Origin of the sequence: Bacillus sp. 522_BSPC (genome assembly GCF_001076885.1) — a bacterium.
GTDB lineage: Bacteria > Bacillota > Bacilli > Bacillales > Cytobacillaceae > Niallia > Niallia hominis.
The window spans coordinates 1-53365 of the sequence record NZ_JVDT01000185.1; the positions used below are offsets into that span (position 1 = coordinate 1).

General features: G+C 35.7%; 44 protein-coding genes, 1 tRNA gene and 2 pseudogenes. 35 read left to right on the forward strand and 12 right to left on the reverse strand.

Features of this window, described 5'->3' with window-relative positions; genetic code table 11:
* Nucleotides 1-154: 154 nt before the first annotated feature.
* From ADJ83_RS15595 to rlmH, 9 genes are all read left to right on the forward strand, one after another.
* Nucleotides 155-227: transfer RNA gene (locus ADJ83_RS15595), tRNA-Phe, on the forward strand.
* Nucleotides 228-1078: 851 nt separating this feature from the next.
* Entirely contained in the window at nt 1079-1789 is a 711-nt protein-coding gene (gene yycF / locus ADJ83_RS15600) for a response regulator YycF (protein WP_048718265.1), read from the forward strand.
* A gap of 8 nt (nt 1790-1797) precedes the next feature.
* The gene (walK, locus tag ADJ83_RS15605; RefSeq protein ID WP_048718267.1) at nt 1798-3627 is read left to right on the forward strand and encodes a cell wall metabolism sensor histidine kinase WalK; all 1830 of its coding nucleotides are present in this window, start codon (nt 1798-1800) and stop codon (nt 3625-3627) included.
* Nucleotides 3624-4934 carry a YycH family regulatory protein gene (locus ADJ83_RS15610; RefSeq protein WP_048718269.1) on the forward strand — a complete coding sequence of 437 codons (1311 nt, stop codon included), beginning with the start codon at nt 3624-3626 and terminating at the stop codon, nt 4932-4934. The genes walK and ADJ83_RS15610 overlap by 4 nt, the downstream gene beginning before the upstream one ends.
* Nucleotides 4921-5721, forward strand: coding sequence for a two-component system regulatory protein YycI (locus tag ADJ83_RS15615; protein ID WP_031535564.1), 801 nt, complete (start codon nt 4921-4923; stop codon nt 5719-5721). Before ADJ83_RS15610 ends, ADJ83_RS15615 begins: the two co-directional genes overlap by 14 nt.
* A 7-nt stretch (nt 5722-5728) precedes the next feature.
* Nucleotides 5729-6517, forward strand: a complete 789-nt coding sequence (locus tag ADJ83_RS15620) for an MBL fold metallo-hydrolase (RefSeq protein WP_031535561.1) — start codon at nt 5729-5731, stop codon at nt 6515-6517.
* 185 nt (nt 6518-6702) lie between these two features.
* Entirely contained in the window at nt 6703-7914 is a 1212-nt protein-coding gene (locus tag ADJ83_RS15625; protein ID WP_048718271.1) for a S1C family serine protease, read from the forward strand.
* A 281-nt stretch (nt 7915-8195) separates the two neighbouring features.
* Nucleotides 8196-8357, forward strand: a complete 162-nt coding sequence (locus ADJ83_RS24605) for a CxxH/CxxC protein (RefSeq protein ID WP_065429117.1) — start codon at nt 8196-8198, stop codon at nt 8355-8357.
* An 80-nt stretch (nt 8358-8437) separates the two neighbouring features.
* A complete protein-coding gene (gene rlmH, locus ADJ83_RS24990; RefSeq protein ID WP_082169280.1) occupies nt 8438-8917 on the forward strand; it encodes a 23S rRNA (pseudouridine(1915)-N(3))-methyltransferase RlmH in 480 nt (159 codons plus the stop codon).
* 624 nt (nt 8918-9541) lie between these two features.
* Here the strand turns inward: rlmH and ADJ83_RS26575 are convergent.
* The 4 genes and pseudogenes from ADJ83_RS26575 to ADJ83_RS15640 all read right to left on the reverse strand — a co-directional run.
* Nucleotides 9542-9706 (reverse strand): annotated as a pseudogene (locus ADJ83_RS26575) (zinc ribbon domain-containing protein); the annotation flags it as partial.
* Nucleotides 9707-9784: 78 nt separating this feature from the next.
* Nucleotides 9785-10576: a recombinase family protein gene (locus ADJ83_RS15635; protein ID WP_048718275.1), complete on the reverse strand. Its 792-nt coding sequence runs from the start codon at nt 10574-10576 to the stop codon at nt 9785-9787.
* A 29-nt stretch (nt 10577-10605) separates the two neighbouring features.
* Nucleotides 10606-10740 carry a hypothetical protein gene (locus ADJ83_RS26580; protein ID WP_275044151.1) on the reverse strand — a complete coding sequence of 45 codons (135 nt, stop codon included), beginning with the start codon at nt 10738-10740 and terminating at the stop codon, nt 10606-10608.
* Between the two features lie 31 nt (nt 10741-10771).
* A complete protein-coding gene (locus tag ADJ83_RS15640) occupies nt 10772-11449 on the reverse strand; it encodes a helix-turn-helix domain-containing protein (RefSeq protein ID WP_048718276.1) in 678 nt (225 codons plus the stop codon).
* Nucleotides 11450-11558: 109 nt separating this feature from the next.
* Between ADJ83_RS15640 and ADJ83_RS15645 the strand changes: the two genes are divergently transcribed.
* Nucleotides 11559-12374, forward strand: a complete 816-nt coding sequence (locus tag ADJ83_RS15645; RefSeq protein ID WP_048718278.1) for a hypothetical protein — start codon at nt 11559-11561, stop codon at nt 12372-12374.
* Complete coding sequence (locus ADJ83_RS15650; protein ID WP_048718280.1) at nt 12371-13147, forward strand: hypothetical protein; 777 nt, start codon at nt 12371-12373, stop codon at nt 13145-13147. Before ADJ83_RS15645 ends, ADJ83_RS15650 begins: the two co-directional genes overlap by 4 nt.
* A 364-nt stretch (nt 13148-13511) precedes the next feature.
* Here ADJ83_RS15650 and radC read toward each other — a convergent pair whose 3' ends face one another.
* From radC to ADJ83_RS15670, 4 genes are all read right to left on the reverse strand, one after another.
* Nucleotides 13512-14120: a RadC family protein gene (gene radC / locus ADJ83_RS15655; protein ID WP_152910834.1), complete on the reverse strand. Its 609-nt coding sequence runs from the start codon at nt 14118-14120 to the stop codon at nt 13512-13514.
* A gap of 192 nt (nt 14121-14312) precedes the next feature.
* Nucleotides 14313-15083 carry a hypothetical protein gene (locus ADJ83_RS15660; RefSeq protein WP_048718283.1) on the reverse strand — a complete coding sequence of 257 codons (771 nt, stop codon included), beginning with the start codon at nt 15081-15083 and terminating at the stop codon, nt 14313-14315.
* 25 nt (nt 15084-15108) lie between these two features.
* The gene (locus ADJ83_RS15665; protein WP_048718284.1) at nt 15109-15627 is read right to left on the reverse strand and encodes a hypothetical protein; all 519 of its coding nucleotides are present in this window, start codon (nt 15625-15627) and stop codon (nt 15109-15111) included.
* Nucleotides 15628-15672: 45 nt separating this feature from the next.
* Nucleotides 15673-15876: a hypothetical protein gene (locus ADJ83_RS15670; RefSeq protein WP_048718285.1), complete on the reverse strand. Its 204-nt coding sequence runs from the start codon at nt 15874-15876 to the stop codon at nt 15673-15675.
* A gap of 262 nt (nt 15877-16138) precedes the next feature.
* On the opposite strand from ADJ83_RS15670, the gene ADJ83_RS15675 reads away from it, so the two are divergent.
* The 12 genes from ADJ83_RS15675 (at nt 16139) to ADJ83_RS15735 (ending at nt 35827) form a co-directional block, all read left to right on the forward strand.
* Entirely contained in the window at nt 16139-16384 is a 246-nt protein-coding gene (locus ADJ83_RS15675) for a TIGR04540 family protein (protein ID WP_048718287.1), read from the forward strand.
* Nucleotides 16385-16407: 23 nt separating this feature from the next.
* Complete coding sequence (locus tag ADJ83_RS15680; RefSeq protein WP_048718289.1) at nt 16408-17010, forward strand: DUF1819 family protein; 603 nt, start codon at nt 16408-16410, stop codon at nt 17008-17010.
* On the forward strand, nt 17007-17555 hold the full coding sequence (locus tag ADJ83_RS15685; protein ID WP_048718291.1) for a BREX protein BrxB domain-containing protein: 549 nt from the start codon (nt 17007-17009) through the stop codon (nt 17553-17555). Before ADJ83_RS15680 ends, ADJ83_RS15685 begins: the two co-directional genes overlap by 4 nt.
* A gap of 11 nt (nt 17556-17566) precedes the next feature.
* Nucleotides 17567-21130: a BREX system P-loop protein BrxC gene (gene brxC / locus ADJ83_RS15690; protein WP_048718293.1), complete on the forward strand. Its 3564-nt coding sequence runs from the start codon at nt 17567-17569 to the stop codon at nt 21128-21130.
* 50 nt (nt 21131-21180) lie between these two features.
* Nucleotides 21181-24654 carry a BREX-1 system adenine-specific DNA-methyltransferase PglX gene (gene pglX / locus ADJ83_RS15695; protein WP_048718295.1) on the forward strand — a complete coding sequence of 1158 codons (3474 nt, stop codon included), beginning with the start codon at nt 21181-21183 and terminating at the stop codon, nt 24652-24654.
* Between the two features lie 51 nt (nt 24655-24705).
* Nucleotides 24706-27198 carry a BREX-1 system phosphatase PglZ type A gene (gene pglZ, locus ADJ83_RS15700; protein WP_048718297.1) on the forward strand — a complete coding sequence of 831 codons (2493 nt, stop codon included), beginning with the start codon at nt 24706-24708 and terminating at the stop codon, nt 27196-27198.
* A 27-nt stretch (nt 27199-27225) separates the two neighbouring features.
* Nucleotides 27226-30405 (forward strand): DEAD/DEAH box helicase, encoded by a 3180-nt coding sequence (locus ADJ83_RS15705; RefSeq protein ID WP_048718299.1) that lies wholly within the window; start codon nt 27226-27228, stop codon nt 30403-30405.
* A gap of 14 nt (nt 30406-30419) precedes the next feature.
* Entirely contained in the window at nt 30420-31400 is a 981-nt protein-coding gene (locus ADJ83_RS15710; RefSeq protein ID WP_048718301.1) for a restriction endonuclease, read from the forward strand.
* Between the two features lie 23 nt (nt 31401-31423).
* Nucleotides 31424-31807: a DUF6680 family protein gene (locus ADJ83_RS15715; RefSeq protein ID WP_048718303.1), complete on the forward strand. Its 384-nt coding sequence runs from the start codon at nt 31424-31426 to the stop codon at nt 31805-31807.
* An 81-nt stretch (nt 31808-31888) separates the two neighbouring features.
* Entirely contained in the window at nt 31889-32731 is an 843-nt protein-coding gene (locus ADJ83_RS15720) for a toll/interleukin-1 receptor domain-containing protein (RefSeq protein ID WP_048718340.1), read from the forward strand.
* An 84-nt stretch (nt 32732-32815) separates the two neighbouring features.
* Entirely contained in the window at nt 32816-34507 is a 1692-nt protein-coding gene (locus ADJ83_RS15725; protein WP_048718306.1) for an RNA-binding domain-containing protein, read from the forward strand.
* Between the two features lie 903 nt (nt 34508-35410).
* On the forward strand, nt 35411-35827 hold the full coding sequence (locus ADJ83_RS15735) for a JAB domain-containing protein (RefSeq protein ID WP_239687083.1): 417 nt from the start codon (nt 35411-35413) through the stop codon (nt 35825-35827).
* Between the two features lie 345 nt (nt 35828-36172).
* Here ADJ83_RS15735 and ADJ83_RS15745 read toward each other — a convergent pair whose 3' ends face one another.
* On the reverse strand, nt 36173-37711 hold the full coding sequence (locus ADJ83_RS15745; RefSeq protein WP_048718311.1) for a PucR family transcriptional regulator: 1539 nt from the start codon (nt 37709-37711) through the stop codon (nt 36173-36175).
* 226 nt (nt 37712-37937) lie between these two features.
* Here ADJ83_RS15745 and ADJ83_RS15750 point away from each other — a divergent pair, with 226 nt between their 5' ends.
* Together ADJ83_RS15750 and ADJ83_RS15755 are read left to right on the forward strand one after the other, a co-directional pair.
* Entirely contained in the window at nt 37938-38507 is a 570-nt protein-coding gene (locus tag ADJ83_RS15750; RefSeq protein WP_048718312.1) for a nitroreductase family protein, read from the forward strand.
* Complete coding sequence (locus tag ADJ83_RS15755) at nt 38504-39112, forward strand: nitroreductase family protein (protein WP_048718313.1); 609 nt, start codon at nt 38504-38506, stop codon at nt 39110-39112. The genes ADJ83_RS15750 and ADJ83_RS15755 overlap by 4 nt, the downstream gene beginning before the upstream one ends.
* A gap of 256 nt (nt 39113-39368) precedes the next feature.
* On the opposite strand, the gene ADJ83_RS15760 is transcribed toward ADJ83_RS15755, so the two are convergent.
* Nucleotides 39369-40808, reverse strand: coding sequence for a DDE-type integrase/transposase/recombinase (locus ADJ83_RS15760; RefSeq protein ID WP_048718314.1), 1440 nt, complete (start codon nt 40806-40808; stop codon nt 39369-39371).
* Between the two features lie 167 nt (nt 40809-40975).
* Between ADJ83_RS15760 and ADJ83_RS15765 the strand changes: the two genes are divergently transcribed.
* Genes ADJ83_RS15765 through ADJ83_RS15775 form a run of 3 tightly spaced genes read left to right on the forward strand, consistent with a single transcriptional unit; the run spans nt 40976 to nt 44967 of the window.
* On the forward strand, nt 40976-42259 hold the full coding sequence (locus ADJ83_RS15765) for a cytosine permease (RefSeq protein ID WP_048718316.1): 1284 nt from the start codon (nt 40976-40978) through the stop codon (nt 42257-42259).
* Nucleotides 42260-42272: 13 nt separating this feature from the next.
* Nucleotides 42273-43394, forward strand: a complete 1122-nt coding sequence (locus tag ADJ83_RS15770; protein ID WP_048718318.1) for a DUF917 domain-containing protein — start codon at nt 42273-42275, stop codon at nt 43392-43394.
* Nucleotides 43384-44967, forward strand: coding sequence for a hydantoinase/oxoprolinase family protein (locus ADJ83_RS15775; RefSeq protein ID WP_048718320.1), 1584 nt, complete (start codon nt 43384-43386; stop codon nt 44965-44967). The genes ADJ83_RS15770 and ADJ83_RS15775 overlap by 11 nt, the downstream gene beginning before the upstream one ends.
* 449 nt (nt 44968-45416) lie before the next feature.
* Here ADJ83_RS15775 and ADJ83_RS15780 read toward each other — a convergent pair whose 3' ends face one another.
* Both ADJ83_RS15780 and ADJ83_RS26935 read right to left on the reverse strand, forming a co-directional pair.
* Nucleotides 45417-45728, reverse strand: a complete 312-nt coding sequence (locus tag ADJ83_RS15780) for a hypothetical protein (protein ID WP_048718321.1) — start codon at nt 45726-45728, stop codon at nt 45417-45419.
* Nucleotides 45729-45991: 263 nt separating this feature from the next.
* Nucleotides 45992-46084: pseudogene (locus ADJ83_RS26935) on the reverse strand (hypothetical protein); the annotation flags it as partial.
* Nucleotides 46085-46480: 396 nt separating this feature from the next.
* Here ADJ83_RS26935 and ADJ83_RS15785 point away from each other — a divergent pair.
* The 7 genes from ADJ83_RS15785 (at nt 46481) to ADJ83_RS15820 (ending at nt 53224) form a co-directional block, all read left to right on the forward strand.
* Complete coding sequence (locus ADJ83_RS15785; RefSeq protein WP_048718323.1) at nt 46481-46990, forward strand: RNA polymerase sigma factor; 510 nt, start codon at nt 46481-46483, stop codon at nt 46988-46990.
* Nucleotides 46991-47002: 12 nt separating this feature from the next.
* Nucleotides 47003-48472 carry a DUF4179 domain-containing protein gene (locus ADJ83_RS15790; protein WP_048718325.1) on the forward strand — a complete coding sequence of 490 codons (1470 nt, stop codon included), beginning with the start codon at nt 47003-47005 and terminating at the stop codon, nt 48470-48472.
* 251 nt (nt 48473-48723) lie between these two features.
* Nucleotides 48724-49398, forward strand: coding sequence for a HipA domain-containing protein (locus ADJ83_RS15795; RefSeq protein WP_239687084.1), 675 nt, complete (start codon nt 48724-48726; stop codon nt 49396-49398).
* A 198-nt stretch (nt 49399-49596) separates the two neighbouring features.
* Nucleotides 49597-50343 (forward strand): HIRAN domain-containing protein, encoded by a 747-nt coding sequence (locus ADJ83_RS15800; RefSeq protein WP_048718327.1) that lies wholly within the window; start codon nt 49597-49599, stop codon nt 50341-50343.
* 175 nt (nt 50344-50518) lie between these two features.
* Nucleotides 50519-50998: a hypothetical protein gene (locus ADJ83_RS15805; protein ID WP_048718334.1), complete on the forward strand. Its 480-nt coding sequence runs from the start codon at nt 50519-50521 to the stop codon at nt 50996-50998.
* A 111-nt stretch (nt 50999-51109) separates the two neighbouring features.
* A complete protein-coding gene (locus tag ADJ83_RS15810) occupies nt 51110-52066 on the forward strand; it encodes a TRM11 family SAM-dependent methyltransferase (RefSeq protein WP_048718336.1) in 957 nt (318 codons plus the stop codon).
* A 372-nt stretch (nt 52067-52438) separates the two neighbouring features.
* Complete coding sequence (locus ADJ83_RS15820; protein WP_048718345.1) at nt 52439-53224, forward strand: endonuclease I family protein; 786 nt, start codon at nt 52439-52441, stop codon at nt 53222-53224.
* Nucleotides 53225-53365: the final 141 nt, after the last annotated feature.

Here is a 53365-nt window from a genome sequence, read left to right on the forward strand (position 1 = left end):
CGCAGGAGGTCGCGGGTTCGAGTCCCGTCCGGACCGCCATTTTTTCTTCCTATGCATTTACATATTTTATATACATTTATCTTATACATAATGAAGACAAGTAAATAACGACCTTTGCTTAAATGTTAGAGCTAAGCATTTGTCACCATAGTTTGGCTCAGTAGCTCAGTCGGTAGAGCAAAGGACTGAAAATCCTTGTGTCGGCGGTTCGATTCCGTCCTGAGCCACCTTGATTTTGTATTCACAACGAATGTTCGTTGTTTTTTTTATGCCCAAATTATTTCCCTGTAAATAAACCGCGAAAGATCCTTTCTATTACAAATCTCTGCATAACATGATAATAATACAACAATTTCATTACAATATAATAGCAAAACATTATTTCCTTTAAATATATGCTAAAGTAAATGTATATGCCTTCTTCATAATAATCTTTATATATAAAGTGAATTACTAGCAGGGAGGGGAATTATTTTACTGTCTAGTGAAGAATAAGTAGAGGCTATAATAGATAAAAAAAGGACAAGGAAATCCATTCTAGGAAAGGATTTCCTTGTCAAAATTAAGGGAAAATGAAACTCATATATATAGACGATTATCTAGTATAAAAGGTTTCAATAATTTAGCTATCTTCATTTGTATTTTTTTCTTATAGTAAAATGAGGCTCTTTCTATTGCTATACTATGAATTGAGGGCATATACAATAGCCTAAAAAGGATGTTTCGATAATGAATGATGCAGGGAGATTTCCCATGCATTGGAATGAAGTAGAATAATCGGAAATGGTAACCCTCTCTTATAGAGGGATTTTTTAATCCTCAATGGATGAAAGATTCAGTGGGCTTATAGAGAAAGCTTCACTGTCTTTTTTATTTGTGGCTATTTAGAGGATAAAGCAATGATGAGAAAGTAGTCATCAAGCGATCTAAACAAAGAGGATAAAGCTAACGTATCACTAAACTTATAATAGAAAAAAAGTGATTATATAAATTTAAAATGGTAAAGTAGACAGTAGAAGTAAACAATAAAAGTATGGAAGTTACGATAGATAAACTTTGATAGAAGGAGAATACCTGAATGAATAAAAAGATTTTAGTTGTAGATGATGAAAAACCAATTGCAGATATTCTGCAATTTAATTTAAAGAAAGAAGGCTTCGAAGTGTATTGTGCTTATGATGGCAATGAAGCCCTAGAGAAAGTGGAAGAAATCCAGCCAGATTTAGTATTGCTTGATATTATGCTTCCGCAAAGAGATGGCATGGAAGTATGTCGTGAAGTCAGAAAGAAATATGAAATGCCCATCATTATGTTAACGGCAAAGGATTCAGAAATAGATAAGGTTTTAGGGCTAGAATTAGGTGCAGATGACTATGTGACAAAGCCTTTTAGTACAAGAGAGTTAATTGCACGTGTAAAAGCAAATCTTAGACGACATCAGCAAGTTTCATCTGCTGCAGAAGAAGAAAAAGAAACGAATGAAATTGAAGTTGGTTCCCTTATTATTCATCCAGATGCTTACATCGTTTCAAAAAGAGGCGAAATGATCGAGCTAACGCATCGTGAGTTTGAATTACTTTATTATTTAGCAAAACATATAGGACAAGTTATGACTAGAGAGCACTTGCTTCAAACAGTATGGGGCTATGACTACTATGGTGATGTACGAACAGTCGATGTAACGGTAAGAAGATTAAGAGAAAAGATTGAAGATAATCCTAGTCATCCGACTTGGATCGTGACAAGAAGAGGCGTTGGCTACTATTTAAGAAATCCTGAGCAGGAGTAAATTTATTAATGAAAAAAGTAAGTTTTTTTCGTTCTATTCATTTGAAGCTTGTATTAGTTATTGTTTTGCTTATTCTTATTTCTATTCAAATAATTGGGGTTTATTTTGTAAAAACCCTACAAACAACGCTATTAGACAGTTTTAAAATATCGATTCAAGAGAAAGTAAATATTTTATCTATCTATTTAGAAGAGCAGCTCGTAAAGGAACGATTTGTTGAAAACGGTGATTCAACATTAGAGGAAGATATCAAAAGAATTTTAAGTGATAATAATTCATCTGATATTAAAGAAATCAGAGTTGTTAATAGTAATGGCATTATCGTTGGAACCTCTGATCCGGAAAACCAACATTTGGTCGGCCAGAAAATGGTTGATGTTTCGGTAAGGAGAGTTCTCTCAAACTCCTCTCAACCGGATAATCCAATTAAGCAGAAAAACGGTGAGAAAATCTATGAGCTGATTACGCCTATAAAAACAAATGGGGATGAAATAGTCGGAGCCATTTATTTAGAGGGCAAGATTGAGAATGTCTATAAACAAATTGATAAGATCAATCAAATCTTTCAAAAAGGAACGATTATCACTTTATTTGTAACGGCAATATTAGGAGTCTTATTAGCAAGAACGATTACAAAGCCTATTTCAGATATGCAAAAGCATGCCTTTGCTTTATCGAAGGGGAATTTCTCCAGAAAGGTTAAAGTATATGGTTTTGATGAGATTGGACAATTAGCAATCACGTTTAATAATTTAACAAAGAAGCTTCAAGAATCACAGGCAACAACAGAAAGTGAGCGGCGAAAATTATCATCTGTTTTAGCCTATATGACAGATGGAGTAATTGCAACAGATCGAAAAGGGCGAATTATTCTTATAAATGAGCCAGCTGCAAAGATGCTAGATGTTTCACGTGAAACAGTACTCTCGGAGCCAATTATTAATCTCCTTGATCTTAATGGGAAATATACATTTGAGGAGCTATTGGAGGAAAGAGAATCGGTTATTTTGGATTATAGTACTCATTATGAGCCATATATTTTACGGGCTAATTTTTCGGTTATACAAAAAGAGACAGGGTTTGTTAATGGTTTGATTACGGTCCTCCATGATATTACGGAGCAGGAAAAAATTGATATGGAAAGAAAAGAATTTGTAGCGAATGTTTCCCATGAATTGCGTACCCCGTTAACTACGATGCGCAGTTATGTAGAAGCTTTATATGATGGAGCTTGGAAAGATGAAGAATTGGCTCCAAAATTCTTAAATGTCACCCAAAATGAGACCGAGAGAATGATACGCTTAGTAAATGACTTATTGCAGCTTTCTAAATTAGATAGCCGTGATTATCAGTTAAATAAAGAACTTGTTGATTTTATCGTTTTTTATAATCGAATTATTGACCGTTTTGAATTGACGAAACAACAAAATGTTAGCTTCATAAGAAAATTGCCAAAGAAAGCAGCATTTGTTGAAATTGATGAAGATAAATTAACACAAGTACTAGATAATATAATTTCCAATGCAATGAAGTACTCTCCTGAAGGTGGAAACATTACCTTCTCCATTAAGGAACAGGAACAGCAAATAATCGTAAGTGTATCAGATAATGGTGTTGGTATACCGAAAGAAAATATTGATAAAATATTTGATCGTTTCTATCGTGTTGATAAAGCGAGAACACGAAAGCTCGGTGGAACTGGACTTGGCCTTGCAATCGCAAAAGAAATGGTAGAAGCACATGGGGGAAGAATTTGGGCATCCAGTAAAGAAGGCAAAGGAACAAAAATATCTTTCACCCTACCGTATATTCAATCTGAAGAGGATGATTGGGGATGAAATATGAGAGTGTAAAAAGCGGTATTTTAATCTTTCTCGTAGCTTTAAGTGTGTTATTATATTATCTCCTTTGGACAGATCAGGGTGGGGAATTTGATTCAATTGGTAGTGGGTCAACTACTGCTCTGGAGGAATTAGGAGAAACAAAGGAAGTAAGTGAAGTTGTAAAGCCAGACGGAATTTACCAACACATAGATGGGAATCATTATGGTACAATTTCAAGGGAAGAAATAGATTCTATTATCCAGAAGCTTAAAGAATTTGAGTATGGAGATTTTCGTAATATAACTTCAAAAGTAGAAAGTGTAGCAAGCTTTTTAGAAGAGCAGGATAATAGTTTGGAAATAAGATTTCCAGGACAAGTTCCTTTTCGAATTTACAAAGATATTTTAAGAGTAGATCAGGATAATTCCTTTGATTTTGATACGATTTTGTTTTCATATAAGGATGGAAAGGTTTATTTTCTGTCTAAAGAAACGGGGAAAGTATATGAAACATCGGTACGATCGAAATATGTTGAGGAACTGAATCAATTTAAAGATAGTGTCTTTAAGGAAAAAACAGTGTATTCTACCTATTTTTCGTATAAACCAAATGATCAGTATTTAATTTACTTACCTAGTGAGAAAAGGGAAGTCAATAAATACAAATATTTTACGAGACAAATCGAATCTATTCGATTGAAAAGAGCATTATTTACTAATCCTAGTATCGCCCAAAAAGAAATTTTAACAAATTGGGAAGAGTATACAGACGATTCGGGTTTACTTAGAATATATAAAGATACCCATATTGTCAGCTTCTTTAAACCTTCTGGCATTTCGAACGAAACGATTCAGAAGCATATCATTAATAATAGTATCGATCTAATCAATCAGAGAGGTGGCTGGATTAATGACTATTTATATGTGGGACGAGATGAAGACAGAAAGATAACCTTTCGTTTATACAACACAAATGGAATGCCTGTGTTTAATTTGAAAACAGAACTATCTGATATTCGTTTGTTCTGGGAAAATAATAAGGCGAAGCGCCTTTTAACTAGTAATTTAATTATTATTAATACAACTACTCCGTTTGATTTTTCAAAAGAGACGGTTTCATCAGGAGAAGAGGTTTTACAATATCTCCAAAATAATAAAAAGTTAAAGACAGAAAAACTCCAGAATATTGTGATGGGATATGATATGCAGGTCGATTCGCAAAATATCGTTTCCTTAGAACCAACCTGGTTTTACCAATATGATAATAAATGGTATACCTTATATTCGGAAGGAACAGGAGGCAACTTAGATGGACTGGAGTAAGATAAAGACCATATTTATTATTGCCTTCTTAATATTGGATGTATATCTAATTTATGAATATATAAAGATTAAAGAATACCAACGGGCGGATGACTATACAACAGAGCCAACGACCAATACGCTTTCACGGTTAGGAATTAAATATGATAAAGAAAAGCTTCCAGTCAATAACCAAAAGGATCAATATTTATCAGCGAAGTCGAAGAAATTCACGGATGATGAGATCAAAAAGATGGAAAAAGGGCTATTAAGTGGTCAAGAAATTACCGTAAGAGATAGCATATATCTTCAAGCAGTGTTAGTGGAGCCAATTAGTATTAAAGAAGATTTTGACCCAGAGGAGTTAACTGAATTTCTGTTTAATCAAGTGCTTAACGGTTCAGAGTATCGCTTTTGGGAAAAGAGTGGGAATACCATTACGTATTATCAACAGCATGCTGGAAAGACATTATATCGAAATCCAAAGGGTGAAATTACCTTTAATGTAAATGAAGAGAACAAAATCGTTTCCTATAACCAGACGTATTTGGAAAAAATTCAAGAAATGGATGAAAAAGAAAACATTATTCAGCCGTTGGATGTTATTCTGAACTTATTTACAAATAACTTCATAGAAAGTGATTCGTATGTAAGCTATGTAGAATTAGGCTATTATACACAGCTTGATACATCTGCACAATTGCTTGCTCCAACTTGGAAAGTAACAGTGGATGAAGAAGACTTTTATGTAAATGCTTTGGACGGGGCAGTTATTCAACCAGAAACAGAGGAAATGAAATTGGAGTGAGAGAAAAATGCGGTTTAGTGTTCTCGCAAGTGGCAGTACAGGAAATGCCATCTTTGTTGAAACAGAAGATCATTCCTTTTTAGTTGATGCTGGATTAAGCGGAAAGCAAATGGAAGGCTTATTTCAAGGCATTGAACGGAAAATGAGTGATTTAAAAGGGATATTAGTGACACATGAGCATAGTGACCATATTAAAGGGGTAGGAATTGTTGCAAGAAAATATAAATTACCTATCTATGCAAATGAAAAAACGTGGAAAGCAATGGATCCCTTAATCGGCGAAATTCCCACAGAGCAGAAATTTCAATTTGATATGGAAACCGTTAAGACATTTGGCAATTTATCCATTGAATCCTTTGGCGTATCCCATGATGCGGCAGAGCCAATGTTTTATGTATTCCATGAAGGAGAGAAAAAGCTCGTACTAATCACAGATACAGGTTATGTTAGTGATCGAATGAAAGGAATCATTTCCAATGCAGATTCCTATGTGTTTGAAAGCAACCATGATGTGCAGATGCTGAGGATGGGAAAATATCCATGGAATATTAAAAGACGTATTTTAAGCGATGTAGGGCATGTCTGTAATGAAGATGCAGCAATTGCAATGAGCGAGGTAATTGGAGATCGCACAAAGCATATTTATCTTGCTCACCTAAGCTTAGATAATAATATGAAGGATTTAGCCAGAATGTCAGTTGGACAGACATTGGAAAGCCGTGGAGTCGGGTTAGGGGAACAGGTTACTTTATTTGATACAGATCCTAGAATACCGACAAAAATGATGGCAATATAAGTGGATAAAAAAAGCGGATACTTGGTTATTCGCTTTTTTTTATGGAAAAATGGAAGTATGCTATCAACGCTTTTGGGTATCATATGGTGAAAACATCTCTAAGTAGTTCGTTTGTTTTTTTAAAAAAAAGGAAAAATAATAAAGAATATGTTAGAAAAGTATTTAGATAATGTCTGTAGAAAGGAATGAAGCTTGTGGAATATGATTATGGTAATCGGGGAGATGGACCAAAGAGAGGCTCAAGAAAGGGATATTTCTTCTCTGGATTTATTGGTGCAATTATTGGTGCAGTACTTGTTTTATTAATTAGCCCACGGTTAACAGATTTAGCGATTCTTCCGAATAAGGAAGAAAGCGGGAGTGTGATAAGCAATTCGGAAGGGGTAAAAACGCAGAATGTCTCATTGAATGTCGAAACAGATGTCACAAAGGCAGTTGATAAAGCAGCTGATTCAGTTGTTGGAATTACCAATCTGCAGTCCTCTAATTTCTGGGCAGATGAAACGACGGCAGAAGAGGCTGGTACAGGTTCAGGTGTTATATATAAAAAAAGTGATGGCAAGGCATATATTGTCACAAATAATCATGTCGTGCAAGGTGCGACAGAGCTAGAGGTTACTTTATCAAACGGAAAGAAAATTAGTGCGGAACTAATTGGTGCTGATATTTGGACAGATTTAGCAGTAGTCGAAGTAGATGCAAGCGAAATAACAAAGATAGCGGAATTTGGTAATTCAGATACGCTGAAAGCAGGTGAACCTGTCATTGCAATTGGTAATCCATTAGGGTTAACCTTTTCTGGATCGGTTACACAAGGAATTGTTTCCGGATTAGAAAGAACGATTCCAGTTGATATTAATGAGGACGGGACACCAGATTGGCAATCAGAGGTTATTCAAACAGATACTGCTATTAACCCAGGAAATAGTGGTGGAGCCCTTGTTAATATTGAAGGTCAACTTATCGGTATCAATAGTATGAAAATTGCCGAATCTGCTGTAGAAGGGATTGGGCTTGCGATACCAATTAATTCAGCGATACCAATTATTGAAGATTTAGAAGAACATGGAGAAGTACAAAGACCCTACATGGGAGTTGAGTTGCAATCTGTTAGCGATATTCCGGGCTACTATCAGCAGGAAGCATTAAAGTTACCAGAGGATGTCACTACAGGTGTAGCAATTAAAGATGTTTCACCAAATTCACCAGCTCAAAAAGCAGGATTAAAAGAGCTAGATGTTATTGTGGAACTAGATGGCAAAGAAATAGTGGACTTAATTGATTTAAGAAAGCATTTATATAATGAAAAGAAAATTGGCGATTCCATGGAAGTAAAATATTATCGCAATGGAAAGTTAGAAACAGCAGAGCTAACGTTATCGGAAGATCAAATGTAAAAAAGAAAAGTAGAGCAAAACTGACAAAAGTTTTGCTCTACTTTTTTATTAAAAGAGAATTAAAAGAGAATAAGGAGAAATATTTTTTTCCAAAAATAATGAAGTTGTTTGTGGATAAGGTCTTATCGTGAAAAGTAAATGAATTTTGTTAGAGTGGTTGCAGTTTTTGGGTAGAATGATAAGATGGAATGTGGATAACTAATAATTGGATTAGAAAAAATGATTATCCACAATTATTTTTAGAAAAATGAAAAAAGCAATCGCTAAAAGGAGAAGGAAAAATGATTTATAGTTGTGCTGAACACGTTGATATAGCAATAGATTCTGTAGTAAATGAGTTTGAAACATTTCCGATTTTGGAACAAATTTCAGATAAAGAAAAGTTATCAACAACCTGTGAATATTGTAAAAATAACGCCATATATATGGTGGCGAACAAGTGATTCCATACTATATGTGGATTAAAAATGTGGATATGTGGATAACTTATGTGGATATCTTGTTTGTAAAGTGAGGAAAGCATGTGAATATCTCAATTGTTACAGTTGGAAAATTAAAAGAAAAATACTTAAAGCTTGGAATCGAAGAATATACAAAAAGACTTTCAAGCTATTCTAAAATAGAAATCATTGAAGTTCCAGACGAAAAAGCACCAGAAATCTTAAGTGATGCAGAAATGCTGCAAGTAAAGAAAAAAGAAGGCGAACGAATCCTTGCCAAAGTCCCAGCTGATGCACATGTTATCGCACTAGCTATAGAAGGTAAGCAAAAGTCTTCAGAGGAGCTAGCCGATACCATTGATAAGCTAGGGACATATGGAAAAAGCAAGGTTACTTTTATTATTGGTGGATCTTTGGGGCTTAGTGATGAGGTGCTAAAGAGAGCAGATGATAAGCTTTCGTTTAGTAGGATGACGTTTCCTCATCAGTTGATGCGGTTGATTTTGGTGGAGCAGGTTTATCGGGCTTTTCGGATTAATAGGGGTGAACCGTATCATAAATAAGGGTAAAAGGTTAAGGGAAGCAAGTGCCTCCCTATACATATCTTCCTTAGATATTTGGCTAATTATGGAGTGATCAATCGGTGCAATGCAGTTGATGTGATCCATACTATTCAGGAGAACACTTGCACTGCCTTGTAACGCCTCAATGGTAAAGTCAAACATCAGATTAATTTGTGTAATTTGTCTCCCTTCCTTGAAGGATACTCTTTCCTTGGTTATTTGGATATCCTTAACAAAAAGAGCGAGCAGTTCTTTTTTCTCTGCAGCGTCTGCTCGCTCTAATATGGAGTCAAGGTTCTTTAGAAGCTGTTTGAGTGCGTCTGCATCGACAGGGTCTTTGCTGACATTTAGAAGCTGTTTTTTGACATGTTCAATACGTTCTTCTATGTTAAGGAGGAAATCCTTCTGCTCCTTCATTTTCTTTTTGTAGATGTCTCGTAGTTCTGGATCATCCATTAGTAGAGAGACGAGATTATCCAGTTGCTTTTCTGTCTTTTGCTTACTTGATACAAGTCGATTTAGTTCTTCTTGAAGTGGACGTTCAGCATCAGAACGTTCTTCGTTCATCTTTTCAACTAATCGTTCAATGAAATAAGGGAGAGTTACGACACGGTTCAGCTCGTCAAGGACATATTTTTCTGCCTTATCTGCATTAATGGAGTGAGCTTGGCAAACCGTCCGTCCTTTATTTTTATATTGACCACATTGATACATTCGATAGACCTTCCCATTTTCGCCTTTTGACTTTGCAGCAACCATTCCATATCCGCAGCTTGGGCATCTAAGCAGTCTACCTAAGAAGTATGGTTTAGCAGATTGTGCGGGTCTGCGTGAGCGTTTTTGTAATTTCTCCTGGACTTGATTCCATTATGATGCCTCTATGATTGGGGTATGTGTACCATCTACCAGTACAGGATCCGGATTCTTTCCTTGTCGTCGTCTTTCTGACCAATTCTCATGCTGATTAAAACGAATCTTCCCAATATACATGGGATTATTTAAAATTGTTTTAACAGAAATAGTCGAGAATTCCTTATTCTTTTTTGTTTTAATACCACGTTTATTTAAGTCATACGCTATCTTCTTAAAACCATATCCTTTGTCTGCGAGGTTAAATATATCCTGCACAACTGCAGCCTCTTCCTCATTGACCACAAGCTCTTTATCAATAACATTGTATCCAAATACAATACCTCCATTCCACTTACCTTGCTTCGCTCGTTGATTCATGCCCATTTTGACACGATCAATAATAGTTGATCGTTCCATTTCGGATATTGAGCTAAGTACGGTATAGAACATCTTGCCTCCCGGAGTAGATGTATCAATACTTTCGGAGTAACTCATAAGCTGAACGTTATGACGTTCTAATGTCTCAATGATCTCAAGAGAATCCCTTGTTTTACGAGCAAGTCGGTCAAGTTTGTAAGTAATCACTGCATCAAACTTGGTGTCTTTAGCATCTCTTAATAATCTTAGCATTTGGGGTCTGCCCTCAATACTTTTTCCACTGCGACCTTCATCAATATACTCATCGATGATTTGTATATTACGATGCTTCGCATAATCTCGAAGCAGTTGTTTCTGTGCTTCAATACTGTAACCTTCTGATGCTTGCTCTTCTGTACTTACGCGGGCGTAAATGACTCCTGTTAACATGTAAATCCTCCTTAAAATAGAAAAGACACTTATGCCTCTTCCTTTTTAGCTTCTTTTTCAACAGACTTTACGAGTACTGAGACAAACTGGTTTATAAATGCATCCCGTTTGTGTTCTTCCTGTTCAAGTGTTTCAACTAGATTATGTATCTGTATATCTTTCATTGACTTTCTCCTTTATTAAGAGCTGTATTCGTTATTTTTCATCTGACAGTAAAGAGAGTAGTTCCTCAGCTGATAGAGATTTCTCAATTCCATCTAATAAGTCACTTGCTTCAACAAATGGATGTAAAGCATTTTCCTTATTAAAAGCTTCATTTTTTAACTTAGATGTCTCAAATATAAGTCTGGATGTGAGATGAAATATATCATTATGTGAAATATCTTCTTTTAAACGAACATGAAGCAAAGGAGTAACAGATTGCTTATCATAGCAGTGGTACAGTAAAAGGCCTTTTGTGTCATTAAAAGCAAAGTAATCCTCTACGTCATCCTCATGACTTTGATCCTTATCATTTTCCGTATCATCATCTTCCAGGAAAAAATCCTCATCATCTATATAAGTAATATCAGGTTTACCAATAGAAAATAAGTTCTCTTCTCCTTGATAGAATTCATCGGTAACTGAATCAAGTGGTACTCTATACTCCCTCGTTAGCTTGTGGACTAGAAGAAATGAAGGGTTTTTAGAATCACCTCTTTCAATTGCTGAGATAGACTGAGGAGTAACTCCAAGACGAGATCCAAGAGAAGTTATTGTGTAATCAGATCCTTGATATTGCACCATATGTTGTCTAAAAAAACGGAGTCTACCACCTAAATTAGAGTCCTTTAAGTATTGAAAATCGTAAGAACTAATATAAATTCCGGACATGCAATTACCTCCTATGAGATTATTTCTTGCTTCTAGGATAGCATTGTAGTAATATAAATGCAAATATAATTTAATGTTATCCATTATATTTTAAATGAGGAGGGGTAGTATGAGTATTCAGCTATCTAAAAATACATTTTTTGTCGATCGTACAGTCTTCGGTACTACATTTCCTGAATTAAAAGGTGACCGACTAAGAATCTATCTGCTCATGTGCAGAGTAGTTGGAACAAACCCCAATGGTTCCTTCTTTATGAGCTTAGATTCAACTGCTAAGGAAGTTAACATCTCTATGAAACTCACTAGAAATGCCATTGAGTGGCTTTGTAGGAATTTCTTTATTAAAAAAGTCGGAAGCCGATGCCAAGTTAATGTTTATAAAGTAATGGTTGTCCCCGATTATCACTTGCCTACTGACACGTATTATTCAAACGAGCAGATTCAACGAGATCGGGTTACAATGAAAAGCACTCAAAATGGTTACTGTGAGTTTCCAATTGAGGTAATGCAAGGATCTATCTTAAGAAATCAGACTAAATGGACAGACAGGAGGGTCAAGCTTTTAGGACAACTTTACCTTTATCACTGGATTGATATATACGGTGGTGTTGATCCAGAGGCTGCTCATTTTAAAAACAATACGATGCATATAAGTGAACTCCTTACCTATACATTAGGTTGTCACACAAATGATATTAAACATATCGTCAAGTGGCTCCAAAGAGAAGGTTATTTAACTAGAGTTAAAACCGTATATAGAGAAAATCAAAATTCTTGTCATAAAGAATTACAATTTATTGGTGATGCAATAAAGACTAATCAGCAACCTGGTGATTTTCTTATAGATGTAATTAGACTCACCTGTATCCCCGACTTAAAACTGAACGATGCACAAAACAGGACAGGAGGAAAGCTTGCAGTATGAAACAGGCAAACCCGTTACACCCACCAGAGTTAAAGATAAAAGAAAATCAAGCGGGAATGATTATGCAGTTAATACACGAGCCAAAAACACTAGAAAGGCCGTCTACAAATGATAAATTGATCCAATATCATTCCATGATGTATTTTCAACAGTTAATAATGAAAAAGGCACGTGCAGCACTTAGAGCAAAATCCCTCTCTATATTCAAAAATGACATAGCAGTAGAAATAGAAATTGTATCTGTTCAGTCACCTAATTCACTCAAACTAGAGTTAGTCTTGAAGTCGATCTTCGATGCATTAAATAAAAGCGTAATAACAGATGATCATTTAATATCAAACGCTCAAGTATGGCTATATAGCGGGCAGAAGCGCTATCCTAAAACTAAAATTCATGTAAGAGTTGAAGATTTAGCTACTAGGGACTACTTTCACTTTTCTTGTGAGATACCTGCTATTGAGAAAAGAGAAGCAGTTACATATAACATTGCTTCGACCATGCATCGCCACGCCTCGAGTGCAGCGGAGATAAAATTGATCGAGCAAGCTTTTTCTAATCTGCAAACGGGCTCTACCAAACAACATGAAATATGTCATATGCTCTTCCTGACAAGCGATCCTAAAAAGGATGTCGATAATATGCTTCTCATGTATATAGATGTATTACGTAGACAAGGCTACTTGAGTCGTGCTGATAACATCGGAATTGGCATGTACAAAAGACATGTAGACAAGAGTGATGAGCGGGTACATATTAACCTTGTATCCAAGTGAAATGCGTATAGAAAGAACCTATATGTACCAAGTGATAAAAGAAGATTTTACACTGTACATTGGGCAAGGAATGACAGAGTGTGTATAGATCAAAAATGAGCTATTGTTTTGAAGGTAAGTAAAAAAATCTTTCAATTCAATGTTACAATTTCGATGTGTAAGGGATTAATACATAGTAAAACAGTATTTTGAACAACTAGATTTATTTGTATTGCAAAGGTTATTTACAAGGAAACCTGTTATATCAACGTTTAGGCATGGTTTAATGGTGGGGTTAACAGAGAAAAACGCCACTATCTTTAAAGTTAGCCCATTAAGCAAAAGATAAGAGACAGCAACAATCACTGTCTCTATCTGATATATCTTATAAATATCCTTTTTCCTTTAAGGATACATATGACTGGGCACCTACGATGATATGATCTAAGACATCAATTCCAAGAATTTTCCCAGCCTCACTTAACCTTTTAGTTACTTCGATATCTTCACGACTAGGATCCGGCTGGCCTGATGGATGGTTATGTGCGACGATGGCACTTGCGCAGCTGCGACGGATTAAGTGTTTAAATGTTTCGCGCGGATGTACAATGGATGCATTCAATGATCCAATAAAGACAGTCTCTTTGAAGATGATCTCATTTTTTGTATTTAATCCTAGAACCACAAAATGCTCTTGGCTAAGGTACTTCATTTCATTAAGGTAATTATAAGCATCTTCAGGTGAGCGAATGGTAAAACGGCTTTCAACAGGACATGGATTCATACGTGCGAGCTTTAACGCAGATAAGATTTGTTTAGCTTTTACTTTGCCGATACCATCGATTTGTAGTAACTCCTCCTCTGTAACATCAAGTAATTCCTGAATAGAAGGATACCTAGTGAAGATTTCGTTTACGACATAGCCATCTTCCTTTTCACGAATAGTTGAGGCCAGCAATAGTTTAAAAGTAACTTTATCAAATATGTTGTTCATTATATGTTCCTCCAATTAGTTTAGTAGAAATAAAAAAGGAGAGACGATGATCGTCCCTCCAATTGAGTGAATGCTTTTGATGCGATATACTGTTGTTAAGAATTCTAGTTGTAGATGAGTTCATTGGCGGATGAATTCATCTATTTTTGTGCAATAAAAAAGCCCATCGACTGCAGATGCAATCCATGAGCTTCATTTATTATATTGTTGCTTATCCAATTCTTTTAGCTCCTTAGAGACATCCTTTAACTGAAGTAAGTCTTGAATGAAACTAGATGCCTGCTTTTTTGTTAGTTTTGTGCTGTGATCGACTTGGTACATCATCTGCATCATCTCTTTTGCAACTTCGGGACGCATATTGAGTTCAGCGACGATGCGGAAAATTGTCTGTAACTGGTACTTTGTTGCTAGTTCGTCACCTCCTTTAATTGATAGTTGTTTTGGAAAATCTTCGATGTCTTGTGTGAAGATACCACTAGAACGAGTTGCTGATAATACTGCATCAATCAATGCCCGTTTCTTTGCCATCTTCAAAACGGTGTTGACGATGGTAAATGGATTCTGCTGTTGGAAGGCAGCTTCTTTGCTATTGCATGATCCAAGTCCTTCAGCCTCGATAATGCCATTATCCTTTCGTATAAGTGTCATCTTTACTTCATAAGCAAATATACCAGTATTCCATTGTTCGATGCGGTTGACCACGTCAACGGACTTTGAAAACCCAAAAACATCACAAAGTTTTTCAGCACCCGGCTTTAACAATGTTGGCTTAGAGAATCCATCTACCATACCATAGTCAATTCCTTTTACCATTACATCGTCAACGAATGTTTGAAGTTCCTCAATACGACGTTTCGATTCTGAAGAGGAAACAACGACGTTAGGTAATGAAGATCCATTAGAGCTGTTACTACTAGAGAATGGCACGATGTTACTTATTGTTGAATGTTTATCTGTCTTCATATGATTTTCACCTCCTTTCAATGAATTAGGATCTTTTTTGAATTAAATCCGCCAATTTTACTAAACCTTCCGATGTTTTATGAATAAGTAATTTGCCTGATTGATGACTAAGCTGATTTCCTTTGCTAATAGTTTTGTTAGAAATCAATGTTGCCTTCGATACCATACTGTGTGCTGATTGAATTAATTTATCGAGATTGTGGATCACATTTAACAAAATGTCTTCACCTTTAGTTTCCATCGTAGCTGCAGCATCCTTTAATGCATTACCTATACGATCGTTCAATGAATCGTGAGTATTGAGTTCATCCTCATTCAGAGATTCAATTTCTTCTATAGCTATTTGGAGCTTACTTCTACTAACAAGTAAATGAGATAGCTTTACATAATCATTAGCCTCAATTGCACCAGCTACATCTTCTGAGATAGAAGCATGTTTGTTTAATAGAATCTCGTGAATTTCTTTAAGCTCGAGAAAGGATTCACTTTTCTCCGTAAATAATCCTAATTTGAGTTGCTGCTCTTGCCATACATTTTCCTTCATAAGAGATTTCCTCCTAATTAATGTTTTTGTAAAAGATAACTCCTATTATTTGTTGAAGTAGTGATAACCCTTTAAGGTCAGCTTTAGTAGTAAGCCTTCTGATTTGCTTCTCTTAAGGAGAATTAAGTCAGCATCTTCAAGTTTTAGAAGATTTACTTTTTGGATGTCGTACTTTGCTAGAAACCTAGCGGGAACCCATTTGTTTAGTTCCTTTGCCTTTAATAGAATTTTTACTAATGACTGATTCATCTCATTATCCTCCTTTCGTATACGCTCCTCTCACCACGCATGTCGTCTCTGTAAAACAAAAAACCGCCGTCTATCTCAATGGATAAACAACGGTTCATATAAAAGGGGTGGGGCATGAAACGGGTGGGTACCCCCTTACATAGATAAAACGTGGAGCTGCAAGAAATTTTTGTATATTTTTCCATCCCTATTGAGTTACTAAAGTACTAGAGATAAAATAAAGATAAAGTATAAAAAAAGTAAGAGTATTGAGGTGGCTTCCGTGGAAGTTAAACTATTTCAGAAAACACAGAGAGATTTAGCAGGATCGATTAATTTTGTGATAGATAAATATTGGAATGACGAGATAGACGAAACGAAAATGATTGAATTGATTCAAAAGTTGTATATAACTAATACGCGCAAATTTGTTAAAAATGGTAAGTATACAACCATTATTCGTCAACAATGTGGAAAGAGAAGACTTGAAGTCGTTGATCAAGTTCTTAATCAAACTAACGTCATTTAAGAAGGTAAGGTGAAGGAATATATATGGAATATTCCGCAGGATTTACGAAGGAAAAATGGTCTGAAAATGAGATTGAAGTTGTTTTAAAGCTCATGTCACAAGGAAAAGTAAAAAAAGAAATATTAGATGAAGTAATGGAGCAAAATTCATTTCAGTTAAGGAGTCCAGTAAGTATTAAAAATCGCTTTAATATGGTCTACAATCGAGCAGCTGTCTTTGACGATGTAATGAAGAAACACTTTTTAAACGCAAGCGACTATGATCGGAAGGCAATGACATTATACTCATTTTTAAAAGTATATCGAATACCATTAGAGTTTTACTTAGAAGTTCTTGTATTTAAGTATGAACAGCAGGAGCCTTTATACAGTAATGACTTTCACTATTTCTTTGAAGGGAAAGCTAATGTAAGTGAAAAAGTCAGTCGTTGGAGACCCGAAACCATCAAGCGACTTGTTAGTTCATTGGTATTGTTTTTCAGGGATTCAAAGATGATTGATAAGATTGAACCAACAAAGTACCAAGTTAAACCGATATATATGAGTCAGTCATTAAAAACATATGCTGAGAGGAATGCCCCTCTATTATATTCTTTTACAATTCTAGAAAAGGTGAATGAAGAATGAAATCGACGTATGAACGATTAGAACAAATGGAAAAGCGGATTCAACAAGATAGCTTTACAAATCCAAGAGGGATTGGAAGTGACATTCCTCATTTTGTCTTAGACTATCCTCCTGAAGATGAATTACAAGTTCGTGTATACATAAAGAACATGTTGAAACGAGCCAAAATGGAAATCAAAGAAGTAAATTTATTTGAATTTCTCCTTTCATTTTTTGATGAAGATGAGTTGGAAGAACTATTTGAAATGGAAGAAGAGGAAGGATTACAAGGTTTGATTGATGTATTCGAACCGATATTAAATGAAAGCAATACAATGATCCAACAATTTAAAGACATAACAGAAAATGCGGATCTTATTTTTATTACTGGGGTTGGTTCAGCGCATCCATTTTTGCGGTCGAGTCAATTACTAAAAGCCATCTCTAGTAAAGGTTATAAAAAACCAATCATATTATTCTATCCGGGTGAATTTACAGGATTACGATTAAAACTATTTGGCATTCTTGACTATGAAGATGACTATCAATTATCACGTATTTCCTAGGGGGTAGGGACATGAAAATTAAAGATTTATTTTTAAAAGATATATTCCGTCCAATTAATAACGTTGTTCAAGCTGAACAAATGGATGAAAAAACAATTGAAAATGAATTGGATGAGTATGTATTAACAGAAGAAAGCGAACATTACTTAGAACGTTTTTATCGTAATTATCTTGCCGTTTATAATCAGCCATCAACTAAAGTTGGGGTTTGGATATCGGGTTTCTTTGGATCCGGAAAGTCTCACTTTTTAAAAATCTTATCTTATTTGTTACATAACCAAACGATTTCAGGTAGAACACCTGCAGATTACTTCAAAGATAAAACAAAGAATCCAGAGTTGCTTAAAATGATGGAAGAAGTATCTGCAAAAAGAACAGATGCCTTGTTATTTAATATTGATTCAAGATCAACATCCTCTTCTAAAGATGCAGAGAAAGAACGTATAATTGAAGTTTTCTTACGAGTGTTTAATAATCATTTAGGATATTCAGATACATTGTGGGTTGCTGAAATGGAACGTCAATTAGATGATGACGGAAATTATGAATCCTTTAAGCAAGCCATTTACGACCAACAAGGAAAGCCATGGGAAGAATTTCGATTAAAAATATTATTACGTAAGAGAAAGGTTATACAAGCACTTGAATCGGTCGGCTATGATCAAGATACAGCAGAGACGTTCTTTGACATGAGTAGAGAATGGTTCTCTATTGACGCACAGCGAGTAGCTGAATTAGTAGCAGATTATTGTAAAAAACAAGGCCCGGATTATCGAATTGTATTTCTTGCAGATGAAGTAGGACAGTATATCGGTAATAATACGAGTTTAATGCTTAACTTGCAAACGATAACGGAAAAACTCGGTGACTTATGTCAAGGTCAAGCATGGGTAATTGTAACATCACAAGAAAAACTAGAAGCAACTGTTTCAGATCTTGATAGTACGAAAGACTTTTCAAAAATCCAAGGACGATTTGAAACAAAAATCAATTTATCCAGTGCGAATACAGATGAAGTTATCAAAAAACGTTTGTTAGAAAAAGAAGACGTTGGTGCAGATACATTAAAAACGATTCATGATCAAGAAGGAAAATTAATTCATAATCGTTTAGCGTTTGATAAGCAAAATACACAATTACGTTCAGGGTATCGTTCAATAGATGAATTTGTATCATTTTATCCTTTTGTTCCTTATCAAATAGAGTTATTACAAAAGATCTTCACGAAAATCCGTAATTTAGGAGAAGGTGGACAGCACACTTCACGTGGTGAACGTTCATTACTAAAAGCATTTCAGGAAGCAGCACAATTAAATGCTGAGGAACCTATCGATAATATGGTAACCATGGCGGAATTTTATCCTTCTATACGTGATTATTTAGAATCATCAATCACCAGTACAATTACAAGAGCTCAGGATCGAGCGAGAAATAATGAAGGTTTAGAAGAATATGACGTGAAGGTTTTGCAAGTGCTTTATCTAATCAAAGGGATTGATGATATAAAATCCACACCTAGTAATATTGCAACCCTTATGGTTGAAACAGTTTATGATGAACGCCAACCTTTAGAGTATCGCATAAAAGAATCCTTGAACCGACTTCAAATGGCAATGTTCATTGAACAACATGCAGATGGGTCATACTCATTCTTATCAGATGAAGAACAAGAAATTAATCGTGAAATACGTGTAGAAGAATATAATACAGCTTCTGTTAAAGAACGGTTAGGTAACCTCTTTTTCAATGTGATGTATCGTCATACCAAGTATGAATACAAGTATAAAGAGCAAACCAAACACTTTGATTACAATAAACGATTTGATAATTACGTGAAAGGTCAGATGAATCATGAATTAACGATGCAAGTGTTCTCTGAAGGCATGACAGATTCAGAAGCAGCGTTACAAGCTAACTCTGGTCATTTAATTATTCTTTTAGACAAAGACCTTGTCGCTGAAGCAGAAAGTGCTTTAGCCTATATTCAACAAGTGGATAGCTATGTACGTCGCAAACAGTCAAGCACGACTAGCCAGCAGCAGAAGAGAATCTTTGATGCAAAAATTGCTGAAGTTGATGAATATGCAGATAAGGCAGAAGAATTATTAAACAAAGCGTGTGAGAAAGCAGAATTTTATATCCAAGGTCAACGTCGTGATTTTAATGGGGCTTTTGAAAGTAAAGTTAACCAAGCTATGGATATGCTAATTCGCAACACATATACAAAATTTCATTATATTGAGGAGCCTATTTCATTTAAAAATAGTAAAAATGAGTGGATGCAAGTTGCGGAGAATCTAGGTCAACAAAGCTTATTTAGTGACTTAAACAAAAATGCAATTGATGAAGTCAAGCACTTTGTAGAGGAACTTGAACGTTCCCATGACCAAAGAACATTAAAACAAGTTGTACAAAAATATAAGGCTGTTCCATATGGGTGGGAGGAACAAGATACCATTGGTATTCTAATGGGATTAATGAATGCTGGAAAAGTTCGTTTCACTTATGCGGGTGAAGCCTTTAACCCTAACTCTAATCAATTCTATGACCGACTAGAAAAGATTTCAGAACGTGATCGTATTGTTGTTTTACCAATCGTTGAAATGGATTATCAAGTGAAACAAGAGCTTATTGCACTAGTCCGTGATTTCTTTTCGAATACACAAACATATGACACGTATGACGCTTATGAAGAAGTTATACGCGAAAAGATTGACGAAGAATTTGTACAACCGATTGAAAAGATTCGAGGGAGAAGACGTCAACAGGATTCAACAAGTGAGTATCCGTACCCAGGTGAAAGTGATATACGAACAATTGTAAATGGTACTCAAAAATTACTAACTATCCGTGATCCCGAACAATTCTGTCGTATGTTTATTCAATATGAAGATGATATAGAAAACTGGTATGACATTTTAGAGATACTCCAAGGATTCTATGAGGGAAATCCTATCGTTAAATTTGACGAAGCGGTTCAAGCTCTGAAAGACCATAAGCAAGACTTAGAAATCATCCATAATGAAGAATTAGAAGAAACAGCTCAACGAATGAAACACATTTTACTACAGGAAGAACCAACAAAAGAAATTAGTCAATTACCTAAGTTGATAGATGTTCTGAAGAATCTAATTCAGGAAGAAACCAATAAACAAAAACAGGCGGTAATGGTTCAATCGGAAAAAGCATTGAAGCAACTTGAAAACTTAATAGATCAATATCGTCAAAATGAAAGCATTTTAGAATATATTCAATCACAAAAAAATCAAGCCACTCAGCTTTATGAAAAAATTAAGAAGAGTGAACGTATATCAAGCGCTCGAATCAATCAACAACAGCTTAGTGAGTTAGTTGAAGCAACAAAAGTAAAATCACGTCAGATGTTCAATGATTTAATAGATGACACAGATAAAGTGAAGAGGCAACCGAAGAAAATTACAGAGCAAGAATTGTATACCTCTTTCTTTAGTCAGTTAGATACAATTGAGTCCGAAGAAGACTTAGAACGTGCTATTGAATCCTTGAAGAAAAGTCTATTAAAAGAATTACAAACACACTATTTCGTAAAATCATAAAATCATGGGGTAGATGAACAATCTGCTCCTCTACATATAGGGGTGAAACAATGAATAAGGCGGAATTAAAGAAATTTGCTGTAGAAGCTAGACGTGACTTAATTGATAAAGTTTCATTAAAAGCAGAACAATATGGTATTACCAAGGATAATCAAGAATTAAAGATTGAAGAAAACTATGGACAATTATTTGTGAACGAACAGCCTTATCTGATAGAAAGAAAACATGCCTTTCAAACGTTACAACAACGCTTAAGTATTGTGGGTTATGAACAGCTTGTTGAGGAAGTTGCATATACATGGTTTAACCGAATTATTGCTATTCGTTATATGGAAGTGAACAATTATTTACCCGATCGAGTAAATGTATTATCGAGTAGTACAGGTAAAAACGAGCCAGATATTTTACTTCAATATGAAACGATGAACCTTGATGTGGATCATCGACAAATAAATGAATGGATACAAAAAGGTGAGAGTGAACAAGCTTATCGTACATTATTTGTTGCTCAATGCAATAGCCTGAATAAACTATTACCTTTCTTATTTGAAAAAATTGATGATTTTACAGAACTATTATTACCAGACTATTTATTAGATCAGGAATCTATTATACGTAAAATTGTAAATGATTTATCTGATGAAAACTTTTTCCAGCTTAATGAAGATGGTTCTCGCTCAGATAATGTTGAAGTATTGGGTTGGCTTTATCAATACTACATGTCTGAAAAGAAGGAGCAGGTTGGTGGACTAAGAAACAATGCTGTTAAGAAAGAAGATCTTCCTGTTGTCACACAGTTATTTACACCAAAGTGGATTGTCCAATATATGGTACAAAACTCTTTAGGAAAACTATATGACGAAAAATATGAAGACAACCAATTGTCTCAAAAGTGGAAGTATTATTTAAAACATGAAGAAAATCACCATTTGTACCCTGAGTTCGAATCATTAGAGGATTTGAAAATTATGGATCCAGCATGTGGATCTGGTCATATCCTTATATACGCTTTTGAAATGTTATATGACATGTATGAAGAAGCGGGATATCCATCAAGAGAAATTCCACAGTTAATCTTAGAAAAAAACTTGTATGGACTAGATATTGATAAACGAGCTCAACAAATTGCGAACTTTGCATTGCTGATGAAGGCTGCCGAAAAACAACCACGTTTTATCTCAAGATTAAGTCGAAAAGGTCAAAGTCCCAAGCTAAATGTTTATGAAATTGTAGATGCTGATCAATCTTTATCAGATGAAGCTATTGATTATTTTGCTGAAAATGAGACCGATAAAGATTTAATCAATGAATTACTAAATCAATTTGAGAATGGAAAACAATTTGGTTCGTTGATAGATCCAATCGAAATTCCTTATGAAGAATGGATTAATCGAATATATGGTCTAGAGAATCAAAAAAATGATTTGATTGATGAAGCCAATTTAAATGAATTAAAAGAAAAACTATTACCTGTGTTAGAACAAGCATTATTAATGTTTCAAAAAAATGATGTGATTGTAACAAATCCTCCATATCATAACAAATATAATTCTGTGCTAAAGCAGTTTATGAATAGAGAGTTTGCTGATTACAAGTCTGACCTATATTCTGCCTTTATTTTTAGATCAGTACAAATGACAAAAGTAAATGGATATTCAGCTTTAATGACTCCTTACACATGGATGTTTATATCAACTCATGAAAAATTAAGAAGTTTTCTTTTAAATAATTCAATTATTTCTAGCCTAGTTCAATTAGAATACTCTGCGTTTGAAGAAGCAACAGTTCCAATTTGTTCCTTTGTAATACACAATCAAATAGAAAATAGCGTTGGAGAGTATGTTAAATTATCAAATTTTAAAGGGCCAGAAATACAGCCAATAAAAGTTAAAGAAGCAGCATTAAATAGACATGTAGAATTTAGATATCAGAGAAAATCGAATTCTTTTATAGATATTCCAAGTGCACCTATAGCATTTTGGGTTACTGAAAAAATTCTTCAATTATTTAGAAGCGGTTTAACGCTTCATCAAAAGACAATATCGGATGGTCAAACAAAGACTGGGAATAATGATAAATTTTTACGTTACGTTTGGGAAGTAAATAAATTAAAAGTTAACAAAAAGTGGGTTATACATGTAAAAGGTGGCCCCTTTAGAAGATGGTCAGGTAATGTAGAGTGGTTAATTGATTGGAGTAAAGAAGCTAGAGATCATTATAGGAAAGATAAAGTAGCTAGAATAATTCCAGAATATTTATGGTATAAACCGGGTATCTGTTGGACAATGATAGGGTCTACTTCATCTAAGGGTTTTAGATATGTAAAGGAAGGTTATACATTTAATTTAGCTGCTCCTACATTATTTTTTAATAATGATGATGAACTTTTTTATACTTTGGGTTTGTTAAATACAAAAGTGGCTGAAAATATTATAAATCTAATTAATGGAACTTTGAATTTAAATGTACAAGATGTAAGGAATATTCCTCTGATTATAGATGATGATTATAAGGATGTTGTAAATATAGTTAAAAGTAATATAGAAATATCGGATAAAGATTGGAACTCTTTCGAAACATCATGGGATTTTACTAAGCATCCATTTTTAGTAGGTTTGGTAAAAGATCCAAGTTTGCTTTTTAAATCTTTTGCGAATTGGCAAAAAGAAACTGAAAATCGCTTTTATAATTTAAAAGAAAATGAAGAAAAATTAAATAATTTCTTTATTGGTCTGTATGGTTTGCAAGAAGAATTAACAAATGGAATAGAGAACGAAAAGGTTACTGTTTCAATAGCTGATCGCGAAAGAGAATCCAAATCTTTTTTATCTTACTTCATTGGTTGTGTCATGGGGCGTTATTCTTTAGATGTTGAAGGTCTTGTTTATGCAGGTGGTAAGTTTGACGAATCTATATATAAGACATTTAAGCCCAATAAGGACGAACTCATTCAAATTACTGATGAACATTATTTTGATAATGATATTATTGTGCGTTTACGTGAGTTTTTATCTATAGCATTTAGTCCAGAGACTGTAGATGAAAATATGCAATGGTTAGCAGAATCGTTAACAATGAAGAAAAATGAGTCGCCGGAAGAGCGGTTACGCCGTTATTTCTTAGATGAGTTTTTCAACGATCACTGTAAAACGTATCAAAAGCGACCAGTTTATTGGTTAGTGGACTCCGGAAAACAAAAAGGGTTACGTACACTTATTTATATGCATCGTTATCAACCTGATACGATGGCAACAATTCGTTTTGAACATTTACAAGAGATTCAATCTAAATATCAAAATGAAATTGATATGATTGATACACGTTTAGCTAATCCAAGTTTGTCGCCAGCTGATAAGCGTAGTCTTGAGAAATCAAAAGCAGTATATCAGAAAAAAATAGAGGAACTACAAGAATTTGATAAGAAATTAGCTACTTATGCTAATGAACAAATTGCTATTGATTTAGATGAAGGTGTCAAAGTAAACTATGCCGAGTTTAATGATGTCCTAGCAAAGATCAAGTAAGCGAAAGAGGGGATATTCTCCTCTTTCGCTTTACATAAAGAGGTGGAAACCGTGAATGTCATTGAAAAGCTAAAAGAGAAAATACAACAAGAGAAGAAATTTAAAGAACGATTGATTGTATTTTGGTATGACCCTCAATCACAAGTAAGTGTTGGGGAATTAAAAGAACAGTTAGGCGACATTGAGATAAGGCGACTAACAAACCATAATTCATTTCAGTTAAAAGTAGAGATTGAAATTCAACGAACAACAGAGTCATTTTTAATATACTCGGATGAAGCAAAACCAAATGATAAAGATAACATGCTATTAGATATATTGTCATACAGTACTGAATTTAAAGCAGATGAAACTGCAATGTTATCAGAAGAGTTACAAGTATCAGATCAGGTATTACGTCCAATAATGGAACGATATCCTTTGTTCTTTGATAGTAAAGATAGGAAAAGACGACTAATTAAAATATTGCCAAAGGATTCCGACAACTATCAATTCGAACTAAGTATGATGGCTGTCTTAGTAAAGGCTTCTGTGCCCGATATACGTATGATGACACGTCAACTGCTTTTAAATGGGCTACATTTGGAAGAAAATGATTTATTAAAACAATTAGAACGTAACTATTCATTAGAACGAACTTTAGAATTTGTTGGCCGCCACTTTGGTGTAACACTAGAGCGGGATAATGAACCTTTATTACAACTGTTAAATGTTCTCATTTATCAACACTTTCGACAGAATGCTGGTTTTACTGTTGATGATTGGGAAGCTAAATGGGCATCGTCATCACCTAACATTTGTGCATTATTTGTTGAAGAGTGGTTACAACACGATGGAGAAGTGCTTGAAGATCATATTAAAGAATGGGAAAAAATGCATCAAGTAAGAGATGTGTTTACAAAGCGCGACATAGAAAACTACCAGCTAGTTGAAACGTTCCCGGTTGTTGATGCACTGATCATTGAAAAATGTATCGATGAATTGATTCATCAAACAATCCATGCAGATGAACGGCTATCTTTAATTGAGGAAAGATTACAAACGTATTGGGGATCAAAAGGTAAACTAAAAGACCTTTATGAAACTCTATTTGAAGCAATTCGGATTGAAAAGCTAAGACCTGTTGTTAATCGTATTCATCAACATGAAGATTTTTATGAAAATTATACAGAATATCTATATGAAATTGATAATGCTTACCGTCGTTTTATGCATCATTTTACACGCCTAGATGCGAAAGAAATGATTGAAGAAATTGCTAATTACTTAACGAATTGGTACGAAAATGAATACCTACGTCGAATCTCAGAGGAAATGAATTTCAGGTTGCAAGATGGATATGTATCCAAACTAATGCCTCAACGAACATTTTTTTCTAAGGTTATTCTTCCTATCTTGGAAAGGGAACAAACGAGAATATTCGTTATTATATCAGATGCCTTGAGATACGAGGCGGCATATGAACTTTATGGAAAATTAAAAGAACGAGAAAATGGAAAATCAAGTATTAATCCTATGGTAGCAAGTTATCCAACGTATACGCAATTAGGGATGGCATCTTTATTACCTCATAAGGAACTTGAAGCAGATGAAAAGAAAGGTATCTTGGCTGATGGACAATCGACGAAAGGCCTCGATAATCGACGTCGCATTTTACAGTCAGTTGAGCCACATTCTGAAGTGTTAAAGTTAAAGGAACTTTTGGATATGAAAACAAGTGAAGTTGACCAAGTGTTGAAAGGTAAAAGATTAGTATATTTATATCATGATCACATCGATGCTCTTGGTGATTCAGCAAAGTCAGAACGAGAGACATATAGAGCAGTACATCAAGCGATTTCGGATTTAGAATATGCAGTTGATCGATTATCACGTCTTCAAGCGAAACGTATTTTTATCACAGCAGATCATGGATTTTTATTCCAATTTAAACAAATTGAAAGCCATGGCAAGATACCAGCTGTTGAAGGACAAGTTATGGATCATAATCGTCGTTTTGCTATAGGGCACAATTTATCAGTTCCAGAAGGTTCGATTAAATTAAATGAACGACAATCATCATTACAAAATGTTGAAGTTGTTTTGGCCAAAAGTATTAATAGATTTAAAACCGGTGGGGGTCTTCAGTTTATTCATGGTGGAGCCTTACCACAGGAGGCGGTAGTCCCTTTAATAGATTACCGTCGTATTGAAGCAGGAAAACCTGTTGATATTGCAGTTGCAATGATTAATAAAGTAATTACAAATTATCGTATTCCGGTTTCCTTCTATCAAGAGCAAAGTATTGCAGACAACTATACTTCACGAAAAATTAATATAGCTTTTTACCAAGGTGATGAACGAATCTCTAATGAAGTAGAACTCGTATTTGATCTAAAGGGAGAAAATCGCGACCGTAATAGGCAAGTAATATTTAACTTAGTCGAAAAGCATTACAAGATAGGTGAAACATGCATCTTAAGAGTAGAGACTGTGACCAAGAAAGGTAATGAGCCATACTTGGAAGAAGAATTTACCTTACGATTATATGAAGCATTATATTAAGTCAAAAAGGAAACGGGGGTGTTACTTTTGCTTAAAAAAGGTGAAATTGTTGGAGCATCTTTCTGGCCAGAAGCAGTTCAAATTAAACATGTTGAAAGCATAGATGATGATTTATATTTAGTAGAAGCTGTTGGGCGAGAGTCTAATCAATTCTTTGAAAACTATCTTGAGAAACATCAATTACAAGAAGTTGAACGTTATTCTGATGAAGATGCTTCAGATCAATTGAGAGATAGATTTCAACATTACTTACAATATTATGTGTTGCGAACAGAGAAAGAATACTCACAGTCCCGTGCCCGTGGAAATAAGAACATGATTCCTTTACCACACCAAATCGAAGCGGTTTATAGCAAAATGCTACAGGCGCCCCAAGTCCGTTATCTATTAGCTGATGATCCTGGTGCAGGTAAAACGATAATGTCGGGTATGCTTATCCGTGAATTAAAGGCACGAAACATGATTCGAAAGTCTTTGATTTTAGTACCACCTCTTGTATTGAAGCAGTGGCAAACGGAATTAAAGGAAAAATTCAATGAAGACTTCTTAATTATTACACGTTCCTATTTGGATGCTTCAGGTGAACTGAATCCGTTTGATATGCATCAGCAAGTCATTGCATCAATGTACTGGGCGTCTAGAGAAGATATAAAAAACATGATTATTAACTCGCAGTTTGATTTAGTCATAGTCGATGAAGCCCATAAAATGGCTGCGTATACAGTAGGTCAAAAGAAACGCAAAGTGAAGCGGACAAAGATGTTCCAACTAGGCGAAAATTTGTTGAGACACACTGAGCATGCTCTTCTATTGACAGCAACACCTCACAAAGGGGATAAAGAAAACTTTCGTCATTTGATGAGTTTGATCGATCACGATATCTTCTCGCAACTTAATAGGAGTGATTCAATTTTAGAGAAGAGTAATCCATATGTTATCCGTCGACTAAAAGAAAATATGGTTAACTTTGATGGAACTCCTCTATTTCCGAAACGTACAACGACAACGTTAGGGTTTGACTTGAGTCCAGCAGAATCTGATTTGTATGAAGCTGTAACAGAATATGTAAGACATCACTTTAACCGCGCAAAACAGAATAATAAACCAAATGTTGCTTTTGCAATGATGATATTACAACGTCGATTAAGTTCATCTGTTGAAGCAATATATTTATCACTTGTACGTCGTAAAGAACGACTGCAGAAAGCGTTAGAAACAGGGCAAAAAGTTAAACAGATGATATTGGATTACGAAGACTATGAAGATAGTTCTCTCGAAGAACAGGAATTGCTTGAGGAGTATGCTGAAGGCGAATACGAAGAACTAGATTTAGATGAATTACAAGTAGAGATTGAAATGCTGGATCAACTAATTCGTAAGGCAAATGTCATCAGGCAAAGCCAAAATGAGCGCAAGTATCTTGAACTTGAGAAGACACTATTTGGTGCAAGTGGCTTGTTGGCACAAGATGAGAAGATTTTAATTTTTACTGAATCTAAAGACACACTTAATTATCTTGAGAAGAAATTGAAAGCATACGTTCCAAAGATAGCCAAAATTGTTGGTGACTTTTCTATGGATAGACGTCAAGAAGAGGTTGAGAAGTTTCGAAATGATGTGCAAATCATGATTGCTACAGATGCTGGAGGAGAATCAATTAACCTGCAATTTTGTAACCAAATGGTTAACTATGATATTCCTTGGAATCCTAATCGTTTGGAACAACGTATGGGGCGTATTCACCGTATTGGACAGAAAAATGAAGTCTTTGTATTTAACCTTGTTGCCACAAATACACGTGAAGGTGACGTATTAATTCGACTACTAACAAAGATGGAGCAAATGCGTGAAGATCTTGGACAAGATCTTGTGTATGATTTTATAGGTGAAGTTCTTGAGGATCGCCAAGCTGATTTATCTTCGGTGATGGAACAAGCGATCTCTGGCCGAGAAGATTTAGACGAGATTATTGCAAAAATGGAAAAAACATTATCCGAAGAACACAAGCGTTTATTAGAACTCGCTCAAAATGAACGTTTAGATGATAACTTTGACTTACCTGGTGCAAAGCTGTCCTTTGATGAAGTATCAATAAACAGCATTCCTAATCGGTTTTACGGACAATTTGTGATTGATGGATTAAAAAACACAAGAACTAGATTAAATATTTCTGCGGATCAGACAACTGCCCGTATTGATCGTTTTCCAAAGCGAATTCGTGATTTTGCACGTGATCATAAATTGATGTTTAATTTTGATGATTCCATACGTTTTGCTTTATCATCATCGAAAGTCTCAAATTCAATACCGATGATTGAAAATGATAATCCTTTGTTTAATTTAGTGATGAAACTGACAGCGAAAGAAATGCAGCAAGCTGTACTTCCTTTTTATGAAGTGAAGACATCAATCCCAGAATCTATGACAATGGAATTAAATCAATTAACAATTGTGGACGGTAATGGGCGAGAACTTGAGCAAAAGCTAATGCTGACGGGTAAACGTAGTAATAGTGAATTTATAGAAATATCACCATATTTACTTTTTAATCAAGCATTGAATGTAATAAATACGTATGACTCTGAAGAGCAGGAAATTAAGCGACATGTAATTAAACATGCTAGGAAACAATTAAGGTCTATTCAACGTAAACGTGAAGAGTATGCAAATAAAAAGAGAGTCTTCTTGAGAAAGTCCTTCGATGATCAAATGGAAACCTTACAAGATCGATTAAAGAGGTATCAAGAAGAAAATGTTGAAGGTAAAAACAGTGCTTTAATTAATCAAACTTACGCACAAATAGATGAAATGGAAGATCGGAGCAAAGAACGTTTAACTGAAATTGATCGTGAGCGATCGATTCAATTAAAGCCAGTAAAAAGGATAGCTCAATTTAGAATTGAACCAAATGGTAATGCTAATGGCCGTGTAATACCAGAAGACTATTTGGCAATGATTGAAGATTATGAATTAAGGCAAGGAAGAATCAATGTAAGGGTACAACAAGCATTTGGGTTAGTAGATTTCATCAGCGTGGAAGCGGGTGGTGAAAGTCGACTTATTGTGATTACGGACGATATACATCAATTTAAGGAGCAGTTGATAGAGGAAGACTATAATGCAATTAAGAGTCGCGTATTTGTGTATGAAGTAAGAGAAAAACAGATAGTAGAATATCAATTAGACCAAGGCTTGATGTTTGTTTAATGAGGAGGATTACAATGAAGAGATGGTGGATGATACGTGCTGGTGATGATAATGAGTTGATACCAGTATGGAAAGAAGAGAGTATAGCATCTATTGGATGGCCACAATTAGGTGATCCCAAAGAATATCGATCAAAAGAAGATATGGTTTCAAAAGCCGATGACGTTTATTCTGAAAGTAAACCTAATACAAGACGGAGTTGGATAAATCAAGTATGGCGTTTCAGTAGAGAAATAAAAAAAGGTGATAGAGTCATAACTTACTCTAAAGAGACAAGGGAATATATTGTGGGTACTGTAACAGAATCACATTTTTATGATGAATCTGTTGGTAATCCAGCTTACCCAAACAATATTAAAGTTGAATGGGAAGAAATTACCGTTGAAAGAGATTTATTATCACAAGCAGCTAAAAATAGTTTAGGTTCAGTATTAACTGTATTTCGTGTAGATGAGTGGGGAAATGAAATTGAGCAATTATTAGAGCACCCTTTTATTGAGCCTGAGGAAACCGGTGAAGTTGAAGAAAGTGAAATCATTGAAGACCTAGTTAATAAAGCCTTAGTCATGGTACAAGACAAAGTAGATAAGCTTGATCCATGGCAAATGCAAGAGTTAGTAGGAGGACTCTTACAAGCTATGGGATATAACGTTCAGGTAAGTCCCAAAGGGCCAGATGGAGGAGTAGATGTATTAGCATATAAAGATGCTTTTGGTTTTGAAAAGCCTATTATCAAAGTGCAAGTAAAACATAGGAAATCATCAGCAGGCGCACCTGAAATTCAACAATTACTAGGTGCTAATCCTATTGATGCTAATAGTTTGTTTGTATCTACAGGTGGATTTACCTCTCAGGCAGAAGCGGTAGCTAGACATAATTCTGTTAGGTTGGTAGATTTGGAACAATTAGTTGACTTAGTTGTGAAGTGGTATGAGAATATGCCGAATGATGTAAGAGCATTGTTGCCGTTACAGAAGATGTATGTGCCTGAATGATAATTAAAAAGGACTGATTAATTATGGAGTGGATTACTGTTGTAGTATCATCTCTTTTTTCCGGTATTATTGGTATTGTTATTTCAAATTTGTATCACAAAAGGTCTGTTAAGAAGAAACAAAAATATGACTTATTAGAACAGATGATGGGGAATCGTTTTGATTTAACCGGGGATAAATTTTCTGAGGCATTAAATAAAGTTTTTATTGTATTTAATGATTCTCAACAGGTTTTAGAGGCTTTAAAGTCCTTTCATGAAAGTGTCAGTGGCAAACATAAGGAACCTGAAGTTATTGATCAAAGACTTCTTGAATTATTTAAGTCAATGTGTGATAACTTGAAAATTGATACAAGGATTTTAACTGATAGCTTTTATTTAAAGGCATTTAATATAAAAAACAAATAACGCAGCAGAAATCGCCATTCTGTCATATTGGAAATTAGAATGTTGGGTCAGGAACAATTACTATATAAAGCAGGTGAAATAATGACAGTCAGCGAATCTAGTTTAAAAAGAACTATAAAAAAAGATAGTGATCTTACTGGTAAATTGGTTACTGTAAGAAAAAAGCGAGATGACGAAGCAAAGAAAATTCAAACCCTAACCAAAAAGAGAAATCTAGTAAAATCAGATTTACAAAGATTAGAACGATACCAGAAAAACCTGCTAAAGTATGAAAAAGAAATGACACAGATAATGGAACAAAAACGTAAAAATAATGATGATATCAATAGATATAAAGAAAGAGTAGATAAGGAACAGAAACGGGAATATAATAAAATGCTGAAATCCATTCAATCTCAGACAAGCATGAATGAAGACTATATGAACAGTGTTTCGGAAATATCAGAAAAGATAAACCAATTGGCAGAAGATGTTAAACATACCGCTGCTGAAAAAGAGATTATTGAATTTGATGTGTTTTTGTCCCATTCAAGCCTTGATAAAGAAGACTATGTTACAGAGTTGTCAGAAAAACTAAGCGAAAAAGGGTTAAAAGTTTTTGAAGATGTCAAAGTTTTTAAAATAGGACAAAGTCAAACAGACATGATGAATATGGGTATTTTAAACTCAAGATTCGTTGTTGTTTTTCTATCCGCTAACTTTATTAAGAGTGGTTGGTCTGACTATGAATTCAAAAGCTTTTTAAACCGTGAGATTAATGAAAAGAGAATAATAATATTGCCAATATGGCATAACATATCAGTTGAAGATATCCGCCAATATAACCCATATTTAGTAGATAAATTTGCATTAAGTACTAATAAATTTACGATAGATGAAATTGTAGAACATATTTTTGGTGTGGTTAACATGTCCAAGGAATAAGATTTATTGATTAATGCTTACTCATAGTTAACTTTATGGATACTAATCATAAAATTTAAATTTGTGTAGGAGGAGGTGGTATAGATGATATCTAAAGATGAAGTTCACCGTCTAATAGACAAGCTAGAAACATATATTGCTGATGACCTTGAATCACAACAATTAGATTTTAAGCAATGGATTACAAGAAGTTTTGATGACAACATTAAGTTGATGTTGAAAATGGCTGTATGTATGGCCAATGGTGGTGGCGGAAGTGTTGTATTTGGAGTTGCGGATAAAGTAAAAGGGAGATCTAATGCTATATTAGGTGTTCCGCAAGATGTGGATACCATAATACTTCAAAAAAGAATTTATGAAAAGACAGATCCTCATCTAACTCCAGTGTTTGAGGATATTGCTGTACCAGAAGGAACAAAGCGCTTACTGTTGATGAATGTGTACCCAGGTATACCGCCTTATACTACAACTGATGGCTCGGCAACGATAAGACAAGGTAAGGATTGCATTCCTTATACAGGCTCATTGAGGCGTAAAATGATGGATACTTCATCCCAAATGGATTTTACAGCTGAAATTATTCATGAAGATTGGAAAAGTCTATTCTCTCATTCTGCAATGGAACGTGTGCGCGAAATTATGTCGAGGGAAAGGGTTGATGAACATCTTTTGTCATTGTCCGATGAAGAATTATTAAGATCAATCGGAGCATTAAAAGATAGTTATTTTACAAAAGGTTCATTATTACTTGTCGGGAAACCGGAGGCTATTTCTAAATTTATTCCTCAACATAAATGGTCTTATAGAAAGATGATTAGTGACACAGATTATTCACTCAGGGACGATGGAACACATGCTATTCCCGTAGCATTATATGAACTGGAACGATATATTGCCGTTGATAATCCAATGGTAACTGTTGAATCTGGACTTGTGCACCCTGAGTTTAGCACATATCCGACGATTGCACTTAGGGAAGCATTACTCAACGCATTTGGTCATCGCGATTATCGAATGACTGGTACTATTATGTTAAAGCAATTTAAGGACAAGCTAATACTAACAAACCCAGGGGAGTTTGTCGGTGGTATTACACCTCAAAATATTCTCCATCATCCTCCAGTAGCGAGGAATAATCACTTAATGGATTTGTTAGATAGATTAAAATTGGTCAATCGTTCAAACTTGGGTGTATCAAGGATTTTTCGGTCTTTATTAGTTGAAGGAAAAGAACCACCTATCTATAGGGAAGTTGGCAGTAACATTGAGCTTACCTTTATCTCTTCACCTTTGAATAAGAATTTTAAAAACTTGATTGATCAAATGACAAAAGATAATCATCACATTGATGTTGACCACTTGCTTATTTTGCAATATTTAATAAGACATGAAGAAATTGATACTTCTGTTGCTGCTGATGTAGCTCAAAGAAGTATAGAACAGGCTCGTGAACTACTAAGCAGGATGCATAATGAATTTAACTTATTAGAATCTATTGGTCGTGGAAAAGGAAGATACTTCACTCTCTCACGTAATGCTTATGAAATGTTAAAAGGTGAAATGAAATATGAACGGCAGCAAAGTTTGGATAAAGAAGCAGTCAAAATCCGAATCCTATCTATTTTAAAAACAGATCGAAGCCTAACGAATAAGGAAATAAGGCAGTTAACAGGGATGAACCGTAAACAAGTTCAACGTTTAATACAGGAACTAGAACCTGATGGTGTGAAGGTTATAGGAAGAGGAGCGGGAACAAAATATATCTATTCACCCTAAAATAGGGACAAAATGGGACAATTATTGGATCTTAATACATTAGTATTTAAATACTAATGGGAAATGGGGACAAAAATAGGGACATAATAGGGACATTATTAGAAATAATAATCAGACGAGGTAGAGCCTTATTTACAATAGTGGCTTTACCACGTCTTTTTAATTTAGTAAATAATATTAGTTTACCCTATCCAACGTTACGGTGAACCGTACCATAAGTAATAAAAGAGGTCTCTAATTTTTAAAAATTCGGCTTTTGTGGCATCGAACCCCAAAAAGCCGACCGATCCATAGCTTCGCATGAATCGGAAAGCTCCATCTCGTTAAGCTGCAGGCAGCTGGAACGGATGGAGCTTTTCCTTTGGCCGCTTCCGGCATCGAGCCGGCGGCTGCCAGCCGGTGCTGATCCCTTCGGGATTTTCTCGCCCCGGGGGCGCCTGGACCAAGTGTTTCATGGCCTGTCGGCATCGAACCCTTGGCCAAGAGGCGGTCTCAAGCCTTACTGCCTGAACGACCGCCTCGCTCGGACCGAAAGACTCCTTCTTTGTTCTCCCCATTATAATGAGTAGGCTTATGACCGAGTGAAGGGCTGGCGCCAGGCAAACAAAATCGGCAAAGCCAAGTTAGGCTAAGGGCAGATGAAAAATCAGGAAACGCTTTTTAACTCCCCCTAAGTCATTGGGCTTCACTGATTTTGAACGACAGCAGGCAAAGATCAGGCCTGCTGTCTATGCCTGACTGGCGAGTTCGCTTCTTCGTAAGCGAACCCTTCACACGGTTTGCGTCCATCATTGCTTCCTTATCAAACAAAGAAAGGAAGTGTTAAAAATGGAAAAAAGTTTACGAAATTCAACGCATTAAGCAAATTATTCAAGAGGTAGAAGGCGGCGAACAGTACACCGTATGCAGCCTGAAGATGGTGCGAAAGCCGCAGCAAAGTTTATTGGGGATGAGGATCGCGAGGTATTCTTTGTCATGTGCCTGAACACGAAAAATCGCATTGTAGCTGTTCATCGCTGTCATGTTGGGAGCCTGAACGCCAGTATTGTGTCACCGAGAGAAGTGTTCAAGTCTGCCATTCTGAACAACATTTCTTCCATAATTGTCAGTCACCAGCATCCTTCAGGAGACGTTTATCCATCCAGAGAAGATATAGAGGTTACGAAGCGACTGGCAGAATGCGGCAGCATCTTAGGAATCGAGGTTCTGGATCATCTTATCGTGAACGATAAAGATGATTATTACAGCATGAAGGAAAAGAGGAAATATTTAAGGGCAGGAGGAAGGGGGCAACCTCTTCTTCTTCTTTTTTTATCATGAAGTTTCGGCTAGCAGGGGAATTGAACTCAGCTAGCCGAGCTTCATCAGCAGGAAACGCTGATGAAGCAAGAAAATAACCTAAGTGTTACCCTTATACTCTTTTATTTCTTCAAAGTAAAAGAAATCAGTTATAAGAGGGCCTTTGAAATTAAATCTTATTGTTCTTTCAGAGTAGGAGCCGAATGTATATTTCTATCTAATCAGTTCAAACTAAAAGTGCAGAGTAAGGTCGGGGCCACTTCCAGGTGACTCGTTTAAGCTCCGCTCCTTGCGCGCATACCCCAACGGTCCCTCTCCTCATTTAGCTTGGCGGTCGACCAGAAGGAAAGAAAACAGATTTCATCACTAAGAAAATTTCCATATCATCACGGCAAGTCTGACATTCAAATTGTAGGGAAATTCTTCAAAATTATTACCTATTATACTATTTATTTTTTTCTTCCGATTCATTAAAGTATTTCGATGAATGAAAAGGTTCTCTAAGACAAGTTGGGTATCCTCCACAAACAGAATTGTTTCGAGTGTATGTAAAAGGTCTGATTGATGATCACGATCATAATCAATAAGTGGACCGATTGTTTTGATAACCAATTCTTTCATAGATGGATTATCACGGTATTCTTTAAAAAAACGAAGGAAAATAAGGGAGTCAATACTTAAATAAAGGTTATGAAATTGTACCTTTTTTAACATATCAATACTTTCTTCAATCTCCGTATATTTATCGGCTAGATTCCTGCAATAGGGACTTAGAGGTGAATAAATCATCATCATTTCAATCGCCAGTTCCTTGACCTTCTCAGCAATTTTTCCATGAATTGAATCGGAAGGCTCTGAAGTGTTTTTTATTAAAAAAATCAACTGTTCTTTTTTAGCATAGAAATAATAATCAGCTGAATTGAATTTTTTCGGTAAGTCTTTAGATTCTTCTAAATTGAAAGTATGGACGACTAATAGTTCAGAAACTAGCGTTAAATCGATGCCTAGTTTATATCCTTTCTCCAACTGCATGGAAGTGATCGTTCGTGAAGTTAAGATATCTTCATAGAAATTTTTCTTGTGTATTTGCTTCGTTTCAGCAATTTTTCGTTCCTCTTGTATTTTTAACGCAAAGCCCAATGAAATATGATGGAGTGCGGTAATATGTCCTTCATGAAACTTAATATTTTGGTCAATGGTGATGAGGTAACCCTCTATTTGTGATTCGAAAAAAATAGGTTGAAAGACCACTTTATTATCGTTTAAAAATGTTAGATGGCCTGAATAATTGGTTTCTATCTTTTTCTTTAAAAATTTATCTTCGATTAAAGGTTGGATGTGCTTATAAATAGTTTGATCCCCAGCTACAAAGTGAAAATCTGGTTGGACTAAACAAATGGGGTTTCCAAGTATGTTACTAGCAGCAAGGCATATCTCAGTAAGGTCCTGACCGCGAATAAGGACATCAATTAATTCCTTCTGGACGTGAAAAAGATAGGAGAGTTGATTGGATTCTTTCATACTATTTGCTTTCAGAATGGGTGAAATAATATCGATATAAGGAATATGCTCCGGAAACAGGATAATGGGAATTTCGAGTAAATCTGCTTTTTCGATGACGGTCGAATCTAGTCGAGAAATATACTTTTCAGTCCGCAAAATCGCAAGGGCTGAACTTCCCGCCTCGCTCATTTGATCCAACAACATTAATTGTCGTGAGGGGTTATTGGAGAAATGAGAGAAGGCAGTTAAAAATAGTTCCGATCCTTTGAAATATAGATGAGAGTCAGGTATTTCTATCACACTGACATGCTCAATTTCTTTATCCAACCCATTCCGGCCTGCCACAACGGTTCCATGCTTAAGTCCACATATTTCTATCGCTTCACTGACTTTAATCCCCAAATTAAGCCCTCCTTATGTGCATCTTGCACAACTATTTTACCAAAACACTATAATTTCTGACAATATGAAATATTTAGAATATAAACTATAATGATAATTATAATATTAAAAATTATTATTCTACTCGGATTATTTACATTAGTTAAGTGACGTATTCCAATCTACTAAAAAAATAAGATGGTTCCTCCTATTTAAAAGATGATAGCAATGAAAGGAGTGTTCGTAATTGAGTAAAAGTGAAAGTCTATCACTATTAGAAACCATGAACGAAATCGTCAACATAAGGAGTTACGACGAGGAACAAATCCCGCAACAAGTGGAAGACGACCTATTATATGCCTTTTCAATTGGCCCCTCATCTGGAAATGCACAACCTTGGGAATTACTGGTGGTTGAAAACGAGACTCAGCGGTTAAAAGTAGTTGAGGCAACACTTGGTCCTGATTTAACAAAGGATAGTTATGGTGGACAGGAGTGGGTGAAGGATGCACCGTTTGTCTGTGTTGTGATGCTTGAAAAGAGGAGAGCCTTTGCACGAATTGGAGAAAGAGGATATATGGTAGGAACTCAGGATATTGCGTTTGCTATACAAAACTTTCGTTTGATGGCTCAAACTCATCAATTAAGGACCGCATGTGTAAGAGAATTGGATCTGGAATTATTAAAAAAGAAACTTGAACTTCCGTGGTATTTGGAGCCAGTGGCTATTTTAACGGCGGGGTATGGGAATAGAGAAAAGGGGCTTCCACCTCGGTTAGGAGTGGCTGAAATTGTTAAAAGGGGGAGTTGGTTTTGATTCAGCTCACACAAGCAGTCCCTGTCATATATGAGCGGTCAAGTACTCGAGGCTTTCAAAAAAAAAGCATTCCTGAGGACCTCCTAAAAGAAATCTTAACAGCGGGTACAATGGCACCTAATAGTGGAAATATGCAACCATGGGAATTCATTGTTATTAATACACCAGAGATGAAAGAAAAAGTGGTTGAGACTACATACGCTGGGTATTACTCAAAAGGTGCTAGCAATCAACATTGGATTAAAGATGCAGGAGTCATTATTGTAGTATGCACGAATTTTAAACGGACAATTGCTGCATATGGTGAAGATGGGAACCTATGGGCACAGCTAGATACATCTGCCGCGATTCAAAATATGCTGTTAACAGCAACAGCGCTAGGACTCGGTGGCTGTTGGATCGGTGGATTTAACCGTGAAAATGTGAAAAAGCTTTTTAATATCCCACCATATGTGACCCCAATTAGTATTGTTCCTTTAGGGTATGCGTCTAGGAAGTTCGATAATAAAGCAAGAATTCCTGTAGACCTGATTACGCATAAGAACCAATATAATGTTCCATTTTTTAAAGTTTGTAAAACAACGGAAAGCCTTATTAAAAATTAAGGTAGTGTCAAAAGATCTATGAAAACTAACTAGGTGTGTAGGTTCTCTTCTACTTATTAGGTGGAAAGGCCACGCAATCGCCCTTGACAAACACGCCAATGGTTTGACTAGTGTTTAACAAGGGCGAAGGGAACAAAAGAAGGCATACCAAATAAGCCCTTGGTTCTTTCCATTTTAAACCATTGACCAGTTCGGTTTGTCAAGAGTTCGCTCCGCCGATTGCTTATTTAGCCTAAGGGCTCAGCTAAACAAAAAGTTAGGCGGCTCTCTGCTCCACTATCCATTGTTGAGCTAATCCAATGAGCTTTGTCCAACGTGCAGGCATAGTAGGAAGCCCCTTAAGCTCAGGATTCACCACAGGCACTTTCCCTTCTAATGCGGCATGAGGGCGTAGAAAGTTAAAGTAAGCCGTAAATAAGGTGACGTAAGAAACGGAACCCTGTTCAGAGCCGAATCCATGAGTAGAGCGATAATTGCCCTTAAAGGTACGATTTAGTCTCTCAATAATTTGTTTCAGCGGTCTCAATTCAGTAGAAACTGGGTCCTCATTCGTTAATCCGATGACCTGTTTTACATCGAATGAAATACCGTGTTGAGCGAAAAAGTGTTGGGCTAAAAGGTAGATTGGATTCCCATCTACCACAAATGTCAAATTTTCTGGAATCTCTTTCATCTTTATCAAGACCTCATCAATCGCTCGGATAGCTGTCGCCGTGTCGCGATTAGGCGACACTGGATACGAAAGAATAATCTTTTTCACGGCGTCAAAAAAGAAAAAAAGATAGTGCCATCGGCCATTTACTTTGATATAAGTTTCGTCACCGCAGAATTGGTCAGAAAGCTCATAAGGATAATAATCCACATAAGGTTTAAGCAACAAAGATACGCTATTTTCGTAGTTCAATATGGTCTGATGAGAAATCATCACTCCGTGAACGTCTTGCATAATGGCAGCTGTCTTACGGGCTGAAAGACCATAGTTTACATGATAGGTCAAGATCAGACCTAATGTATGTGGTGATGCATAAATCCTTGATAAGTCAACGGCTGGCAACTCTGGTGATTCCTTTGATAACGGTTGAAAATCGATATAAAACTGCCGGTAAATGTATCTTAATTTAAAGGCTTGAGGGTTCTTTTTAAATCGTTTCTTCTCTTTGGAAGACATGCCGTTTAGTTTCTTTTGATAATAGGGACAGTCATTGTTTTTACACTTGAATACATGAAAATCTTTTCTTTCCTTAATCTTCTCAAGAGTTTTGGAACAATGAGGACATTTTAGAATAGCCTCTTTTGAAAAACGATTTTTATCGCTGAAAAGGCAGGTACAGACTTTGCATTGATACTGACCTTTGTCTCCATTGTTGGCATACAAGTAATCTGATGGAGCACCACACTTTGGACAGAACATAGATTTAGGTACTGTAACTTTTGAACTCTTACGCCTTTGAACAGGTTTAAGAGGCTTACCTTTCTTCTCTAGGTACTCAGCGAGAAGGACTTGATAATCAAGCTTTTCTGGCACTTCAATGATGGGAAGATCATCTACCTGGAGTTTTTGATAAGGTTTATTCACCGGCTGTTCTGTTGGCTTATCAAACATACTTTTACCGATTAATAGGGTAAGTAATGTTCGAATTAATTGTTCTTGAAAGTTTATAAAAGATAATAAATAGGTTATAATTTGAGGGTACAAATTGTCACTTCCTTTATTTAGGATTCTAGTGTCGTGGGTAACCTCACTATTACCTAAATTTCAGGGGGTGGCAATTTTTTTGCTTATAAAGCCCTCCAACAAGGTATTTTATAGCCTATTTCTTATAAAAGTTTTGACAATACGAAAATTAAAAAAGGAGTGATTTTATGGGAAAAGTACAAGGAGATTACGTTTCAGAACCAGTACCAGAGAGTGCCCGAAGACCATGGTGGGAAATCACATTTGTAACTTCAGGATTTTGTCTTGCCGTATCGGGTATGTTTGCAGGTGCTGCACTGTCAACGGGAATGTCATTAGGTAGTGTTATCATCACGATTCTTATAGGAAATCTATTGTTGACATTATTTGGTGGATTTATGGGTGCAATTGGTGCAAAAACGGGGGTAGCTACCTCGATGCTTGCCAAGCATGCCTTTGGAAAGTCAGGATCGATTATCATTAGTTTGATCTTTGCGATTACATTAATTGGTTGGTTTTCGGTCCAAGCTGGATTTTTCGGGCAAACCATTCATGCGATGTTACCAAATGGTGGGTTTATTACTTCCTCAACAGCGGCATCCGCTTGGGGAGGCGCATTAATGATTCTAACCGCCTTCATCGGCTATAAAGCAATCAGGGTATTAAGTAATATTGCTATTCCACTGTTACTGATTTTGTCCATAGTGGGAGTATCTTTAGCAGTGTCTGGTTCAGGGGGGTGGGGAGGTCTAACCGTAGAAGTACTTCAACCAATATCCATCATGGAAGGAATTGTTATTGTTGTCGGTACATTTGCTGTTGGAGCAGTCGTACAGCCTGATATTTCAAGATTTGCTCGATCTTCAAAGGATTCTTGGATTGCGATGACGGTTGGAATGTTTATTGCCAATGGGTTTATTGTCTTTGCAGGTGCAGTCACATCGCTAGCAATGGGAACAGGAGACTTACCAGCTGCTATGCTGCAGTTAGGGTTAGGTATCCCGGCGATTCTAATTTTAATTGCTGCTCAATGGACAAGTAATGACAGTAATCTATATTCGTCGTCACTTTCCTTTGCGAATATTCTGAATATGAAGCGTTCAAAAATTGTTCTTTTTGTTGGTGTTGTCGGGACGATTATGGGTGCAGCTGGAATCGCTGATTATTTTGTCGGCTTTTTAAGTACCCTTGGTGTCCTCATTCCTCCTATTGCAGGGGTGATGATTGCCGATTACTTTGTCGTAAATAAGGAGAAATATAAATTTAGTCAAGATGTTCGCTACCAACAAGTAAAGTGGAAAGCTCTTGTTGCTTGGATACTTGGTGTAGCAGGTGGAGTTTTTATATCCTGGGGGATTTCTTCCTTAAATGGGATCCTTATTTCATTTATTGCTCTAGTCGTTCTGAATCGACTTGGGGAGAAAACAGATGTACAAGCTAACACATTAACGAATAAGGAAGAAAATATTTAAAAGAGGTGTTCATATGGCTCGTTTAATAGGTGTAGAAGAAATTGAATCATTAGCAATTGGTGCAGCAGTGTTAGGAACAGGTGGTGGGGGAGATCCTCATATTGGAAAATTAATGGCTCAAGAAGCGATAAAGGAGTGTGGACCTGTTACTTTATTGGATCCTAGTGAAGTCCCTGAGGATGCCCTTTGTGTTCCTGTCGCCATGATGGGTGCACCAACCGTCTTTGTTGAAAAAATTCCTAATGGAGATGAAGCCCTTCATTCATTACGTAGATTAGAAGAATATCTGGGAAAAAAGGCTTTTGCTGTCATGCCAATGGAGTGTGGGGGGCTCAATTCAACGATTCCATTTGTCGTAGCAGCACGAGCAGGGCTCCCAATTGTTGATGCGGATGGAATGGGGAGAGCCTTCCCTGAATTACAGATGGAAACCTTTGGTGTTTATGGTGTTTCCGGAACTCCGATGGTAATTACAGATGAGCGAGGTAATTGGAGTCTCCTAAACACGGTGGACAATTGGATGATGGAACATATTTCACGTGGTATTGCCATTCGTATGGGTGGAGTTGGCCATATTGCTGAATACCCGATGACCGGAGATGAAATGAGAAGAACTTCTATTTTTCATACCGTTACATTAGGGATTGAATTGGGGAAAGCAGTCTCAGAGTCTGGTAAGAGAAAGCTATCCCCTCTTATTGCGATGGAAGAAGCCTTGGTCAATTCTAATTACGGGAAACCTATTATTCTCTTTGAAGCAAAGATTACAGATGTAGATAGATCGACAACGGACGGGTTTGCGAAGGGTACAGTTACCTTAGAAGGGATCAACAAAGATGAAGGACATGAATTTATCGTAGATTTTCAAAATGAAAACCTCATTGCTTATAAGGGAGAGCAAATCTTGGCGACCGTTCCAGATTTAATTACATTCCTTGATTTAGAAACCTTTAAGCCATTAACGACCGAGGCATTAAGATATGGGTACCGTGTCTCTTGCCTAGCAATTCCAACTCCTCCAATCATGAGAACAGAAGAAGCACTAAAAGTATGGGGACCAAAATATTTTGGTTACGACGTCCCATTTAAACCTGTGGAAAAACTGAATGAAGGGATGATGTTGAATGGAAAGTAATATATACAAAATCGGAGTAGATGTGGGGGGTACAAATACCGACGCAGTCATACTGGATCAACATGACCAGGTATTATCAGCGGTCAAATCTCCGACTACAAGTGATGTACAGAGCGGGATTTTTAATAGTATTAAGAAAGTACTAGAATTATCGCAAATTAATGTAAAAGATGTCGCGTATGTGTCATTAGGAACCACTCATGCAACAAACGCAATTATCCGTAGAAAAGACCTTTCGAAAGTCGCGGTTGTTCGTATTTGTTTGCCGGCTGGAAAAGGTGTCGCTCCTATGGCTGGCTGGGATGAATCCCTCATTCATGCCATGAATGCTAAATCGTTCTTAATTCATGGTGGCTTTGAGTATGACGGACGACCACTGTCAGGCGAGCTACTAGATGAAGAAGAATGCAAAAACATTCTGAGCGACGTTAAAGTGAGTGGATATAATGCCATTGCTGTCAGCAGCATTTTCTCACCAGCGAAGGATCTCCATGAAAAAGAATTTGCCAAGCTTGCTCATGAGTATCTTGGGGAAGACTTCCCTGTCACGCTATCTTCTGAAATTGGAAGTTTAGGATTATTGGAGAGGGAAAACTCTGCCATCTTAAATGCAAGTGTCGTAGCTGTTGCTAAGAAAGCTGCAAACGGATTGGTAGAGGCACTTAAGCAGCTTGGCATTACGGGGAAGGTCTTTTTTGCTCAAAACGATGGGACCTTAATGGCTTTAGAACATGCGATTAAATATCCAGTCCTTACAATTGGATCAGGTCCTACCAATAGTACAAGGGGCGCTGCATACTTGTCTAATTTGAAAAACTGTATTGTTGCCGACATCGGAGGAACTTCCACAGATGTAGGGATCCTTGTTAACGGTTTTCCACGTCAATCAGCCTTAGCTGTTGAAGTAGGAGGAGTATTAACAAACTTCCGGATGCCTGACTTGATTTCTATTGGCCTTGGTGGAGGTAGTATTGTCACTTTTGAAGGTGATGATATCCAAATTGGTCCGGATAGTGTTGGTTATCAAATTAAAGAGAAAGCGATTAGTTTTGGAGGAGATGTCTTAACTACTACAGATATTGCCATTGCATCTGGCGTTGCGCAAATAGACGATCCGGATTGTGACCCAACAAGACTTCAATCTCTCGATCCAGACCTCGTGCAAAGAGCGATGGAAAAGATTCAACAGATGGTGATGGACACTTGTGAGAAAATTAAAACGTCCCCTGAACCGCTTCCAATTGTGTTAGTTGGTGGGGGAAGCGTAATTATGCCAACGGATACAAATGGCTCAGTTGATTTGATCAAACCTGAACACTTTGGCTGTGCGAATGCCCTTGGAGCGGCAATTGCAGATGCGAGTGGTGAGGTAGATGGCTTATGGCCAATGGAAGACACGTCAAGAGACGAGGTTATTCAAAAAGCCAAGGTTCGAGCGATCGAGAAAGCCATTAGTATGGGGGCAAAAGAGGATTCTACGGAAATTGTAGATTTAGAAGCTGTCCCATTGTCATACCTACCAGGAAATGTACTGCGGGTTAAGGCAAAGGCTGCTGGACCCCTTCAGTTATAATCAATGAAAAAGAAGGAGAGAATGATTCCTCTTAATTTGGAATCATTCTCTTTTTATCCCTAGAAAATGTTTTTTGTTGTGCGTAGTGAATGACAAACAGCAATTTTTTCAGAAAAGGAGTTAGCTATCTTGAAAATATTCGATTTACATTCTGATATATTTACAGATATTGCGATTAGCAGTTATGTTCACAGTGACTCCCCGGAATTTGTCGAATATGGATAGAGAGTGTGACTACGTGAATTTGCTAAATGAAATAGCAGCTAACCTATTCTAAAATGTCTATTCGGAAAATAGTTTTTTGTAAAATCTGAGAAAAGAAACAATCCTAAATAGGCGTTTTTACAGTAGCTATATTTATTAAACAATAATCGTAAACTTATATGTTATGGACTGTGTAACATTTATGTGAAACAAGGTTTTCTGGGGAGTCACTGTGGCAAAGATTACTATAGTGTGTCCTTACTTTTTTTAAAACGTTTCCATATCAAGGGCACTAAATTAATGAAAATAATGTACACAAATACTAGGATCATATAAATCCAAAATAAGAGGGTGATGGTGTCTTGCCATTTATTTAACTCTAATTGAGTAACTGTTATAACTAGTATTAAGAACACAACTGCTAATCCTATTAATATCCCCATAACAGTGTAGCGTAGTTTTTTAAATGTCATTTTGTCAATCCCTTCATTAAACATGAGACACATATTCTCCGTAATAATCTCCTGTACTTGCAGTAAATTCTCTTTGTTTTCCATAATTATCCTCATAAGTATATACTGAATTCGATAGCCTCAGTATTTAACTGAGGAATTGGCAGCACTTGAACTGTACGGGCAATGTTACAGAAAAGAGTCGAGATAAACGAACAAACGGCACTAAAATTTTCTTCATAAATTCCTCTTTTAATTATTTTAAGTGGAGGTTGTTATGAAGGGGCATTTTTATGTAACCGATTACACTTCTATGTTATCATAGGAAAATATTATTTCAATAAAAGATACCGAATAATATCCTGTTTCTAAACGAAATCGCATAAACAAATGGATATTCGATAACCAAATCCCCGTCTTTTGGTAAGTTTTATTTTATTATGGTTTTCCTCCATGATGCCATTGGAAAGGGGGAGAACGCCAACACCCTCCCCTGAAGAATACCTTCATAAAGTTATATTCGCATTGACTCCTCGGATTTTGTTGAAGATTGACAAAGAGTGTTACTACAAGAATTTGCTAAATGAAATAGCAGCTAATTGATTCAGAATGTCTATTAGGAAAGTAGTTTTTTGAAAAATCTGAGAAAATAAAAACCAATCCTAAATAGGCTTTTTAACAGTCAGCTTTATTTATTAAACAATATTCGGAGCGGTCTATGATATGAATGTACAACATTTATGTGAAACAATATCTTCCGTGGAATCACTGACTGAGAATCATCCCTAAAAAAATAAATTTTAACCAATAAAAGAGGAGTCTGAAACGTCTTGTATGTGAAAGGAGGCTTAAGTAAAATGGGTCAAACGAGTTTGCATCAATCAGATACATCCATAGATAACATCGAAGAGTTTAAGAAATTGTTCAGTGAATATAAGAAGCATGTGTTTGCAATTGCACTTTCTATACTAAGAGACTTTGAATTGTCTGAAGATGTGTTACAGGAAGTGTATATTAAACTTTTTCAGCATATGAAACATAATGAGATAACAAATGTTAAAGCGTGGCTTACTAGCGTATCTCGAAACACAGCATTAGATCTGTATCGAAAGAAAAAGCGGGAACTAACAGGTTTTGACAATGATTATTTTGAACATGTGCAATATCTTTCGGGCGATCCTTTAGAAAAAATGATTTTATCTAAATACTTGGAATTGCTTGATTGCGAGGAAAGGCAGATTGTCATCTTGAAGGACATCTCGGGTATGAAGCACAGAGAAATCGCCAAAATCGTTGAAATGCCTTTGGGAACAGTACTTTGGAAGTATAGTTTAGCTCTAAAAAAACTTAGAAAAGGTATAGAGTAAGGAGGATTTCTGATGAAGAAAGATAAAATATTGAAGCATTTGGACAATGCTATTGAAAAGCAAGTGCCAGATGTTTGGGATGAAATAGAGACTCAGATACATAAAGCGGAAAAACTAGGCAATGGAGAAAAGGTTGTTAGACTAAGTAATGTTAGTACCCAAAACAAAAAAGTAACTCTTTATAAAAGAATTTCATTAGCTGCAGTAGTTGGCTTAATTGTTGCTATTATGTTCACTTTTACTCCTGTTTTAGCAACTATTCAAGAGGTATATGATAAAATCTTTTCGAGTAAGCATATTGATGATACCGGTGTAAGAACGGCAATTAATCTAGGGAATGGTCAAGCTGTTAATCAAACATTTTATGATAAAAAATATGATATAACCGTGCATTTTGAGAGTGTAATGACGGATGATAAGGAGACAAAACTTCTATTGACCTATCAAAGTGATAATACAGATTTAAAAAACGTTTATATTGATTTGTTTGAGGGTGAAAGTTCGATCAACCTGATAGTCGGAAATCAACAAAAGAAATTAGGTTCTGTAGGTTGGGGAAGTAGATATTACGATAGTAAAGAAAACAAGGTGGCTGAAGCCCTATCTTTTGCTTCAGTAAAAGAATATGAAGGACAGGACATTCGTTTAGAAATTGAAAACTTGACAATATATGATGATAAAAACGGACCTAGTATGGTTCAAACAATTTGGCCTATTGATTTTAAGCTTGCTAAATCAGCCATCTCAGATAGAGAAACTGTAGAAGTAAATAAAGAATTCACTTTTAGACAAGAAACATACAAGATTAAGCAGATAGAATTTTCGCAGCTAGAAACAAGAGTGGTCGTTACTATACCACCTAATCCAAATGCCGTGCAGAACATGGATGGAATACAAACTAGAGTAATGAGTAAATTGGAACATAAATTTCTTGATGCAAGAAAAATAGATAAGGAATATGGTTATATCGTTGATGAAAAAAAATCGGGTGTATTTTTGAAATCAGCTGGTGAACGAGTTGATCCAATTTTTAGTAAGGGTGAAGTAGAAGGTGCAGAAGATGAGTACATTATGATTTTTGCTCCGGTTAAAAATCGACAAGACTGTATTCTTGAAATCGGTGACGATATTAAAATACCACTCATTGGTAGTGGAACTGCAACTTTAGAAAAACAATCCGAAGATAGTGAAAAACAAATTATAGACGAAGTGTTAGCTGAAAATGGATATACAGCAGAACCACTTTCACATGATGAAATGAAAGAAATAGATTTATATCTTAAAAAATATCAATCCGAATTTTCAATCGACAGAACAGTAATAGGAAAATTGAAAAATCATGAAAATTCTAAAATGATAGAAGTTTCCATATCACAATCATCAGATATTCTTACTGAAATTCAAGCTGAAAATCCAGAAGAAGCTGAAAAAACTAGAAAAGAAAATGGGTTATCTTTCATTCCGATTTATTTAACGAACTGAGAAATAAGTTATGTTCACAGGGACTCCCCGGAATTTGTCGAATATTGATAGTGAGTGTAACTATATGAATTGTTAAACTGAAATAGTAGCTAATTTATTCTAAAATGTCTGTTCGGAAAAATGGAAATAGTAGGAAATTTAAATTATCAGTATAAATTGATTAAAACAGAAAAAATTGAAATCTTTTACATGTGTAATTAGAATCCATATGTTAATATTAATTAAACAATAAGTTAAAGGACCGAATATAAATGTTAAAGGATATCAGTGATTGGGAACTAGTGGGCTATGGTGGGAAAAGTACACTCGAAAAGGAGGAGTTACGTTCTCCAAATCGAATAGATTATTTGATTAAATATCCAAGAGAGTTTGATGAAGGTGTTTCTTGGGAAGATCTTACTGAATTAATTGCTGCTAAAATTGGTACACTTTGCGGTCTTGAAATGATGAAAGTTGAAATGGTAATAAGAAAGGGGAAGAGGGGGTGTCTTTTACGTAATTTTGTAAAAGAGCACAATGCAATGATGGCTGAAGAAGGTGGTTCCCTTTTGCCTAGTCTAGTGGACGGTTATCAAGAATTATTAGAGTCACCTCTGAAAAACATTGAATTAATTGAATATGGATTCAAATTTATGGAGAAATTTCCTTATTGGTCCGCGATGAAATCTGAATTTATTAATTTACAATTATTCGATGTCCTAATTGGCAATCAAGATCGACATCCGTTTAATTGGACATTGCTGTTTTTACATTCAGGAGTGAAATTTTCTCCAATATATGATAATGGTGCCTCCTTAGGCTTCCGTTTTGACGATACTAAACTTGCATACATGTTGTCCAATGAACAGGAGTTGAACAAATATACTAACAAAACAAGAGTAAAAGCAGGTATATTTGAAAAGAAAAAGTCAAAGCTAGAGATTTGATCATATATATTAGTTCTCAATATCCAGTTGAATTTAATAATGGTGTAAAGATGTTAGAGGACTTTGACATGAAGCAATATACTATTTTTATAAAATCATTAAGTATTCTAAGTGAAACACAAAAGAAGTGGTTAACGAATCTAATACCTTTTCGAAGGGGAAAAATATTAGATTGGGTAGGAAGGGGTGAAGAATAATATGAGCAACGTTCACACATTATTAGTTGTTTGGCAAGATACGAAAAGTCGGTTGTATTATCACGTAGGAACTTTATCTTATTATAATGATCAATACGAGTTTGCTTATACAAACTACGGAACAGGTCATCGAAAACTTAAAGATGCATTAGATAATGGCTACATGTTGCATCCTGCATTTCCTGATGCAAATAAGATATATCAGTCAAAAAAACTATTTCCAGCATTTGATCGTCGATTGCCTTCCCCTGATCGTTCCGATTTTAAGGCAATCATGTCTGATTTGCGTTTAAACGAAAACTCTACAAAAATGGATTTTTTACAACAAACACGTGGTCGACTTGCTAATGATACCTATTCTTTTGAGCAGCCACTACGTCGAGAAAATGATGGGAAATTTTACTCTAGCTTTTTTGTTCATGGAATGCGATATCAAAACCTTCCAGAAGAATGGCCAACATGGTTAGCCGTTAATGAACAAGTAAAGTTAATACAAGAGCCAACTAATCCTCATGACACTCATGCTGTTGGAATTTTTACTCAAGGAGGGAAACATTTAGGTTATGTCCCTGGTTTTTATAGTAAAGCCATCTTTTCATTATTATCATATAATGCGACGCCAGAGGTTCGAGTAATTTATATTAATGAAAAGTCAACTCCACATTGGTGGCTTAAATTAAACTTTGAATGTAAAGTTCCTTCTATTCAATTATCTGCTTCATCAGAAGTATTGTCTGTGATGCAATAAACAAAATAGTTAAAACAAGCTCGTAAATCTAAATTGTTTAGAGGTACGGGCTAATTATATACTTTTAAAGTAAGTTAATGAAATGGCGTCCCTTTCCAACTTTACGTTGAAACCTATCATAAGTAAATAAGCTTTTGTTATAATAATTAGTATCAAAAACACCCTGGAGGCAAATATGCTATCATTTGAAGATAAACTAAAAATCATCGAATCGTTCCCCCAATTGGAACGAAAAAATGTGTCATTAAAACGTGTTAATTTTCATTATCTGGAAAGTGGAAGTGACAAAAAGAACGTAGTGTATCACTTACATCCAAATGGAAATGGATTTGTGTATGCGGACAAGCTAAATGAGTATGATACAGATGATAAAGGGATGGTGAATATTCGAGATTTTTCAGAGGAAGAATTAAGAGAAATTATCGAAAAATCTATTCAATCATTAGAACCTAATGCACTAGAAGGAGAGACGATTGAAGAAGAAGCAATAGAAGAAGAAAAATGGGCTGACTCTGAAAATAATACGCTCCTCCTTCTTCAAGAAGAAGGGTTTTGGAATATATATGCCGGAGTAAATTTAGAAAATAGTTTTTCAAGCTATATGGAAGCGCGTGAATATCTAAAAGAAGAAGGCTTTACCAAATCTAACATGTAAGAATTATAGGAAAGACAGGATAGCCATACTCCTAATCAAGAGTATGGCATTTTGAGATTGAAAAAATGGAACAGCTAAAGGGGCTTATCCAAAAAAAGGGAGAGAAAGAACTTGAGCCAAAATAGTGTAGTGCCAAACACCTTTTTATATACATTTAATTATGCTGAAGAAGAAGAGCATTTATGTAAATTGGAAGTTCGTTCCCTATTTCGCGCTAACTTATATGCCTTTATATTAGAGAGCAGGATGAATGTAGACCCAAGTAGGAGTCCTTTTATAAAAGGAAAAATAGAAGTTCTATTTAAGGGTGATACGTTGGAAGATTTATTAAAAAAGGTTGAAGCCATGCCTGCGTGGAATAGTACTTATAAGGTAATTGGCATCAACTATCGAGATATAGATCCCCTAGATAAAATGGGTTTTGAAGAAAGGAAAGCGATCGCTAGACAAGTTGGATGCCTCATTCCAGGTGTAGCGAATCTACAACATCCTGAGATAGTTTTCGCGATTACCAAGTTAAAAGGAAAATGGTATTTCGGATGCTATTCGGAAAACCAAGGTATTTGGCTTATTCATCAACAAAAGCCTCACAATTACTCAACGGCATTAAATACAAGAGTGGCCAGAGCACTAGTGAATATTGCGGTTCCAGAATTAACGGGTGTTAAGGTGATTGATCCATGCTGTGGCATCGGGACAGTATTGGTAGAGGGCTTATCGATGGGAGTTAATATAACAGGTAGTGACAACAATCCTTTAGTAATGAAAGGCATTCGTAATAATCTCGCACATTTTGACCTTTCTGGACCAGTATTCTTAAGAGATATCAGAGACATAACAGAAATGTATGATGTTGCCATTATAGACATGCCTTATAACCTTTGCTCCGTCGTGTCAGATAAGGAAAAATTTGAAATGCTTCAATGCGCACGTCGCTTTGCGAAAAAAATGGTCGTCGTGACAACGGAAGATATAGATGAAATACTAAATGAAGTAGGTTTTGAAATAGTAGATCGGTGTGAAGTTAAAAAGGGGAAGTTTATACGCCAAATAATTGTTTGTTGTTAATGCATGGGGATGGAATCAAAGAAATTTTCCATTTAGAAGGGAAAGATTGTTTACTATTTTTTCGATTAAGTAAAACAGAAATCATCATAACAAAACAGTATTCCTCGGTCAATTTGAGGAATGCTGTTTTGTTTTTTTATTCTTGGAAAACTCACTATTATGCGGATAAGTTCATGCCATATTTTAATAGTTAAAAAGAAATTACTTCGAAAGTAGCTGTGAATAAATAGTTATAATTGTTAAACTATTAATAATATCATGAATTATCTTCCATTTAATCCTATAGGAGGGAAGAAGATGCAGCGAAAAGAAAACATGGCTTCAAATCAGGAAGTAGAATCGAATCAAAACCAGAAATTTGAGATTCAAGAAATGCTAGTACAGGAACTAGATATAGCAAAAGCAACCTATTTAGAGTACAGCAATAACCACGCTTATTATGAAGAGAATAGAGACAAAGAAATGAAACAAACATATTATAAAGATAGCTCGCTTGATAGAAAAACGATGCATGAGTTACTAGAAAAAACACATCAAAATAAGTTAGGTTATGCACCTCATCGTTATGTTTATCCATGGGTCGATCTTAATGAGAATGGGAAACTTAAAAGTATTTATTCAGGGAAGGAAATGGATCCGCTAGCTGTTATAGAAAAGGATATTCGTATGCTTGAAGAGACAGGTATTAATAGTAATAGTTTATCCGATAAGGTCACGTTAAACTGTGAGCATGTAGTACCTCAGTCTTGGTTTGATAAACGTCAGCCAATGAGAGGGGATTTACATCATTTATTTGCCTGTGATCCCTCGTGTAACAGCCGCCGTGGAAACAGCCCTTATGCGGATTTTCCTGACTATGTTCCAGAAAGCTCTATTTTAGGTATACAGGAAGGCTGTGGAAAGGCGGATGAAGGGAAGTTTGAACCTGAATATGGAAAGGGAATTGTTGCGAGAGCAACCTTTTATTTTATGACTCGATATATTGGAATAATGGACAATAATCTAGTAAATCTGGAGGTTTTACTAGAGTGGCATCAGAAATTTCCGGTATCTTTGTATGAAAAACATCGTAACCTTGCTATCTATGACTTACAGGGAAATCGGAATCCATATATTGATTTTCCAGAGCTTGCAGAGAGATGGATATATGAAAAGTAAATCAATCTCCATTTGAGAGAAGAGTTTAAATAGATTCTCTCTTTTATAAGGCCCCATAGTTAGTTTAGAGGCTGGGACAAAACTAAATAACTAGTCATTAAAGACGAACAATCTTTAATTTAGCTCTTAAATAAAGCTACT

What these genes read in the sequence shown, in the direction of transcription:
- yycF (WP_048718265.1), top strand. Translation starts at nt 1,079, where the DNA reads ATGAATAAAAAGATTTTAGTTGTAGATGATGAAAAACCAATTGCAGAT.
- ADJ83_RS15820 (WP_048718345.1), top strand. Translation starts at nt 52,439, where the DNA reads ATGCTAGTACAGGAACTAGATATAGCAAAAGCAACCTATTTAGAGTAC.
- ADJ83_RS15770 (WP_048718318.1), top strand. Translation starts at nt 42,273, where the DNA reads ATGGCTCGTTTAATAGGTGTAGAAGAAATTGAATCATTAGCAATTGGT.
- ADJ83_RS15610 (WP_048718269.1), top strand. Translation starts at nt 3,624, where the DNA reads ATGAAATATGAGAGTGTAAAAAGCGGTATTTTAATCTTTCTCGTAGCT.
- ADJ83_RS15620 (WP_031535561.1), top strand. Translation starts at nt 5,729, where the DNA reads ATGCGGTTTAGTGTTCTCGCAAGTGGCAGTACAGGAAATGCCATCTTT.
- ADJ83_RS24605 (WP_065429117.1), top strand. Translation starts at nt 8,196, where the DNA reads ATGATTTATAGTTGTGCTGAACACGTTGATATAGCAATAGATTCTGTA.
- ADJ83_RS15785 (WP_048718323.1), top strand. Translation starts at nt 46,481, where the DNA reads ATGGGTCAAACGAGTTTGCATCAATCAGATACATCCATAGATAACATC.
- ADJ83_RS15645 (WP_048718278.1), top strand. Translation starts at nt 11,559, where the DNA reads ATGAGTATTCAGCTATCTAAAAATACATTTTTTGTCGATCGTACAGTC.
- walK (WP_048718267.1), top strand. Translation starts at nt 1,798, where the DNA reads ATGAAAAAAGTAAGTTTTTTTCGTTCTATTCATTTGAAGCTTGTATTA.
- ADJ83_RS15800 (WP_048718327.1), top strand. Translation starts at nt 49,597, where the DNA reads ATGAGCAACGTTCACACATTATTAGTTGTTTGGCAAGATACGAAAAGT.
- ADJ83_RS15680 (WP_048718289.1), top strand. Translation starts at nt 16,408, where the DNA reads ATGGAATATTCCGCAGGATTTACGAAGGAAAAATGGTCTGAAAATGAG.
- ADJ83_RS15670 (WP_048718285.1), bottom strand. Translation starts at nt 15,876, where the DNA reads ATGAATCAGTCATTAGTAAAAATTCTATTAAAGGCAAAGGAACTAAAC.
- ADJ83_RS15685 (WP_048718291.1), top strand. Translation starts at nt 17,007, where the DNA reads ATGAAATCGACGTATGAACGATTAGAACAAATGGAAAAGCGGATTCAA.
- ADJ83_RS15650 (WP_048718280.1), top strand. Translation starts at nt 12,371, where the DNA reads ATGAAACAGGCAAACCCGTTACACCCACCAGAGTTAAAGATAAAAGAA.
- ADJ83_RS26580 (WP_275044151.1), bottom strand. Translation starts at nt 10,740, where the DNA reads ATGAAAGATATACAGATACATAATCTAGTTGAAACACTTGAACAGGAA.
- ADJ83_RS15765 (WP_048718316.1), top strand. Translation starts at nt 40,976, where the DNA reads ATGGGAAAAGTACAAGGAGATTACGTTTCAGAACCAGTACCAGAGAGT.
- ADJ83_RS15720 (WP_048718340.1), top strand. Translation starts at nt 31,889, where the DNA reads ATGACAGTCAGCGAATCTAGTTTAAAAAGAACTATAAAAAAAGATAGT.
- ADJ83_RS15775 (WP_048718320.1), top strand. Translation starts at nt 43,384, where the DNA reads ATGGAAAGTAATATATACAAAATCGGAGTAGATGTGGGGGGTACAAAT.
- radC (WP_152910834.1), bottom strand. Translation starts at nt 14,120, where the DNA reads ATGAACAACATATTTGATAAAGTTACTTTTAAACTATTGCTGGCCTCA.
- ADJ83_RS15640 (WP_048718276.1), bottom strand. Translation starts at nt 11,449, where the DNA reads ATGTCCGGAATTTATATTAGTTCTTACGATTTTCAATACTTAAAGGAC.
- ADJ83_RS15795 (WP_239687084.1), top strand. Translation starts at nt 48,724, where the DNA reads ATGTTAAAGGATATCAGTGATTGGGAACTAGTGGGCTATGGTGGGAAA.
- ADJ83_RS15725 (WP_048718306.1), top strand. Translation starts at nt 32,816, where the DNA reads ATGATATCTAAAGATGAAGTTCACCGTCTAATAGACAAGCTAGAAACA.
- ADJ83_RS15780 (WP_048718321.1), bottom strand. Translation starts at nt 45,728, where the DNA reads ATGGAAAACAAAGAGAATTTACTGCAAGTACAGGAGATTATTACGGAG.
- ADJ83_RS15665 (WP_048718284.1), bottom strand. Translation starts at nt 15,627, where the DNA reads ATGAAGGAAAATGTATGGCAAGAGCAGCAACTCAAATTAGGATTATTT.
- ADJ83_RS15715 (WP_048718303.1), top strand. Translation starts at nt 31,424, where the DNA reads ATGGAGTGGATTACTGTTGTAGTATCATCTCTTTTTTCCGGTATTATT.
- ADJ83_RS15615 (WP_031535564.1), top strand. Translation starts at nt 4,921, where the DNA reads ATGGACTGGAGTAAGATAAAGACCATATTTATTATTGCCTTCTTAATA.
- ADJ83_RS15635 (WP_048718275.1), bottom strand. Translation starts at nt 10,576, where the DNA reads ATGTTAACAGGAGTCATTTACGCCCGCGTAAGTACAGAAGAGCAAGCA.
- ADJ83_RS15625 (WP_048718271.1), top strand. Translation starts at nt 6,703, where the DNA reads ATGAAGCTTGTGGAATATGATTATGGTAATCGGGGAGATGGACCAAAG.
- ADJ83_RS15660 (WP_048718283.1), bottom strand. Translation starts at nt 15,083, where the DNA reads ATGAAGACAGATAAACATTCAACAATAAGTAACATCGTGCCATTCTCT.
- ADJ83_RS15710 (WP_048718301.1), top strand. Translation starts at nt 30,420, where the DNA reads ATGAAGAGATGGTGGATGATACGTGCTGGTGATGATAATGAGTTGATA.
- pglX (WP_048718295.1), top strand. Translation starts at nt 21,181, where the DNA reads ATGAATAAGGCGGAATTAAAGAAATTTGCTGTAGAAGCTAGACGTGAC.
- brxC (WP_048718293.1), top strand. Translation starts at nt 17,567, where the DNA reads ATGAAAATTAAAGATTTATTTTTAAAAGATATATTCCGTCCAATTAAT.
- ADJ83_RS15790 (WP_048718325.1), top strand. Translation starts at nt 47,003, where the DNA reads ATGAAGAAAGATAAAATATTGAAGCATTTGGACAATGCTATTGAAAAG.
- ADJ83_RS15805 (WP_048718334.1), top strand. Translation starts at nt 50,519, where the DNA reads ATGCTATCATTTGAAGATAAACTAAAAATCATCGAATCGTTCCCCCAA.
- ADJ83_RS15735 (WP_239687083.1), top strand. Translation starts at nt 35,411, where the DNA reads ATGCAGCCTGAAGATGGTGCGAAAGCCGCAGCAAAGTTTATTGGGGAT.